A 55,644-nucleotide genomic window follows, 5' to 3' on the forward strand; every position below is an offset into this window, starting at 1 on the left:
ATAATTTCTACATCTCAGGCTACCTGAAAGCGTGTTAGGTAGCCCGATAAGCTGAATATGATAAAAATCAAACAGAAATTGGCCCAGTATTTCCCTCACTCTGCCCAACCCTAGCATGGACCTTGCGCCAAGCCAAACAATTAAACTATAATTTCAGTAATTACAGAAATTGTAGTTGCCTGGCAACAATATTGAAACCATCGTATCCGATGGCCCAACCGCAACCATTAACCTGAGACCTTTGCAAAACCCCCATCTGCAGCGCATTTCTGCGTTGTGCGCTGCTCGCTCACTTGCCTATCCGCATGATATGTCTGCGTTCGCTGCGCTGCTACGCCTTGAACTGCATCCACATCTGGAGGTTTTGCGAAGGTCTCAACCTGTATTCTGAAGCCCGATACCCGGCCTGCTTGCTGCCCACATCTTCCGTGCATGAGCCTGTGTTTCCGTTGTGGAAAGCCGGTCTAAGCCCGTCAGCCGTTTGACATAATTGGTACTGATTAAAAATCAGGCAAAACAAAACCGATACCCACACGCGCCGGGGAAGCTGATTGGGATAAGCTGTGGATAAGCAAGCGAACACATTGATGGTATTGGCAGATTTTGCCACTGCCTAAAAAAACAGACAAATTCGCCGCCTTGCTGGCTCATGACATCAGCCGCCCATGCGGCCGCCGCTTTCCCCCAACCGTTTGGATAACACCGTAGAGAGGCTGTGGATAAGGCGCTTAAGTTGCTTACCGAAAAAAGAAAATGCCGACTGCCGAAAAAATCGGCAAAAAATTTCCCTAATTATTTCTCTTAAGGCAGAAATTTATGAATAATCAGCCTTGGCATATTTCCTCATCCTTTGGCGGTTTATGGCTGTGGAGCGGGCTGCAGCCCATTCTCACCGCCCGCAACGAAGCTTTGCAATTATTGGCCGATGTCGGCCTGCCGTCCGAATGGCAGATGCCTGCGCTGGCAGCCGCTTCGGCTTGGGACGTGCTGCTCGGCGTGTTGTTGTTCAGCCCTTGGCGGCAACACCGCCTGCTGTGGGCGGCACAGGCGGCCACCATTGCGGCGTATAGCCTGATTGTGGCGCTGTGGCTGCCGGCCAATTGGCTGCACCCCTTCGCGCCCCTGGTGAAGAATTTTCCCTTGCTGGCCGTAACGATTTGTCTGGCCGGCGCGCAACAAACGTCTGGTCCGACGCGGCCTGAAAACCGCCCCGTTTCTGAAAGGAGTGTGTCATGAACACCTATCTCATTGTCAAAACCCTCCACATCCTCTCCGCCACCCTGATGGTGGGCACCGGCTTCGGCACCGCCTTTTACCTCTTCTTCGCCAACCGCAGCGGCAACGTACAGGCGCAGGCCGTGGTGTCTCGGCTGGTGTGCCGCGCCGACTGGTGGTTTACCACCCCGGCGGTGATTTTCCAGCCTCTCTCCGGCCTGTGGATGATCCGGCACGCCGGCATGGACTGGAGCATGAGCTGGATTGTGTGGACCTTGGCCCTCTATACCTTGGCCGGACTGTGTTGGCTGCCGGTGGTGGTTTTGCAGCTGAGGATGGCCAAGACCGCCCAAGCGGCGGCCGAACGCGGCGAACGCCAACTGCCCGATGCCTATTGGCGCGATGCGCGGCTTTGGGAGCTGCTGGGCTATCCGGCTTTCTGTGCCATGGTGATTGTGTATTTTTTGATGGTTCTGAAACCCGTTTAGCGCGTGGCGCGCTTGGGCCTGCACAACGTTTTGGGGTGGAAAACCACGCACGCAAGGAAGAAAGCGCAGCAAATTAACGCTTTGCGAGCATGGCCGATACAGCAGGCCGGGATTTCGCCCCCACGAGACTGCCGTCATCTTGCATGACAAAAAGCAACCTCAGGCTACCTGAAAACCACCCGACCAATTTTCTTCACTTTGTCAGGAGTTTGCGATGTATTCCCCTAGCTATTCTTCCCTTGCCGTCACCGCTGCCGTGGTGCTGGTTTCGCTTACTGTCAGCGGTATTTGCTGGGCCATTCTCGGCCGGCCGTTGCGCAAAGTGCTGGCCTTTCTCTGCGACGATCCGCGCCCGGAGGTGAAGGAAATCAGCGGTATGTTCTGGCAGCGGCTTTACCTCAGCCTCACCCTGCTGCTGCCCATGCTCTGCGTGTTGCTGTTTGCCCCGCGTTTCGGCCAGAGCCTGGCGAACAACCTGCTGTATGCCCTGCGTTGGGCCATTTTCGGCGGCGTCGGCCTGCTGCTGGTGTTGGCCTATCTCGTCCGCCAGCAGATTCGTTTGCTCCAAAGCGGTCCGAAAGCGCCCGTGGCGCAAACGGGCGGCAAACTCCACCTCAAACGCGGTCAAATGCCCGATTTCGACCCAGTAACGCCGGCCGCCCGGCCCCGCCCTGACGACGGCCTGCCGCCCTTGTTTAAATAACTTCATCCCGTCTGCCATTCACCATCGGAGCCATCATGAACATTCTGCTTTTTGGCGGCAGCGGCTTTATCGGTGCCGCCACCGCCCGCCTGCTGCAACAGCAAGGACACCAAGTCAATATGCCAAGCAGCCGCGAATTCAACTTTCTGCAGCCTGATTTCACGCGCCTCACCGGCTACCTGAAAAGCGCGGACGTAGTCATCAATGCCGTCGGCATCATGAGCCGCCACCGCAGTGTTCTGGAGACCGTCCACCATCATACACCGGCCAAATTGGCCCATCTGGCGGCGGAACACGGCGTGCCGCGTTGGGTACAGCTGTCCGCTCTCGGCGCGGCGGCCGACCATCCGGTGCCTTTCCTCGGCAGCAAAGGGCGCGGCGACCACGCCGTGGCCGGCAGCGGCCTCAGCACGGCCATCGCGCAACCTTCCGTGGTGTTCGGGCGCGGCGGCGCCAGCTGCGAACTGTTTATCCGCCTGGCCCGTCTGCCGCTGCTCTGCCTGCCTGAAGGCGGCCGTTTCGCGCTGCAGCCGGTCCACCTCGACGATGTGGCCGAAGGTCTCGCCAAGTTGGCAGTCGGCACCGCAGGCGGCTGCATGCCATTTACCGGCAGCCAAACCTGCACGCTGGCCGGCTACCTGAACCTGCTGCGGCGCAACCTCCACCGCAAACCGCCCGCCCACATCCTCTCCTTACCCCGGCCTGTGGCCGAGTGGGGTGCCGCGCTGGCGGAGGTGCCCAGCAACGGCTTACTCAGCCGCGACAGCCTGCGCCTGTTGCGTGCCGGTTCGACGGCCGACTGCGCCGGTTTTGCCGCCCTTTTGGGGCGCCCGCCGCAGTCCGCTGAGGATTTCGGCCGTTAAGCTGTTGCCCAAACTGCACATTCCGTCCCCCTTCCCCCTGCTGCGGCTACCACAGACAGGGGGATTTTTGGTATATTCCGCGCCAACATCAGGGCGCACCCAAAAAAGCGCCCGAAAACAACAAACAAACACACAATAAAGCGGCCGGACACACCGGCCGCAAGACATACCTACACACATGAAACACATCCTGCTTTCCTTTGACTCCGCTCGCCCTGAGTGTTTGAGTGAAATCGACCCTGCCTGCCACATCTGGCTGTTTATTCCGGCCGGCCAGGAATATATGCCCATGACTTGGTGCGAAGTGCTGTGCCGTTTCGGCAAACGGGTGCATTTTGTCTTTTTACCGCCCGGCAGCGCCGCCGACCCCGGCTTGGTTTGGGCCTATCACTTGGGCCGCATCGCCGCCCAAGACCCCGATGCCGTGATTTGCCTGCTGTCGGACGACAATCGCCAAGACATTGTTCTCCAAAGAATGCGCGCGCAGCAACATTGCCTGGATGTGGTCCGCTTCGATTGAGCGACGCCAAGAAAAGCACAGCAAAGGCTACCTGAAAGCTTTTCAGGTAGCCTGTTTGTGTTCTCGCCGCTCTGCATCACGGCCACAAGTAAGGGGTGTATCCTACCCTCTCAATGGCCGTGATGGTGATGCCCGTGTCCGCCCGGCTGCGCCGCTTCCTGCGCCGGGGTCTTCACGGTTACGGTAACCGTTTTGGCCGGCGCATGGCGGAAATGCAGGGTGAGCGGAAAGCGGAGGCCGCCGGCCAAAGGCTGTTTCAAGCCGATCAGCATCACATGGTAACCACCCGGTTTGAGTTCGGCACGGCCGCCTTCGGCCAAGGGCAAGCCGCCTTCGATTTCATGCATCTGCATCCTGCCCTCGCGCATGCTGTGGGTATGGATTTCCACTTTCTCCGCCAAGGGGCTGCTGCCGCCTACCAAGGCATCGGCGCGGCCGCCGTTGTGCAGCTGCATAAACACGCCGCCCGCCTGCTGGCCGGGCACGGTAAAACGTGCCCACGCATCGCGCACATGGATATCGGCCTGAGCCGCAGCGGCGCCAAGCAAGGCCAAAGCGGCCAATAACACTGGTTTCATGAGCATCTGTTCCTGTTTGTAAAGGTCATACACAGCCGGCCCCATTTGGACCAAACTTGCGTCACATCAAGCATAAGCCTGCCACAGCGCCAAGCCCCACAACAGGGCCAGCAACACCAGCGCCAGCATTTGCGCCGCCGAGCCGACATCTTTGGCGATTTTCGACAAAGGATGTTTTTCGGTGGACACGCGGTCGGTGAGCGCTTCCAAACCGGTGTTGACCAGTTCCACCACCAGCGAGAAAAACGAGGCCGCCAACAAAATCATGCTCACCGGCAGACTGAAGCCGGCCACGGCCAGCAACACCAGCAACACCGCATGCAGCCACACCAGCTGGCGGAACGCCGCCTCGTGGCGGTAGGCGGCGATGAGGCCGTCGCGCGAATAAATGGCCGCATTGAGAATGCGCCGCCAGCCGGTTTTGCCTTTTTGGCCGGCGGCGTAGGAAGAGGGCTGCTCGGGCAAAGACATCCGTTACTCCGTTTCAGGTAGCCGCAAAAGTGCGCCACAGCGCCAGCAGCCACATCAGCAACAAGACGGCCAACAGCAGATACTGCGCCGCCGAGCCGACATCCTTGGCGCGCTTGGCCAGCTCATGCTGCGCCAAAGAGGTGTGGTCCACCGCCGCTTCGATGCCGGTGTTGATCAGCTCCACCACCAAAGACAAAGCGGAGGCCAGGATCAACACCAGCTGCACGGCCAAAGTAAACGGCAACAGCAGCGCCAGCAAGATCAGGATGCCGTTGATCCACAACAGCTGGCGGAAACCGGCTTCGTCGCAGGCAGCACGGATGCCGTCCCACGAATAACCCAGCGCGTTGATGATGCGGCGCAGGCCGGTTTTGCCTTTCATTTGCGCGGCGTAGCTCTGCACATCGGCGCAGTAAGCCTGCATTTTGTCGTGGGCGCGGTCGTAGGCTTCATGCGCCTTGTCATACACTTCGTGCGCTTTGCTGCACACGTCTTGGGCATAATCGCCGGGCGGGCGGGACGGAGCCGCCGGGGTCTCGTCGGGAGTGGTGTGTTTGTTCATTATGAATAGGGTCGGGAGGCGGGAATCGGGCTACCTGAAAACCGCTTCAACGGGCGCTCCATTCGGCCACGGCGTCGATAAACAAAGCCGCCACATCGCAGCCTTGCTGCTGCATGATTTCTTGGAAACCGGTGGGGCTGGTGACGTTGACTTCGGTGAGGTAGTCGCCAATGATGTCCAAGCCGGCCAGTAAAATGCCGCGGCGCACCAATTCGGGCGCCAAGTTTTCGGCAATTTCGCGGTCGCGCGGCGACAAAGCCTGCGCCACGCCGCGGCCGCCGGCAGCCAAATTGCCGCGCGTTTCGCCCTGCTGCGGAATCCGTGCCAAGGCATACGGCACCACCTGCCCGCCGATCACCAACACCCGCTTGTCGCCGTGCACGATTTCGGGGATATAGCGTTGGGCCATGATGGTGCGGCGGTCGTGCTGCATCAGGGTTTCCAGAATGCTGCCGATATTGGGGTCGTCCTGGCGCAGGCGGAAAATACCCATGCCGCCCATGCCGTCCAAAGGCTTGACGATGATGTCGCCCTGCTCGGCCAAGAAACCGCGCACCTCGGCGGCACGGGTGCTGACCACAGTGGGGGCGGTAAAGCGGTCGAAATGCAGAATCGCCAGTTTTTCGTTGAAATCGCGCATGGCTTGGCCGCTGTTGAACACCTTGGCGCCCTGTCCTTCGGCCAGCGTCAGCAGCTGGGTGGCATACAGATACTGCAGGTCGAAAGGCGGATCGGTACGCATGATGACGGCGTCGAAATCGCGCAAGGCGCACCGTTGCGGCGCGTGGGCGGCAAACCAGTCGCTGCGGCCCTGATCGGCACCGAAAAAATCAATCCGGGCCGCTTGTACGGTGACCACGCCGGCGCGCACCGACAAATCGCCGCTGAGGCCATGAAACAGCTGCCAGCCGCGGCGGGCGGCTTCGCGCATCATCACATAAGTGGTGTCTTTATACGTTTTGAAGCCGGCCAGCGGGTCGGCAATCACAAGCAGTTTCATGCACAGTCTTTCAAGCGAAAAGCGGCCGGGCCGCAGAAGGCGCTTATGATATAAGCGGCGGGCAGCCGGGGCAAGGCGGAGTCTTTTCAGGTAGCCTGCAGGCTACCTGAAAAAGGACTTACATCACGTCCAAAGTTTCGATGCCGAGCAATTCCAAGCCTTGTTTCAAGGTATCACCGGTAAGCTTGGCCAGCTGCAGGCGGCTGTTGCGCACGCTGCCTTCGGCCTTGAGGATGGGGCAGGCTTCGTAGAAGCGGCTGAACAGGGCGGCCACCTGGTAAAGATACGCCGCCAAATAGTGGGGATGGCAGCTTTCCGCCACATTGCACAGTACGTCTTCAAACTTGAGTAACTCCACCGCCAGCTGTTTTTCCAAGGGTTCGGTGAACACCGGTTGGGCGGCAGCGTCCCAGTCGCCGGCCTTGCGGAACACGCTTTGCACGCGGGTGTAGGCATATTGCAGATAGGGCGCGGTGTTGCCTTCGAAAGAGAGCATCTGGTCCCAGTCGAACACATAATCGCTGCTGCGGTTTTTGCTCAAATCGGCGTATTTCACCGCACCGATGCCCACCACACGGCCGATCTCTGCGGCCTCGGCCGGCGAGAGGGCCGGGTTTTTCTCGGCCACCAAGGCGGTGGCGCGTTCCACCGCTTCATTGAGCAAATCGACCAGTTTCACCGTGTCGCCGGAGCGGGTTTTAAAGGGTTTGCCGTCTTTGCCCATCATGGTGCCGAAGGGAATGTGTTCGGCCGTTGCGCTTTCAGGTAGCCAGCCGGCTTTGCGCGCCACGGTAAACAGCTGCTGGAAATGCAGGCTTTGGCGGGCGTCCACCACATACAGCAGGCGGTCGGCCTGCAAGCGGTTCACGCGGTAGCGGATGCAGGCCAAATCGGTGCTGGAATACAGGAAGCCGCCGCCCTGCTTCTGCACGATAAAGGCGGCCGGATCGCCGTCTTGGTTTTTGAATTCGTCGAGAAATACCACTTTGGCGCCGTCGTCGTCCACGGCCAAGCCTTGCGCCGCCAATTCGTCCACCACGGTTTGCAGATCGTCGTTATACATGGATTCGCCGGCCACATCGTCGGGCGTGAGCAGCAGGCCGAGGGTGTCGTACACGTTTTGCGCATGGCTGAGCGACATCGCCACAAACTGTTTCCACAAGGCCAAAACCTGTTCGTCGCCGCCCTGCAGCTTCACCACATAATCGCGCGCGGTGTCGGCAAACGCCGGGTCTTCGTCGAAACGCACTTTGGCATCGCGGTAGAACTGCTCCAAATCGGCCAGCTCGAATGCGGCGTTGTCCTGCTGCTGCGCCACCAGATGCGCCACCAGCATGCCGAACTGGGTGCCCCAGTCGCCAACGTGGTTTTGGCGGATCACTTGATGGCCCAAAAAGCCCAGCACTCGGGCGAGGCTGTCGCCGATGATGCTGGAGCGCAAATGGCCGACGTGCATTTCTTTGGCCAAATTGGGCGAGGAATAGTCGATGACCACGCTTTGCGGCTCATTGGTGCGGCGGATGTTGAAATGGCCGCTGTGCAGGGCGGCGTCCACTTCCTGCGCCAGAAAATCGGCCTTCAGGCGCAGGTTGATGAAGCCGGGGCCGGCCACTTCGGCCGATTCGATGAGGCGGTTGCCGGCCAGTTGGTTAGCCACCTGCTGCGCCAGCTCGCGCGGGTTCTGCTTGCGCTGTTTGGCCGCGCCCATCACGCCGTTGATTTGGTAGTCGCCGAAATCGACGTTTTTGGCCGGCTGCAACACAATCGGGCTGCCGGAAAGGCCGGCGGCGGCAAAAGCGGCTTCGGCTTCTTGGGAAACAAGGGTGTGTAATCGCATCTTCTTCTCGTCAAAATCAAACGGAGGCTACCTGAAAGCGGATGGAGGCTTTCAGGTAGCCTGTTTAAAACTATGATTAATGGGAATGGCCGGATTTAAGGGGCAGACGGCGCATCAGCCCATTGGTCCAGCTGGTCGCGCACATATTGGCGCGACATTTCTAGCGCCCGATAAATCTCGGCCCCGGCCGGCGCGGCGGACAACTCCGCTTTAAACAGGCGGCGCGCTTCGGCGGCCTCCCGGTTCAATACCCGCAGCCGGTCGGCATGGTTCTGATTCCAATGGCGGGTGCGCTCGTTCAGCAGGTAAGTAAAGGCAAAACTGCCGGAGCGCTGTTGGTGGTAAGCGTGGTCGGAAGCCAAATGCGCGGCCAAGATATTGTCCATCTCACTGCACTGCTCCGCCGCTTGGGCTTCGGCTGCCTGCTCGTAGCATGTTTTGATTTCGTGTTGCAGATACTGGCCGCTGCGGCGGAATATCCGTTCCCAAGTTTGCGGCTCGAAAAATGCTTTATCGATGCCGTCGGCATTGGCGTGCCCGGCCAACAAAGCATCGCGCTCCCAGTCCATTGCCGCGGCCAAGGTGCCCGCCCGCAACAGCATCGCCTTGCTCTGTTGCTCGGACACTGCCCGCCATTGATCGTTATCGGATTGGGCCAACGCCGGCACGGCCAAGGCCATCAGCCCGGCAACCAAACAAGTCTTCCATTTCTGCAGCACGACATCATTCCTTTCTTGCGGCAACGGTAGTGAAAACGGGCGCATTGTAAACCCTTCACGCCCTTAGGCGGTAGCCCTGCCCGCCTATTCGGCTTCCTTGTCTTTTTCTTTGTCGCCGCAATCGGCTTTGGCCGCGCCCGGCTTCAATTTCGGCAATTCAAAGCGGATGTTTAAACCTTGCGGCTGCACATTGTAGGCCATCACTTTGCCGCAATGCTGGCCGATTACATGGCGGGCAATGGCCAGACCCAAACCGGTGCCCTGCTTGTGCGCACCGCTGTCGGCGCGGTAGAAGGCGGTGAAAATATGCGGCAGCTGCTGTTCGTCCACCCCGGGCCCGTTGTCCACGATGTCCACCACCCAGTTCTGCCGCTGCGAAGACAGATTGACCCGAATGGTGCCGCCCAAGGGGCTGTAAGCCATGGCGTTGCGCAGCACATTGTCGAATGCGCGGTACAAATAGCCTTCATGCGCGCTGACCAACGCCCCCGCATCCGAAGGTTTGTAATGCAGCTCGATGGTTTGCCGGTTTTGCGAAGCCACCGCACGCGAGTCTTCCACCAGATTTTCCAGAAACGGCACCAGCTTGAGCGGGTCTTTTTCCATGCCGGCATGGGCGGTTTCCAAACGCGACAGCGTCAGCAGCTCGCCGACCAACGTATCCATGCGCCCCAATTCCGATTCGAGCCGCTGCATATTCTGTTCCTGCTTTTGCGGCTGCAGCTGCATCAGCGCCAATAAGGCCTGCATTCTCGCCAACGGGGAGCGCATTTCGTGCGACACATGGTGCAGCAGGTGGCGCTCTTTCTCTACCAGTTTTTGCAACTGCCCCGCCATGCTGTCGAACTGTACCGCCAAATTGGCCAATTCGTCGCGCCGGCCGACCAGCTGGTGGGCAATACGCGTTTCCAGATCGCCGCCGGCCAGACGGTTCATCCCGCGCTCGAGAATATTGATGGGCTTGGAAATATTGTTGGCCAAAATGTAGGCCAACAAGAGACCGATCACCACCACGAAGCTGAGAATGACGAACTCGTGCCACACCGGCGCCATCTCCACGCCGGGAATCATCAAAGGCGGCGGCGGGCGGGAAGCCTGCTGCTTGTCCCAATCGCGCAGCATGAAAATGTACTCTTCGCCCAAGCGGTCGTACGCAATCCGAACCAAACGGGTTTCCGGATGGCGGGCGGCGAATTTTCGGGCGGAAAAAATGTGTGCGGGATCAATATCGCGTTTGAAAACATCGGTTTTGCTGTCGCCGGCAATCACCAGGATATTGTCGAAAGTCGGCGTATTGTTCCAGTCCTGCAGCGTTTCGCGCACCCCCGGCAGACCGCGGGTTTGGAAAACGGTCACCGCGCTGTTGAGCAGGCCGGTTTCAAATGCCCGCTGCTGGCGGAAACGGCTCTCGGCCACAGTATCCTGCACCAGCCAAAACGAAAAGCTGGCCACCATGATGCCGCCGATGATGACCACGAAAAAAGTCAGAAAAATCCGCTGAAACAACTTCATATCAGGCTACCTGAAAACACACCGGCCACTCGACCCGAGACCTTTGCAAAACTCCCAGATGTGGATGCAGTTCAAGGCGTAGCAGCGCAGCGAGTGCAGACATATCATATAGATAGGCAAGCGAGTGAGCAGCGCACAACGCAGAAATGCGCCGCAGATGGGGGTTTTGCAAAGGTCTCGGCCCGCTATGGTATGACCGAAACGGGTTAGGCCGCGCATAAGCAAGCCGACCACCGCCCGGCACGTACAGAACGCGCCAAACGGATGATCGGCAGATACGGCCATCATCGGCATCAGTTTTTCACAAACAGATAGCCCAAACCGCGTACGGTTTGAATCAGCGAGGCGTCGCCCAGTTTGTGGCGGATGCTGGAAATGTGCACATCGATGCTGCGGTCGAATTTGGCCAGTTTACGGTCGAGCGCTTCAATCGATAAGGTTTCTTTATTCACTACCTGGCCGGCATGGCGCATCAGCACTTCCAGCAGGTTGAATTCGGTGCTGGTCAACTCCAGCGGCGCATCGCCAATGGTGGCTTGGCGCTTAGCCGGGTAGAGAGTAACGTTGCTCACCGAAATCACATTCGGCGCGGCATCCGGCTCGGCTTGGCGGGTGCGGCGCAAAATGGCATTAATGCGGGCCAGCAGTTCGCGCGGCTGGCAGGGTTTAGGCACATAGTCGTCCGCGCCCATTTCGAGGCCGATGATGCGGTCGATGTCGTCGCCTTTGGCGGTCAGCATGATGATGGGGATTTTGCTCTGCTGACGCACGGTTTTCAACACGTCCAAACCGGTCATCTTGGGCATCATCGAATCCAACACCACCACATTATAGTTGCCGCCCAAAATTTCGCTGACGCCGGCTTCGCCGTCGCCTACGCTGTGCACTTCCAGGCCTTCGGCACTCAGGTATTCGGTCAACAGCTCGGTGAGCAGGGCATCGTCGTCCACCAGTAACACTCGGTTCATTATTCGCTCCTTCAGTTAGGCTACCTGAAACACAATGGATTTATTCTCTTGTGTTTTCAACAATCTTAACACTTTGCCTGATACCAACACGCAAGCCAAATGTTTTTGCTCATCTTTGCATAGACGGGGAAAGCATATCCCAGGCGCACGCCGTGGCACAGCCTCTTTATCATGCTTCATTTCAGATATTTACTGATTTACTCCACCGCATTTCAGCGCAGCGCGGGCGGTTTCGCGGTAACGCCAGCACGCTTGCCGCAAGGGCAAGACCACGGCTTCTGACACACCGTAAGTGGTGGCGGCATCCAAATAGCGTTGCATCATGGTGGGGTAATAGCGGCCCATATTCAATAGCCAGGCGGCGGCTTCCTGTTCTTGGCCTTCCTGATCCAGATAAAACGCCCGCACCGCCGTGTTGGCATAAGGACGGAATCGGGAGGCCCGCAGCGCAGCTTCCCGCCCCCAAGCCGGCAGCGGCTTGCGCTGAATATCCACTTTGCGCAGCAAACCCATGTGGGCGTAATAGCGCAGAAAGTAATCCCAGCGCTCGATGCGCTCGAGTTGGGCCAGTTGCCGCTCATGCGGCCAGTCGGCGCTCGGTTTGCCGTAGGCGTGCGCCAAGCGGTAATAGGCAACGCCGTAATACAGCGTCAGCGCCGCGACCAAAGCTGCCAAGCCACCCCAAAGCCAACGCCCGGCCGATGTTTGGTTTGCTCCGGCAAATGCCTCTTTCATCGGCGTCAAACTCATCATCACCGCAAACGGAGCCAGAAAATACACATACCACAGCGGATACTCCAGCAAACTGTGGCACAGCGACACCGTCATCAAGCACAGCATCCAAGCCGAGGCTTCGTTGACAGGCCGTTTCAGGTAGCCCGACACCACCGCGAGCCAGCCGCCGAACACCAACAAACCGCCCACCCAGCCCATCTCGGCCAGAATTTGCAGAAAACTGTTGTGGCTGTGGGTGAACAGCACGCCGGGGTCGTAATCGCGAAAACTGCCGTCACGCATCACCCAGGCAAAACTCTCATGCGAATAGCCCTGCCAGCCCACGCCCAATACAGGATGCGCCAAAAACACCTGCCACGCCTTCGCCCATTCCGCCGCCCGCCCCGGGCTGGCCGTATTGCCGCCTGCCATGCGGCTCAAACCGGAAGCCTCGCCTATGCTGCCGCCACTGTCCAGCAACGCCGACAGCAGCGGCATCACCAGCCACTGCGCCAACAGCACGCCCAACAGCATCAAGCCCGTCAGCAAGCACCAACGTTTCAATGCCGGCCCGCCGCGCCAATACAGCACGGGCAACAGAGCGGCCAGCGCAGCCAAATACAGCAGCATGGTGCGCGACGTAATCAGCCCGACCACACCCAACAGCAATAAGGCACACCCTGCCGCCCATCCGTTCGGCAGTTGTTTGCGGCTCCACAAATAGGCCGCCGCCAACACGCCCCACATCATGTAATGGCCCAAATGGTTGCGCTGCCCGAGCTGGCCGAACACAAAATAACGCCCCGGCGCATTCATCAGCCCCGGCAGCCAAGCGGTCCACTCGCCGAACTGCAACACACACACCAGCGCCTGCAGCAACCCGCCCGCCAACAAGGCCCAGGCAAAAATATCCGCCGCCTTCAGTTGGCCCAAACGGGCTACCTGAACGCGGCAGGCCCACGCCAGCAAAGCCATACCCAGCCAAACCGCCGCCGTCAGGTCCGACATCTCCGCATACGGCAGCGCCAACACCCGCGCCTGCACCGCCCAAAACACGGCCAGCGCCAGAAAATACCACGACACCGCCGGCAAACGCAGCCGCCCGCCCTGCACCGCCGTCAGCAGCACAAACAGCATGGCAAACAGCAAAGAGCCGCTTTCAATCAGCCAACCGCCCTGGGGCCCCGTGCGCCAAGAAGACAAAAACGGCACCACCGCCAACAGCAGCATGCCCATCCACATCACCCCAGACTGCCGCAGCGGTTTAAACATGCCGCTGCTCCCGCCGCACCGCCCGCACAAACAGCAGACAGGCAACAAACCACACCGCACCCGCCGCCAGCGCTACCGCCGCGCACCAGCGCGAAGCCGGCGCCGCATCAAACAAACGCATGATGGCTTCCGCCAAATACGGCAACACCAGCATCGAACTGTATTGAAACGTGTAAAGCTTGCCTTTGAGCGTCCCCGCCAACGGCAGACACAGAGGCAGCGCCTTGAGCGCCAGCCACGAGCCGCCCGGCCGCAAAGGCGCCAGCCACAATTCCCACGCCAGGCTGATCGCCATCAGCGCCACCAAACCGAATACCGCCCAATATTGGGCGGCTTTCCGACTCACTTGCATGTTTTCATCCCGTCTTCCCGCTGCACGCCGCCCGCTCAGGCGGTTTCCTCCGGTGCGCGAACCTTCATCCAGCGGCACATCCACAGCCCCGCTTCATACAACACCAACAGGGGTACCGCCATCATAAATTGCGACAACACATCCGGCGGCGTCAAAATGCCCGCCACCACAAACGCAGCCACCACCACATAAGGCCGGGCCGCCCGCAGCGCAGCCAACTCCACCACCCCCATGCGGTACAGCAAAATCACCAATACCGGCACTTCAAACGTGACCCCGAAGGCCAGAAACAAACCCAAAATCAACGACAGATAACTGCCGATATCGGGGGCTACCTGAATCCCCTCCGGCGCCGTGGCCGGCAGAAACTTAAACATCACCGGAAACACGGCGAAGTAGCAAAACGCCATCCCCGCCGCAAACAGCAACACGCTGGACACCACCAAAGGCAGCACCAGCCGCTTTTCGTGGCGGTACAGCGCCGGCGCCACAAACGCCCACAGCTGATAAAGCGTGTGCGGCAGCGACACCAAAAACGCCGTCATCGCCGCCACTTTCAGCGGCACGAAAAACGGCGCCACAATATCGATCGCCTGCATTTTGGAGCCTGCCGGCAGATTGGCCATCAACGGCAGCGCCGCCAGCGTATACAGCTCGTTGGCAAACGGCAGCGCCACCGCCAAACACAACAAAACGCCGGCCGCCATATACATCAGGCGGCGGCGCAGCTCGCTCAAATGCGCCACCAAAGTCTGCCCGTCGGCAGCGGCGGTTTCGGCGGCAGATTGCGGCACATCAGACATAACAGTTTGACCGTACAGGATACATAAAGCAAAACAGGTTTTCAGGTAGCCTCAAAACCATCCCTTCCTACAATCTTCATACCATCATCGCCTCTATTTCGGCTTGCAGGGAAAGCCCCGAATATAGGGTCAGCAACAACAATAATGTCCACAAAACCGCTTCGTAATACCACGCAATGTTTAACTTCTTCAATATAAGGAATTCGGTTTTATTAAAGAGAAGCATCAAGCTCAAGCTGAGCGCATTGATCGTAGCAATCGTCAGCAGGTAAAACCCGATATTTTTCTGAAAAACAGAGATAGGAATGGCGGTGCCTCCAAAAATACGCCCCATCGAAAACATGGCAAATAAGCTCATAAGATTCAAAATCAAAAACGAAATCAACCTGTCCAACCACTTGGTTTTGAATCTTGGAAAACCCTTAGGGATCTGAAAAAGCGGCGAGGCATCGCCTTGTGCCCGTTTAAACAAGAGGGCAATTTTTGCCGTCATGAAAAAACACAGCGCATACGTAAGCAGCGCACAGATTACATACAACACACCGAGGACATTCATCGTCTTAAAAGTGATCGCCAACACAACAAATAATGTTCCATGGGCAGGCTACCTGAAAACCGCTCAGCGCCGCCCCGAACGGGCCCGCAAACGCGGTGCCGCCTGCGGCTTCGGCCGCACTTGGCGGCGGCGCGCCAAAGCCTGACGCCGCAGCGACACCGGGCGGAAGCCGGCCGTCTGCGGCGTTTTCGGCAAGGGCGAGCCGTCGTCAGCCAAACCGAAATCGGCCGGCGTGCGCTGCTCGGGCAGGCGCTCCCAAGCCGGCAGGTCGGCCGCTTCGCGCAGCTGCTGCATTTCTTCACGCAGCTGGCCGGCGGTGGCCGACCAGTCTGCCTTCATCTGCTGCCATTCGGCCAAATCGGCCTGCTGCGACAGCTCGCTTTTCATATTGCCCACAAACTGCTGCAGGCGGCCCAGCCAGCGGCCCAAGGTGCGCGCCACCTTGGGCAGGCGCTCGGGGCCGAGCACCACCAGCGCCACCAGCGCGGCCAGCAGCATTTCGCTGAACGCGAAATCAAACATGGCTTAGCCCGATTTGCCGGCGTCTTCTTCGTTGCGGGCCGGCTGCTCGGCCGCCGCGGTTTTGTCGGCCTCGCTGCCTTCGTTGAGGCCTTTTTTAAAGTCGTGCACCGCACCGCCCAAATCTTTGCCCACGTTGCGCAGTTTCTTGGTGCCGAAAATCAGCACCACCACCACCAAGATCACCAGCCAATGCGCCCAGCTTGAAAAACCCATGATTCTTTCCTCACACAATATTCAGATGGCGTTTCAGGTAGCCTCAGGCTACCTGAAAGCCGGATCGGCCAATGGCCGGCTACACAGTTTAAGACGGCTTTTTGCGCGATGCTTTTTCATCCAAGCCCGAAATACTCTGGCGGCGGCGCAATTCCATCAGCACGTCTTCCGCACGCACCCCGTGGTAGGACAGCAGCACCATGGTGTGAAACCACACATCGGCCACTTCTTTGATGATGTGCAGGCGGTTGCCGTCTTTCGAGGCCATCAACACTTCGCCCGCCTCCTCGATGACCTTTTTCAAAATCGCGTCTTCGCCCAAGTGCATCAGCTGCGACACATAAGAGCTGCCGGCGGCCGCATCTTTACGCACTTCAATCACATCGGCGATTTCTGTCAACACATGATCGTTTATCACACCCATGTCTCACTCCTTGGTTCGGCCGTAAATTTCGGCCTCGCTTTTTATCACCGCATCCGCCACCTGCCAGCCGCCGTTTTGCCAAACGCGGTAAAAACAGCTTTCGCGGCCGGTGTGGCAGGCCATACCGCCCTGCTGCTTGATCAGCATCACCACCGCATCGCCGTCGCAATCCAGGCGCAATTCCAACACCCGCTGCGTGTGGCCGGACTCCTCGCCCTTCATCCACTGCTTCTGCCGCGAACGGCTGTAATAGTGGGCGAAACCCGTTTCCGCAGTTTTCTGCAAGGCTTCGGCATTCATCCACGCCACCATCAGCACGCGGCCGCTGTCGGCATCTTGCGCAATCACACACACCAGCCCTTGGTTGTCCCATTTCACGGCATCCAGCAAAGCGGATTGGCTCATTCGGCACTCCTCGGTAAAACAAGCATTTTAACAGCGGGGGCGGCAAACCGAAAGCGCGCCCTAAACGCACGCTTATACCGCCAAACCGTGTCAGCCGAATGACAGCGGCGGCTCGCGTTCCGCCCAAGGCTGCATCTGCTCCAACTGCGCCGCCAAGCGCAGCAGCAGATCTTCCCGGCCGTGCGCCGAGGCAAACTGGGTGCCCACCGGCATGCCTTGGTGCCAATACAGCGGCACGCTCATCGCCGGGTTGCCGCTCATATTGAAGGGCGAAGTGTAGCCGACATAATTGAGCGTGGCGGCGGCTTCTTTTTCCAGCAAAGGATTGTTCCTCAGCAAAAGCCCCAAGCCCAAGGTACCGAACAGCAAACGCATCAGCTTTTGCGCGGCCGGCGGCGGCAGCATTTCGCCGATTTTCGGCGTGGTGCGCGGGCAAACCGGTGTCGCCAACACATCGAAACGCTTGAAAAACGCCCGCGCCGCCCGCTCCTGCGCCAGCATCACATCGCGCGCCCATGCCATTTCGCCGGCGCTGATCTGCCGCCCCTGCACAATCAAAGCCCACGTGACCGGCTCGAACAGGCGGTGCGGCAGTTTGCGGCCGGTTTGGCGCCGGTAGTGGTCAAACAGTTTGGCGGTCTCGCCCGTCACCAACACCCGCGCCGCACGGTTGAGCACATCGGGGGCGGCAAACTCGGGAGACGCTTCCTCCACCTCGTGCCCCGCATCGGCCAGCAACTTCAGGCTGTGCGCCAAAGCCGCTTCCGTGCCGGCATCGTTGCCGCCGCCGCACAACCAGTCGCGCCGCCAAAAAGCGATTTTCAGACGCCCGGTTTCCTTCTGCAGGCTACCTGAAAAGCCGTTTTCCGGCGGCGGCGGGCAGGCATACAGGGCCTTAGGCTGGGTGCGCGCGGCGATGTCCAACATCAGCGCACTGTCGCGCACACTGCGGCTCAACACATGCTCGCACACCATGCCCTGCCAACCTTCCGCCAACAACGGACCGGCACTGCTGCGCCCGCGCGTGGGCTTGAGGCCGAACAGGCCGCAATTGTGCGCCGGCAGACGGATGGAGCCGCCGCCGTCGCCGCCGTGCGCCATCGGCACCACGCCTGCCGCCACTGCTGCCGCCGAACCGCCGCTGCTGCCGCCCGGGGTGTACGCCAGATGCCAGGGATTGCGCGTGATGCCGTACACTTCGGCTTCGGTTACCGGATACGCGCCCCACTCCGGGGTGGCGGTTTTGCCGAACACCCGCAGGCCGGCGCCCAAATAAGCCTGCGTCAAATCGCTGTTTTGCGCGGCCACATACTGCTGCATCATGCGCGAGCCCGACCAAGTGGGCGCGCCCGCCCGATCGGCCAGCAAATCCTTCAGCAAAAACGGCACCCCCGCCAGCACCGCACCCGTATCTTGCGGATAAGGGTCGGCAAACGCCCGTTCGCGCAAATCGTGCGCCAGCAGGTTGAGCTTGGGGTTCACCTCGTCCAGCCTCGCCAGCGCCGCCCGCAACACTTCGTCCGACGACACCTCGCCCGCACGGATTAAAGCGGCCAAGCCCACCGCATCGTAACGGCGGTATTCACGGTATTCCACAGCACCCACTCCTTAATCAGGGGTTCAAACAGGCCGCCAAGGCTACCTGAAAACCCGCTTTTCAGGTAGCCTTGCGCACCGTGCCGGCCAAGCGCAAAACCGTGCAAGAATTCTGGCCGCTACCGGTGCTTGCTGCTAAAGTAGCGCCCCTTTACCGTATTTGATTTGAAGTTGAGGAAGACCCGATGCTGTTCTGGCGAAAACGCATGATTCCGCTGCTCGCGGCCTGCTTGGCCGTCTCCGCGCCCGTCTGGAGCGCACCTGCCGGCAAATCGCCGGACGGCGGGCAGATGTCGCACCGCGACATCATCGACCGCGCCAACAATATGATGACCGCCCTGGCCGCCGAAATGAGCCTGCAACAAAATCAGGGCGGCACCGCCCTGGCCGGCTACCTGCGCGTTTTCGAGCGCAGCAAAGACCCCGCCGTGGCCGAACGCGCCGTCGAAATCGCCCTCGCCGGCAACATCCGCCTGGCCGAACAGATGCTGGAGCGCTGGCAGCGCGCCGAACCACAGCCCTCGCCCGAGCAGAAACGCATGCGCTGGACGGTGGCCGCCGCCAAAGGCGACCTGAACACCGTCGAAGCCAATCTGCCCGAAGTGCTGGCGCAAGACGACCGCAACCGCATGCGCGGCGTCTTTCTGCGTTTGGCTCAGCTGGCCCTGCGTCAGCCCGAAGCGGCCAATGCGCGCAACGCCCGCCTGGTGCACGAAGCCGCCCTCCGCTTCCCCTCCCTGCCCGAAGCCGCAATGAGCGACGCCATCTATTCGGCGCAACAGAACCGCAAACGCGACGCCGCCGCCGCACTCAACCGGCTGGCCCAGCTGGATACCGACATCCGTCCCACCACCCGCCTCACCCTAGGCCTGATCGCCCGCCGCCGCCCCGAAGTACTGCACCACTTTTTCGCCGGCACCGACGACCACCGCCTCAGCCCCATGTGGCAGGGTTTGAAAGTGGACAGCCTCATCCACTCCGGCCGCGAAAACGAAGCCTACGGCCTGCTGCAAAGCCTGTTGGCGAAAAACCCCGATCCCGACTTTTATATTCAGGCCGGCGTATTGTCCACCCGACGTAAAGAACCGGCCGCCGTTTCACTCAACTATTTCGACAAAGCCTATCTATTGGGCACCAGCCAGCAGAAGAGCCGCGCCGCCCTGTTTGCTGCCACCCGGGCATTGGAAGAAAAAGACTTCGAGACCGCCCGCTTGTGGAACACCCGCATGGAAGCACCCGAGTCTGCTTTCGACCGCCTAATGGTGGCCGCCCACATCGAAACCGCCGCTGAAAACTGGACGGCCGCCGACGACCTGCTGCTGCGCGCCGAATCCCTGCACCCGCACGAAAACGGCCTGTACGGCCCGGCCGACCTGCTGCAGGCCCAGCTCAATATTGCCGCCAAGCTGCCGCTCACCGAAGCCCTGCACCGCCTGAACGGCCTGCACCGGCAGCACGGCAACGCCGATGCCGGCTCCGCCGAATCGGCCGCCGCTGTTCTCTACAGCCGCGCCTTACTGTATGCCGACCGGCTGGAGCAGCCCGATAAAGCCGTGGCCGACCTGCGCGAGGCCTTGCGCCTCTTCCCCAAACACGCCGACACTTTGAACGCACTGGGCTACACCATGCTCGCCCTGCCCGATGCCGACCTGGCCGAAGCCCGCCGCCACATTGAGCAGGCCCACCGGCTGGACCCGCAATCGCCGGCCATCCGCGACAGCTTGGGCTGGGTGTTGTTCAAGCAAGGCGACGCCCGCGCCGCTCTGCCCCATCTGGAAGCCGCCTACCGCGCCCTGCCCGAAGCGGAAGTCGGCGCCCACTTGGGCGAAGTGCTGTGGCAGCTCGGCCGCCGCGACGAAGCCCGCCAAATCTGGCAAACGGTTGCCGGCAAAGGCGGCAACCAAAAAGTATTGCAAGACACCCTGCAACGGCTGGGCGTCGAACTCCCGCCTGCCGATCAAGCCCGTCAATAACCAAAAGGCTACCTGAAAACACATTCCGCCCGGTTTGTGTTTTCAGGTAGCCGCCAGCGAGCCCCATGACCCGACTCAAGCACATTACCGCCGCCGGCACCGCCCTCCTCCTCGCCGCCTGTGCCGGCACCGGCACCCAAATGGCCGCCGACGCCTGGCGCGAAGACGGCAGCGTACCCGCCTTCGAAGCCGCCGGCCGCATGGGCGTCAAAGAAAACGAACGCGGCAGCTACGCCAATTTCGACTGGCTGCGCACCGCCGAAGTCCAACTCTTTGAAGTCAAAACCCCGCTCGGCAACAGCCTGGGCCACCTGTGCGAAGACGGCAGCGGCGTCCAAGCCGTGGCCGCCGACGGCCGCCATTACCGCGCCGACAACGCCGCCGAACTGAGCCGCCAACTGCTCGGCTACGACCTGCCCATCGCCCACATCGACCGCTGGGCCAACGGCCTGCGCGTGGCCGGCGAACCCTATCAAACCCTGCCCGACGGCCGCCTGCAGCAACTGGGCTGGCGCATCCAGCGCAACCTGGGCGACAACGGCCAAGTTCGTATGCTGCTGCTCGAACGCGCCGGCCTCAGCCTGCGCCTGGTGTTCGACCACATCGGGCTACCTGAAAACCCGCCCGCCGTCTGCCCCTCACCCTAAACTTCATGAATACGCCGATTCCCGCCGCCGCCCAAGCCTTTCCCGCCCCGGCCAAGCTCAATCTCGATTTACGCATTGTCGGCCGCCGTGCCGACGGCTACCACTTATTGGAAAGCATTTTCCGCCTGGTCGATTTGTGCGACACCGTCCACCTGCTGCCGCGCCCGGACGGCCAAATCCAGCTGCACACCCCCGCCGACGGCGTACTGCCGCAACAAGACCTGACTTACCGCGCCGCCGCCCTGCTGCAACAGGCTTCAGGTAGCCGGCAAGGCGCCGACATCTGGCTGGAGAAACGCATCCCCATGGGCGGCGGCATGGGTGGCGGCAGCTCGGATGCCGCCACCGTTTTAATGGCGCTCAACCGCCTGTGGCAATGCGGCCTGAGCGCCGAACAACTGATGCCGCTCGGCCTGCAGCTGGGCGCCGACGTGCCGTTTTTCATTTTCGGCCGCAACGCCTTTGTGCGCGGCATCGGCGAAAAACTGAGCGAAATCACCCTGCCCGCCCAATGGTATGTGGTGGTCAAACCAAGTGTGCATGTCAGCACCGCCGTGATTTTTTCCCATCCGGGCTTGACACGCGATTCCGAACCCAGCATAATGCCGAGCTTCCAATCACTACAACCTTTCCGCAACGATATGCAGGCGGTTGTTTTGAAGGAATATACCGAAGTCAAGCAAGTGTTTGAGCTGATGCGCCTATACGGCACGCCTTTGATGACCGGCTCTGGCGCCTGTATTTTTCTCAGCTTTGCAGAACAAAAAACAGCGGAATCGGTATATAAAACAGTTGCTCAAACACATCAGGCATACTGCATACGCGGCTTAGACCGCCATCCTATGTTTGATATGTAAGCGTTGGGGATTCGCCAAGTTGGTTAAGGCACCGGATTTTGATTCCGGCATTCGTAGGTTCGAATCCTACATCCCCAGCCACCCACCTTTCAAAGTGTTGGGGATTCGCCAAGTTGGTCTAAGGCACCGGATTTTGATTCCGGCATTCGTAGGTTCGAATCCTACATCCCCAGCCAAAATTTTAAAAAAGCGTGTAAGCATTACACGCTTTTTTTGCTGGATACAGCCTGCTTAAGAAGCAGGCAGAAACAGCGGAAAACACGGTTCAAGCAGCAGTAGCCGCCGCAGGCTGAGACCTTTGCAAAACCCTCAGATGTGGATGCAGTTCAAGGCGTAGCAGCGCAGCGAGCGCAGACATATCACACGATAGGCAAGCGAGCGAGCAGCACACAACGCAGAAATGCGCCGCAGATGGGGGTTTTGCAAAGGTCTCAGGCTACCTGAAAACGTGCGGCACGGCCAAAACCCTACCGGCCGCGGCCCTGTGCAAAACACAACAGCCGCGCCACCCTATCCGCACCAACCCAACACATAATTTTGATGGGCGCAGTCGAGCGGCGTATAATCGCCGCTTTCCCCGCGCAAACCGTGCAAAAAGGAAGCAATATGTTTCCAAGCATCCGCCACCCCGCGAACAACCAAGGTAACGAAGACATGGCAGCATACGACAGCTTGATGGTATTCACCGGCAACGCCAACCCCGAACTGGCCGCCAATATGGTGAAACATTTGGATATCTCCCTCGGCCGCGCCAGCGTCGGCAAGTTTTCCGACGGCGAAATCGCGGTGGAACTGCTGGAAAACGTACGCGGCCGCGACGTCTTTATCCTGCAGCCCACTTGTGCGCCCACCAATGACAACCTGATGGAAATCCTCACCATGGCCGACGCCCTCAAGCGCGCATCGGCCGGCCGGATTACCGCCGCCATCCCCTATTTCGGCTATGCCCGCCAAGACCGCCGTCCGCGCTCGGTGCGCGTGCCGATTTCCGCCAAGCTGGTGGCCAATATGCTGTCTTCCGCCGGCGTAGACCGCGTGCTGACCGTTGACTTGCACGCCGACCAAATCCAAGGCTTTTTCGATATTCCGGTGGACAACATCTACGCCACCCCGATTCTGATTCACGACATCCTGCAGCAGCGCATCGACAACCTGACCGTGGTCAGCCCCGACATCGGCGGTGTGGTCCGCGCCCGAGCCGTGGCCAAAGTATTGAACGCCGATTTGGCCATCATCGACAAACGCCGTCCCAAAGCCAATGTGGCCGAAGTGATGAACATCATCGGCGACATCCAAGGCCGCACCTGCATGATTGTGGACGACATGATCGACACCGCCAACACCCTGTGCAAAGCGGCCTCCGCCCTGAAAGAGCGCGGCGCCGAGCGCGTGTTGGCCTATGCTTCCCATCCCGTTTTTTCCGGCGAAGCCGTCAGCCGCATCGCCTCTTCCGACATCGACCAAGTGGTGGTCACCGACACCATCCCGCTGTCTGAGGCCGCCAAAAATTGCGACCGCATCCGCCAAGTCACCATTGCCGGCCTCTTGGCCGAAACCGTGCGCCGCATCAGCAACGAAGAATCCGTGTCGTACCTCTTCAACGAGGACGTCACTGCTCCGGGAGCCTTATTCCTCCCGTAACCCCCGGCCGTCAGGGTTGGTCGCAGCCCGGCAGACGGCTTTCACTTTTTACTCACTTTGGAGTGTTTTATGTCATTCAAAATCGAAGCCCAAGTGCGCGAACAACAAGGTTCCGGTGCGAGCCGCCGCCTGCGCAGCGAAGGCAAACTGCCTGCCGTGGTATACGGCGAAAACCAACAGCCTCTGGCCGTAAGCGTAGACCACAAAACCGTGTTCTATGCTCTGGAAAAAGAAGCGTTCCACACCGCCATCGTCAAACTGAGCCTGGACGGCAAAGAATACGATGTCATCGTGCGCGATTTCCAAATGCACCCCTTCCGCCGCGAAGTGCAACACATCGACTTCCAAGTGGTGGAACTGGACAAACCGCTGAAAATGCGCATTCCGCTGCACATTGTCAACGCCGAGAAATCCCAAGCCGTTAAACTGCAAAGCGGCCGTGTTTCTCTGTTGAACAGCTCCGTAGAAGTACTGGTGGATCCGAAAAACATCCCCGCCGCCCTCGAGCTGGATTGCGAAAAAGTGGTGGCCGGCGACATTCTGCACCTGTCTGACGTCAACTACCCTGAAGGCGTGCAAAGCACCGCCCTGCGCCGCAACAGCAACCTGGCTGTTGCCACCGTTACCGGCAAAAAACGCTAAGCCGAAAGCAAACCAAACCGCCCGTTTCATCACGGGCGGTTTTTTATCGGCCTTTACCAGCCTGAGACCTTTGCAAAACCCCCATCCCAAAGACAGATAAGCAAGCGATCAACATCACCCCCTTAGGGCATCACGCAATCAAATGTTGTCGGTAATGGATGGGGCGAGATTTCAGGTAGCCCGATAGCGAGCCGGCTGCTACTTCAGCAAATTCTTCAAGGCCAAACGCACGCCTTCGCCCACCTCCGTATCCGACGGAATCCCCTTTGCCGCCGCACGGGCTTCGCGTTCGTTATAGCCCAAAGCCAGCAAAGTGCTGACAATGTCTTCGCTGCTGTCCGCCGCCGCTTCCGGCAGCGCCAAGGCCGGCACATCCGCCGCCACCAGCTTGCCGCGCAACTCCAACACCATGCGCTCGGCCGTTTTCTTGCCGATGCCCGGCGCCGACGACAACTTTTTCACGTCTTCTGCCGCCACCGCCTGCGCCAACTCATCCGCGCTCATGGCCGACAAAATACCCAAAGCCGTTTTGGCGCCGATGCCGCCCACTTTCAACAACTGGCGGAAAGTCGCCCTTTCGGCCGTGCTGCCGAAACCGAACAGCAAATGCGCATCCTCGCGCACAATCAGCTGGGTATAGAGGGTCACCGGCTCGCCGGTGGACGGCAGCGCATAGAAGGTCTGCATCGACACGTCCACCTCATACCCCACCCCGCCCACATCAATCAGCAGTTGCGGCGGGTGCTTTTCTACCAACTTGCCCGATAGTCGGCCAATCATGCCATTTCCTTTCCAATCCGTTCAAGGCCGGCATTGTATCGCCAAGCCGGGCTACCTGAAAGACGCCGCACCACAGTAAAACGGTACTGCCTCCATGCACAGTGCTGCGTACCAAGCACCCCGCTCAGGCGGACAGAACCAGCTTGGCGGCCAAACCGGCGGCCGCTTCGCTGCGGGCCTGGCGGGCGGCTTCCTCGCTGTAACCGTTGAGCGCCGACCAGTGCGGCTGGCGGCGAGCTTTGCCCAAGCCGTAAGGCAGACGTTCCGCAGGCCATGGGGCGCGGCGCGGCGGTAGGCTGACGGCGCTTTGGGCCGCATGACCGCGGGTTTGCAACACCGACAACAAGGCCTGGGCACGGGCGGCCAGCAGCGTCAGTGTTTCCGGCGCAATATGCAGTCGCTGGCGGCCGCTGAAAGTATCGGACAGGGTTTGCACATTCGGCAACACACCGCCGATCAGGCCGCCGAGAGTGGTGCCGAGGCCGAAAGAGGTGCCGAGGGTGAGCACGTCCACACCGAGGCCGATCAAGGCGCCGGTGGCCGCGCCTTTGGTGGTGCGGATGCCGTATTCTTTCAACAGTTCGCTGTCGAAAGGATCTTGGCGGAAAGGCTGGAGCACCCAGTCGTGGTCGGGCCGGTAATCGTCTTGGTAGAAACGGTAGAGGCGGAACAGGCGTTGCTGGAAAGCGGCTTCGGCGGCCCGCACTTCCTGCTGCATAGTGCGCCAATGCGGCTCCGGATCGTCTTCGGCATCGGTTTCCACCGCATAAGCGGCCATGTCGAGCAGAAAATGGGCGATTTCTTCGCGCGCCTCGCGGTCGAGTTCGCGCCATTCCCGGCGGCGCAAATCGGTGAGCCGGTCGAGCACCGTCCGCTCGGGCAGCATGGTGGCCAGATTGTCCCACAAACGGATTTCGCCCTCGAAGTCAAAAGCCACCGTATCGAAACCGCTCCAAACGTGTAAGCTTCGGCGGGCCAGCATCTCGCTCCAGGCCTGCACGTCTTGGCCGTGGACGAAATTGAACACCGGCATCACCGGCTTGGCACACCACGACAACACGGTCAGCTCGTCTTTGTATTTGGGCAACACCGGCTCGCGCGCGTCCACCACATACAACGCCATGTCGCTGCGCAACAGCTGGCGCAGCACTTTGGCCTCCTGGGCAAATTCGCCGGCGGCTTCGGGCGAAGCCAAAAACGACTGCAAACGCTCCACGCCGTCAGCACGGGCGGAAGTGTGCTCCTCCAACCAATCCAGCACCCCGCCGGCATCCTCCAAGCCCGGCGTGTCATACAGCGTCACCAAGGTTTGGCCGCCGTCAGCGATTTCGGCGGCTTCCACATGGCGGGTGGTGGCCGGCGCATGGCGCACTTCGCCGAAGGCGCTGTCGCGCAGCAGGGTACGCAGCAAAGACGTTTTGCCGGTATTGGTGTGGCCGACCACGGCCAGTTGCAGCGGGGAAGACATAGGCTACCTGAAACCCTGTTGGGACAAATGAGGAGGAAGTAAAACGGGCAGACCGCGCGCCTGCAAAGCGGCCTGCCATTGCGGCACCGCCTCGGCCAAAGCGTCGTGTTCGGATTCCACGGCCAACAGCTGCACCACCACACCGCCCTGCGCCGCTTGGGCCAAACGGTCGATTTGGCGCAGCAGACCGCGGTCGGGCAAGCTGGCGGCACGGACGCCGAGCAAGAGCTGCACCGGCTGGCGTGCCAAATCATCGAGCAGCGCGGCGACGCTGTCGCGGCTGTCGGCCACGCCGCCATCCTGCCACACCCGCCCGAGCACATGGCGGTGCCACGCCGCGTCGGGCCACGGCCGCTCCAGCATCACCGCCCATGCCTCGGCCTCACCGCCGGTAGGCAGCGGCGGGGGCAGCACCGGCACCGCATCGGCCCGGTAATCATCGTCGGCATCCACAATCCGACGCTGCCAGCCGCGCAACAGCTGGCGGTAATAAGGCAACGACAACGGCAGGCAGGCGGGCCGGCTGCGGGCCAGCAACACACAAGCGCCCCAAGCCAGCAGGCGGGGCAACAGGCCGTAACACAGCAGGCTGCCGAGCAGCAAACCGCCCCATTGCTGCGCACTGGCCGTGTGGTGCCGCAGACGGCTGTCCAAAACAGCCTGCGTATCGGGCACGGGAAAACCAAGCCACTCCGGCAGCCAAGCCAAAGCGCCCACCAACTGCACCAAAGTGTGGTCGGACAGCAGCGTGCTTTCCCAATTGAACGTGTATTGGCGCACACTCAAAAACAGCAGCACCGCCGCCGCCATACCGGCCAAGGAAGCCGACCAAAAACGGTGGCTTAACGCACCGGCCTGCCAGCGCGCGGCCGGCTGCTGCCATTCCGCGGTATAAAGCGCCAGCAAGGCTTCCTGAAAACGGCTGTTGCCGCGCACCAACCAAGCCGGCGGCAGCAGCACGGCCGGCCGGCGGCGCAGGCCGTACACCGCCGCCAGCCACAACAGCAGCGTCAGCGTGTTCATGCCCAGCACGCCCACCAACACCAAGAAAAAGTTCAGGCCGCTTTGCTGCATGATGGCGGCGGCGGCGGCAAAGCCGCTGAATGCGGCCAAAGCGGTCAGCAAGGAGCGCAACAGACGGGCGCGCTGCTCGGTGCGGGCCAGCGCCGCCGCTAACGCACCGTCGCGGTCCAACATACGCGCCCGCTGCGCAATCCGCACTTCGGGCGGCTCGGCAGATTGCGCCAAGGCCCGATCCAACACTGCGGGATCGGTGGCAAACACATGGCCGCGCTCGTGCAACAAGCGCACGAGTTCGGCCAGCAGACGGGAAGAACGGTCGGGAGCAGACATCGGGATCGCAACAGCGGAAAATCAACAGCATTCACGCCTGCCACGGCAGGCAGATGGCCTTCAGGCTACCTGAAACACGGCTGTGCTTTCAGGTAGCCTGAAGACGGAAGATAGCAATGGCCGGCAAAGACTTATTCGGCTTTCAAAGCTGCACCGGCCACCACCGCATCCAGCTCAGCCAAATCGGCGCTGGGGCTGACGGCACAGGCGTGGTAAATACCACCGGCGCTGTACAGCACTTTGCAGCTCTCGTTCAAGCTGCCGCCGTTTTCGCTGCGGCTGAAACGGTAAGCCAAGTGGTCGGCTGCGGGGGCGTCCACCACCACATCATCCAAACCCGGCGCCGCTTTCACCATTTCCGCCAGCTTGGCGAAATAAGCGTCGGCAGCTTGTTTGGGTTCGCCGGCCTGGCCGACATAAATCGTGATGTCCGATCCGCTGTGATGATGCCGCAACGTGAGCACGTCCTTCGGCATGCCCTCCAAGAGTTTGTCCGCTTCGGCGGGCAGTTCGCCGAAGCCTTCAGCCACCTGCCACACCACCGCACCGTCGCTGGAGACCAATTGCTGGCCTGCGGCAGACGTCGCAGCAGCGGGCACGGAAGCGTCGGACGCACCGGCCACCACGGAAGTTTCGGCCGTGCCGCCGCAGGCGGCCAACAAAGCCGATAAAGACAGTACCGACAATAGATTGCGTTTATTCATAATCGGGTAAAAACAAGTTGGAAAAAACGGCACGAAGTATAACAAAATTTACGCGGCCACCGCCCGTGTTTGCAGGATTTTGCCATCTGCGCCCCGGCAGCAAAACAGGCTACCTGAAAGCTGTTCAGGTAGCCTGTCGCCCATCATTGTGCGGAGCACGGACAATTATTTCGCTTCGGAAGCAGCGGCTTCGGATGCGGCAGCCGGCGCGGCGGGCTTGGCGAAATATTGGCTGTGGATGCGGTCGTATTCGCCGTTGGCACGGATGGCGGCCAGTGCTTTGTTGAGCATATCCAAAGTGGCGGCATCGTCTTTACGCACGGCCAAACCGTAGTTTTCGGTATCGAAATCGGGAATTTCAATCATCGAAAAGCTCTTGCCGCTGTTGTTTTTGATGAACTCCATCACCACAGAGCTGTCGCTGATGGCGGCTTCCAAACCGCCGTTTTCCAATTCTTTCAACAGCAGGGGCAGGTTTTCGAAGCGGGCGATTTTCGGATTGGTGGCACCCAAAATTTTGCCGGCGGCCAAATCGCCGGTGTTACCGGTCACCACGCCGACACGGCTCAGGTTTTTCAAATCTTCCACCGAAGCGATGTTTTTATCGCCCTGCACCAACACCACTTGGCTGATTTGGAAATAGGGGTCGGTAAACGCCATGCTCTGCATACGCTCTTCGGTGATGGTAACCGCAGAAGCCAACACGTCCACATCGCCGTTTTTCAGGCTGTTGAACAGGCTGTCCCAAGGCTGGTTTTTAAATTCCACCTGGAAGCCGCCTTCTTTGGCCAAAGCATTCAGCAAGTCCACATCAAAACCGTGTACCTGGCCTTGCGCGTCTTGCGACTCAAACGGCGGAAATTCGGCATTCATGCCAACGCGCAATACTTTTGCTTCCGCCACCGGTGCGGAAGCAGCATCGGAAGCAGGAGCCGGTGCCGCGGTTTGGTTGGAAGAGTTGCCGCCGCAACCGCTTAAAGCAACGGCAGAACAAGCCAAGACGGTGGCCAGCCATTTTTTCATATTCATCGTGGTGCTCCTTAGGAAACAAACGCCCGCGCCGGCAAACCCGGCAGCAGGCCAAAGAAAGAGTAGAAAGCGAAGAATTTTAACATATTACCGTTTTGAAGGCAGGTATTTGTTGCAGCGCAACAGCAAAAATACAACAGCCCGGCCGAGGAAATGCGCACCCTCGGATGTGCCGTTCTCCAACTTGCCAAGCGCTTCGAGGCTCCAAGCACGGATGCCGGGAATACGCCACAAAGGGCGGTTGGACACGCTTCACTGGTCAAACCAGCCAACAACACCGTCAGGTTAAGGGCGATACACCCTAAGATTTTGTGCACCCCATTTGACGGTGCCCCGCTCGGCCACCGCCCAGCTTACGTCTGCACCAAATAGGGCAAACCGCTTTCTGCGTCGCCCGCCGGCACCGCGCCGCCGCCGGCCAAGGCCAACACCAAACGCACCGCCGCCGCGCTTACCGCCGGCGCAATCATAAAGCCGTGGCGGAACAAGCCGTTTACCTCCACCAGCCGTGCGGCCGGCCGATAACGGATTTCGGGATTGTGGTGGTTGAGCGTCGGGCGCAGATTGGCCGCCAACTCCACAATTTGGGCTTCGCCGAAAGCCGGGCTGACCGCATACAGCGCCGACATCAATTCCAAACTGGAGCGCACACTCACCGGCGCCGTGCTTTCGCTTTCCAGTTGCGTCGCCCCGATCACAAACAGATGGTTTTCCTTGGGCGCGATATACAACGGATAACGCGGATGCAGCAGGCGCACCGGCCGCCGCAGCGACACTTCCGGCGCATACACGCGCGCCACTTCGCCGCGCACGCCGCGCAGACGGCTGCCGCCTGCAGACCCCCATGCGCTCTTTGCGCCGATGCCGCGGCAGTCCACACACCAATCGGCATCTTTCAATTGCGCCGGCTCGGCCGCCGTCTGCCAATGGCAAGCCACGCCTTCGGCTTCCAAAGCGGCGGCCAATGCGTTCAACACCTGGCGGTTGTCCAACTGGCCTTCCCCGGGCAGAAACAGCCCTTCGGCAAAACGCCCAGCCAGTTGCGGCTCCTGTGCCGCCATTTCCGCGCCGCGCCATTGCGCTAAGGGCGCCTTGCCGGCGTGCGCCCTGTGCAGATGGCGCACAAAGCGGTCGGCCAAGGCTTTGTCTTGGGCGTGCCAAACAATCAGGCTGCCGTTTTCCTGCATAAATACCGGCTGCGGCAGCGTCGGCAGCAGCGCGCGCCACAGCGGCAGGCTCTGATAACCCAAGGCCACCACTTCGGGCGTGGCTTCCGCCGCTTCGGCCAAAGGCGCCAACATGGCCGCCGCCACATAAGCCGCCGCCCCGGCACCCGAGCGCGGGCCTTGTTCATACAGCGAAACGCGGCAACCGCTGCGGGCCAACTGCAGCGCAATCAGTCGGCCGGCCAAACCGCCGCCGACCACGGCAATGCTATTCATAGAAGATTCCGTCCAACAAAAATCATGAAAACAGTGGATTTGCCCAGTCTGCATCAACACACCTCCGACTGAGGACGGCAAACCACAAACCGCAACGGCGGCTCAACAGGCCGGGCGCTTTCACCCGCAGCCGCTATGCCTTGCCAGGCGTCCACATCTGAGGATTTTGCAAGACGTCAAGGCACAAAACAACCGCCTCAAAAAGCGTTCAGGCTACCTGAAACCCTTTTCAGGTAGCCTGAGAAGCTTCAGACACTGGTGTCTCAAGCCGTTTCGTCATCTTCGGCATCCGCCGCATCTCCTGCCGCGTCAACCGAACTGCCCATCACCGCTTTCAGGGCCTGATAGAGCGCACGGAAGTTTTTCGGCGGCTTGTTCAGCTCGCGCTCTTTGCGCGTGTTGCGGATCAGGGTGCGCAGTTCGCCGGCATCGGTCTCCGGGTAATCGCGCATAAAATCGGTGAGCGCGGCATCGTCGGCCAACAGCTTTTCGCGCGCTTGCTCCACCCTTTGCAAAAAGGCGTTGTGGGCGGCGTTTTCACCGCGCAATTGGGCCAAAAACAGGCGGATCGGCTCGGGATCGACATCGCGCATCAGGCGGCCAATGTATTGGGTTTGCCGCTTGAGCGCGCCGTTGGCGGTGATTTTTTTATGCGCCTGCACCGCTTCGTACAACTCCTCGGGCAGTGCCATTTTTTTCAGGGTTTCGTTCGACAGCCGCGTCAGCGCCACGCCCAAATCCTGTAATTCGTTCATCTCTTTTTTGCGGCGGGTTTTGCTGACCCATTCCTGATCGTGTTCGGGTGTGCTCATCTGTGGCTCTGAAAATCAATCTGCAAACGGCGGCATTTTAACAAAGAATGCCGCCGGACTGCGCGCATTTCATGAACGGATTTCGGGCTACCTGAAAGCCGTTCAGGTAGCCCGAGTCTAGGCAACCTGCCCGCCGAACAAAGCCGAGCAATCAGGCTCAGATGTCTTCCACCCGCTGGCCGGTGAGGGCGCGCTGGATATTGCGATCCATACGGCGGGCGGCGAATTCGTCGGTGGCCTGCGCCAGCATTTGCGTGGCGTGGCGGATGGCTTCGGCGCTGTCTTCAAAACGGTTTTGCAGCGCGGTAACCGCCTGCTCCACCGCAGCCAACTCATCGGCTTGCAGCAAATCGCCATCCAAGGCCAAAGCGGCCGACACCGCGGCAATCAGGCCTTCGGCTTCCACTTGGGCTTCGGCGCGGGCGCGCACGGCGGCATCGTCGCGGGCGTGCGAGAGGCTGTCTTTCAGCATGCGGGTGATGGTTTCGTCGTCCAGGCCGTAGGACGGTTTCACTTCGATTTGCGCCTGCACGCCGGTGCTTTCTTCGCGGGCGGAAACCGACAGCAGGCCGTCGGCATCCACTTGGAAAGTGACGCGGATGCGGGCGGCGCCGGCCACCATCGGCGGGATACCGCGCAGGGTGAATTTGGCCAGGCTGCGGCAATCGGCCACCAGCTCGCGCTCGCCCTGCACCACATGGATGGTCATGGCGGTTTGGCCGTCTTTGAAGGTGGTGAATTCCTGGGCGCGGGCGGTGGGCAGCGTGCTGTTGCGCGGGATGATTTTTTCGGCCAGGCCGCCGTAGGTTTCGAGGCCGAGCGACAAGGGGGTCACGTCCAGCAGCAGCCATTCTTCTTCGTTTTTGTTGCCGGCCAGCACATTGGCCTGCATGGCCGCGCCTAAAGCCACCACTTGGTCGGGATTGAGGTTGTTGAGCGGGGTTTGGCCGAAGAAAGCGGCCACCGCCTGCTGCACATGCGGCATGCGGGTGGCGCCGCCCACCATGATCACGCCTTTGATGTCGGCCTTGCCGACGCCGGCGTCTTTCATCGCCTGCTTCACCGGCTCCAAGGTTTTGGCCACCAGATGCTGGGTGAGCGCGTGAAATTCGGTGCGGGTGATCACGGTGTCGATGGTTTTGCCGCTGCTGAGAACCGCCTGAATACGGGTTTCAGGTAGCCTGCTCAGGGTTTCTTTGGCTTCGCGGGCCAAAGACAGCAGCAGTTGGGCATCGTGATCGTCGGTAATCGACAAGCCGTTGGCTTCAATCAGGTGGCAAAACAGGCGGTGGTCGAAATCGTTGCCGCCCAAGGCGCTGTTGCCGCCGGTGGCCTTCACTTCAAACAGCCCTTTGGACAGCTGGAGCACGGACACGTCAAATGTGCCGCCACCCAAGTCGTACACCACAAACGTGCCTTCGGAACGGTTGTCGAGGCCGTAGGCGATGGCGGCGGCGGTGGGCTCGTTGAGCAGGCGCAGCACATTGATGCCGGCCAGGCGCGCCGCGTCTTTGGTGGCCTGGCGCTGGGCCTCGTCGAAATAGGCGGGCACGGTGATGACGGCGCCCACCAAATCGCCGCCCAAACTCTCTTCCGCACGCTGTTTCAACACGCGCAGAATGTCGGCGGAAACATCAATCGGGGTCTTCAAGCCTTGGCGGGTATGGATTTCGATCAGGCGCTCAGACGGGCCGAAACGGTAGGGCAGGTGGCTGGTATCGACGTCCTCCAGCTTGCGCCCGATCAGGCGCTTAGCCGAGCTCACGGTGTGTGCGGGGTCGCTTTTTTGGGCGGCCAATGCCTCATAACCGGCCGCCAGCGCACCGTCGGGCAGATAACGCACCACCGAAGGCAGCGAGGCCCGCCCTTCGGCATCGGCCAAACAAACGGCGCTGCCGCTTTTCACGGTGGCCACCAGGCTGTTGGTGGTGCCTAAATCGATGCCTGCGGCGAGGCGGTGTTGGTGCGGAGCGGCAGACAGGCCCGGCTCGGCGATTTGAAGCAATGCCATAGATCTTTAGGGTGTAGAAAACCGTGGTCAAAAAACGGACGCATTCTAGCATACATATCCGAGTGTTTCGGTCGGAATCTAAACCAAGTCATGTCTTCCTAATCAACATAATCATGAGACCTTTACAAAATCCTCATCTGTGGTGCATTTCTGCGTTGTGCGCTGCTCGCTCGCTTGCCTATCTATCTGATATGCCCTCACTCTTTGCACTGCTACACCTTGAATTGCATTCACATTTGAGAGTTTTGCAAAGGTCTCAACCCTAATAATAAAAGCATACTCGCGGCATATCTGCTGGCCGCCCAAGCTATGATAACGACAGCATTCGAGCATAGGCAGCTAAAACTGCTGCGTTAGACTAATACCGCCCCAAGCCATCAATATAGGAAATGGTGGTCGTTGACCGCTAGCGGCGGCACCTTCCGGTATGTGATGAAAAACGCTTTCTGGATTTTAAACGCTAGAGGAGTCTTACCACACATTATGTCTAACAGCTGAATTCCTTTATCGTCTCAGTGGAAATCCGTATATTGATTATGTAGATGTAGATACTGTGGTGGTGTGCTAAGCATGAACATCATCCCAGAATAAATAGGAGGCACGATCTTTTATTAAATTGATTATAATAAGTTTTTTGTTTCATTATTTTCTCGCTGCTTTTTCTAAATTTCATCAAAAAAGAAAATTTTTGCTTCTTTCCCGCTTCCTCGCTCTATGGCCTACATTTACATTACACTTGTAAAGGCATATACTTACTTTACAGTCGTAAAGCACAGAGCGCTGTTCGCAACTTGTGCCGAACCGGTCACTCGGATCAAGCGCTTTTCGGAAGTGCAACTTGCAGGGATGTCCCGATTTAGGGTTCGCAAGTGCCTATTCTGATGTCGGCGGATGAATATTTCCTTTTAACTTGTGGAGATTTGTCTCATGAACTACGATAAAACCGTGGCAGAAATGTTGAATGTAGACGGCGCTTTGGCCGCTGCTGTAGTAGATTATTCCAGCGGTATGTTGTTGGCCGGCGGTGGCAGCCCTGCCATCGACTTGGAAATCGCTGCAGCGGGCAACACCGAAGTGATGCGTTCCAAAGTAAAAACCATGCAAATGCTGGGTTTGAAAGACACCATCGAAGACATCCTGCTCACCTTGGGCACCCAATACCACCTGTTGCGCCCGCTCGCGCACCACGAAGGCCTGTTCCTGTACTCTGTATTGGACCGCTCTAAAGCCAACTTGGCTTTGGCACGCCGTTCATTGGTGAATGCCGAGCGCAACTTAGGTTAAACATTCCAAAATAAACAGATTTGACACAACCGGCCGTCGAAAAGACGGCCGGTTTTTGTATTTTTGCCATAAATTTTGTTTCCATCAAAACAAAAACTATACTCAAGCAAGCGCTAAATTTATACTCCCTGCGCATTCTGCTGGTTATCCGGCCAAAGCATTCCCGGCCTGAGCAACACACATCAAGCAGTTGCGCAAATCCGTTACCGAACGGAAAAGAACAGGAGCGAAACCGACCGCTTCAATCAATTTAATGAAATGGAGATTGTTATGAACTACGATAAAACCGTATCCGAGATGCTCAATGTTGACGGCGCTTTGGCCGCCGCCGTAGTAGATTATTCCAGCGGCATGCTGCTGGCCGGCGGCGGCACACCTTCTGTCGATTTGGAAATTGCTGCTGCAGGCAATACCGAAGTGATGCGTTCCAAGGTGAAAACCATGCAAATGCTGGGTTTGAAAGACACCATCGAAGACATTCTGATTACCTTGGGCACCCAATACCATCTCATCCGCCCGCTGGCCAATCACGAAGGCCTGTTTCTTTACTCGGTATTAGATAAATCCAAAGCCAATCTGGCACTGGCCCGCCGCTCCTTAGTTAATGCTGAACGCAATTTAGGCTAACACACAACAAGTAGACATCAACACAAGCAAGCCGGCAAGTCTAAAACAGACTTGCCGGCTTGCTTGTGTTTAAGTATATAAGAAACTGATCTAAAAGATATATAACGGAAAAGCCAAAATCAAGAATTCAGAGCATAGCATTGGAAGATTGGCAACTTGTTTAGCAAAAGATAATTTTTTCAGCTTCGGTGCCCAATTAACGATTATCAAACTACGTCGATTCCCGCACACAAACATAAATTCGGTCTCCATACTAGGCAACTGACATTTGGCTGCTGCAGTTGTTTTTGAAGGAAGAATCTACGCCTATGTAGTAAAACACACAGTAAGATTAGACATCTTGCAAGTATGTCTGCCAAAGTAAGCGGAGATTTTTACCAAAAATAGCCCACTAGGCAAATGATCAACAGGCCCTAACAGCTCACAAGCTAAAACTGCAAACACTATTACGTTTAAATCGCCTGTTCGGCCTTCAGCTTCAGCAATTCGCGGGCGGGCGATGTTTCCGGCAGCTTTTCCAAAGCCTGACGGTAAGCGGCCACGGCTTCTTCCGGTTTGCCTTGGGCAAGATACACATCGCCTTTGGTTTCCAGAATCTGCGCCTCGAATGCGGCATCTACCGGCTGTGCCAGCGTGGCGAGCGCGGCATCATACTGCTGCTGCTGGAGCTGCACGGTGGCCAATCGCTGGATGGCCAAGGCGCGGATCAGCGGTTCGTCTTGGTATTTCAACACCCAGTTCAGGTGGCCGGCGGCTTCGTCGTAACGGGCTTGACCGTAGGCATAGCCGGCCTGCATCAGCGTGGCTTGGGCGGCGGAAACGGTGGCGGGATATTCGCTTTGCAGCTTCACCAATACCTCGGCAGACTGGCCGTGCTGGCCGGCCTGGTATTTCTGCGCCCAGTCGTCAAACAAGGCCACGGCTTCGCTGTTTTTGCCGTTTTGGTAGCTTTGGTGCACCACCCAGCCCAAATACGCCAGGGCGGCGGCGGCCAGCACGGCAAACAGCCAGCGGCCCCAGCTGTGCCAGAAATGTTTGAAATTCTCGATTTCTTCTTGGTCTTTTAAATCGTAAACAGCCATTATTCAGTCCATTCTTTCAGGGTGGAAAGCAGGTGTCCGGCCGGCACGGTGGTCTGGCCGCGGCCGCCCTGCATGTCTTTGAGGGTAACGCTGTCCGCCGCCAGCTCGCTTTCGGCCACAATCAGGGCGAAGCGGCTGCCGCTGGCGTCGGCTTTTTTCATCTGCGCTTTCAGGCTTTGACCGCCGCAATACTGCTGCACGTTCCAACCCTCGGCACGCAGGGCGGCGGCGTGGCGCATGGCGGCCAACGTGCTGCCTTCGCCCTGCTGCATCACAAACACATCCGGCGCTTCGTCGCAAGGCAGGCTGCCGTATTCGCGCACCAAAAGCAGCAGGCGCTCGATGCCCATGGCAAAACCCACGCAGGCGGCGGGCTTGCCGCCCAACTCTTCAATCAGGCCGTCGTAGCGGCCGCCGCCGCATACCGTGGCTTGGGCGCCGAGTTTGTCGGTGGTCCATTCGAACACGGTTTGGTTGTAATAGTCCAAACCGCGCACCAGGCGGGGGTTTTCCACATAGGCAATGCCCAAGCCGTCGAGCAGGGCTTTCAATTCGCGGTAGTGTTGTTGTGAGGCTTCGCCCAAATAGTCGGCCAAACGCGGCGCGCCGTTGCAGATGTCTTGCAGATCGGGATTTTTACTGTCGAGCACGCGCAGCGGATTGGTGTGCATGCGGCGGCGGCTGTCTTCGTCCAGCTGCGCCTCGTGGGCTTTCAGGTAGCCCACCAGCGCTTCGCGGTGGGCGGCGCGTTCTTCGCGGTTGCCTAGGCTGTTGAGTTCCAACGTGAGGTGTTCGGCAATGCCTAATTCGCGCCACAAATCGGCGCTCATGGCGATGATTTCGGCGTCGATGTCCGGCCCTTCAAAGCCCAGCGCCTCGATGCCGACTTGGTGAAACTGGCGGTAGCGCCCTTTCTGCGGCCGTTCGCGGCGGAACATGGGGCCGATGTACCACAGTTTTTGCGGGGCGTTATACAGGAGGTTGTGCTCCACCACCGCACGCAGGCAGGATGCCGTGCCTTCCGGGCGCAGACTGAGGCTGAGGGTATCGTTGGAGTCGGCAAAGGTGTACATCTCTTTGCCCACCACATCGGTTTCTTCGCCGATGGAGCGCACGAAAAGGCCGGTCTGCTCCACAATGGGGGTGCGGATTTGGCGGTAGCCGAAGCGGCGCGTCCACGCCGCCACTTTGTCTTCAAATGCCTGCCAGAAGGCAGCGGTGAGCTTGAAATCTTTCTGCTCCACCGGCAGGAGATCGTTCATGCCTTTTACGGCTTGGATTTTTTGTCCCATGATGTTTTGCGGGTATGCGTTTGCTGAATTCGGAAACGGCGGATGATAGCACATCAGGCTACCTGAAAGACCGATACGGCATCATTCGGGGCGGTAGCTGGCAGCAGCGTGCCAATACATGCCGTAGTAACGGCGTAAAAAACCGATGCTGTCGGTGGCCAGTTGGCGGAATAAATCGCCGAGGTTGTCGGCAATTTGCGAAATGCCGTTGCCGCCGTCATGTTCGAAAATAAAAATCTTGCCGCTGTGCTCGCCGTCGGTGGGCATCAGCAGGCATTCGGGGCTGTAGCCGAAATAGGCAAACACCACGGCGTTCTCCCACCAGTCGGGGAAACCGTAATAAGCCGGCGCGCCTTCAGCAGTGGTGTAAAGCCCCAATTCGTCTTCGTCCAGGGTATCTTCATCGATTTGCAACCAGTCGGCCAGTGCCGCCTTGCCCGCCTCCATCTCGCCAACCGGTAAAAAGTTCAGACAAGCCTGCGGGTCGTCCGCCCGCGCGAACAGTTGCAAACCGTTGTGGCGGCGGTACAGCGCCAGCAAGTCATCGCTCGCCCCATTCAGCCAGGCGGCCAAGCGGGCCGCCTCGTCGGCTCTCGCCGGTGCGGCGGCATGGTGGCCGACAGAGACCCGTTCGTCGCCGTCTTCGGTCTGATTGATGATGTGCGGATCGGCGGCATCCAGCAGGGTGTGCAAATGGGCAAATAAAGATTGGGCATCCATCTGTTTCAAGCCTCCTGAAATAAAACATCAAATAAACCAATAAAGAATTTGCTTTATGGGCATCGCAGGCTACCTGAAAGGATGTTCAGGTAGCCTGCTGGTTTACCCTACCGGCTCATCAGCCCAAAGCCTTGCGTGCGCCGGCAAACAGGCGGTACCAGCCGGAAAGTTCGCTGTCGCGCCAATCGTCGGGGTGCCAGCTCATTTGGGCGGTGCGGTACACGCGCTCGGGGTGGGGCATCATGATGGTGACGCGGCCGTCGGCGTTGGTCACGCCCGCGATGCCTTGTGGCGAGCCGTTGGGGTTGAGCGGGTAGGTTTGGGTGACTGCGCCCAAGCCGTCCACATATTGCAGGGCGATGTTGAGGCCGTCTGCGACCGTAGGAAGTCCCTGTGGGGAAATTTTGCCGCCGGTATGGGCGAAATCGGCGCGGCCTTCGCCGTGGCTCACCACCACGGGGAGATGGCTGCCCTGCATTTCGGCCAGAATCAGCGAGGGCGATTTGGGTACGGCCACCATGCTCAGGCGGGCTTCAAACTGCTCGCTTCGGTTGCGTTTGAACTTCGGCCAGCCTTGCGTGCCGGGAATGATTTCCGCCAGATTGCTCACCATTTGGCAGCCGTTGCACACGCCCAAAGTGAGCGTGTCGCCGCGCTCGAAGAAGGCGCTGAACTGGTCGCGCAGTTCGGGGTGGAACAGGATGGATTTCGCCCAGCCTTCGCCCGCACCCAATACGTCGCCGTAGCTGAAGCCGCCGCACGCGGTGAGCATTTGGAAGTCGGCGAGTTTCACGCGACCGGCCATCAAATCGCTCATGTGTACGTCGTAAGCATCGAAGCCCGCGCGGGTAAAGGCGGCGGCCATTTCCACTTGTCCGTTCACGCCTTGTTCGCGCAACACGGCGATTTTCGGCTTTACACCGCTTGCGATGAACGGCGCGGCGATGTCTTCTTTAAGGTCGAATGTCAGGTCGGCAAACAGCGCGCTGCGTTGCTTGTCGGCCAGCAGGGCAAATTCGCTGTCGGCGCATTCGGGGTTGTCGCGCAGGCGTTGGATTTGGTAGGAGGTTTCCTGCCAGGTTTGTTGGAGTTTCAGACGGCTTTCGTTGAAAATCAATTCGTTGCCGCTGTAAATGTGCAGCGTATCGGTATCGTTGGGGGCAGCGATTTCGGATACCGCGTCCTGTAAACCGGCGGCAGTCAAGGCTTGCCACACGTTTTCGGCATCGGCTTGGCGCACTTGCAGCACCGCGCCTAATTCTTCGTTAAACAGTACGGAAAGCGCGTCTGCATTTTCAGGCAGCCGCACGTCCAAACCGCAACGTGCCGCAAACGCCATTTCCGCCAGCGCGGCAAACAGGCCGCCGTCGCTGCGGTCGTGATAGGCCAAGAGTTTGTCTTCGGCCACAAGCTGCTGAACCGTTTCGTAAAACGCTTTCAGACGGCCTGCTTCGATGTCGGGCGCGTCGCCGCTGAAGTCGTTGTACACCTGACTCAAGGCCGAACCGCCCATGCGGGCGCGGCCGAAACCCAAATCCACAAACAGTAATACGCTGTCGGCCACGTCTTTCAATTCGGGCGTCACGGTTTTGCGCACGTCCTGTACGAGGGCGAAGCCGGTAATGATCAGGCTCAACGGCGAAGTAACCGATTTTTGCGTGCCGTTTTCCTGCCACACGGTTTTCATGGAAAGCGAATCTTTGCCCACGGGAATGCTGATGCCCAGCTCCTGACAGGCCTGCGACACGGCTTCGACGGTGCGGTAGAGTTTTTCGTCTTCGCCGGCATTGCCGCAGGCGGCCATCCAGTTGGCGGAGAGTTTGATGTTGCCGATGTCGCCGATATTCACGCCGGCAAGGTTGGTCAGCGTTTCGCCGATGGCCATGCGGCCGGAAGCGGGCGCGTCGAAGAGGGCGACGGTCGGTTTTTCGCCCATGGCCATGGTTTCGCCTTTATGGGTGTTGAAACCCATCATGGTTACGGCGGCATCGGCCACGGGGGTTTGGTAACGCCCCACCATTTGGTCGCGGTGGGTCATGCCGCCGACGCTGCGGTCGCCGATGGTAATCAGGAAGTTTTTGGCGGCCACGGTGGGCAGGCGCAACACGCGGTAAGCGGCTTCTTTCAGGTCGATATGGCTACCTGAAAACGGTTTGTCAGACGGCCTCACGGTGTGGTCGCTGCGGGTGGTTTTGGGCGGTTTGCCGAGCAAGATGTTCAGCGGCAAATCAACGGGATTGTTGCCGTACAAATCGTCGCGCACTTGCAGATGGCCGTCGTCGGTGGCGGTGCCGACCACGGCAAACGGGCAGCGTTCGCGTTCGCAGATTTCGCGGAATAAATCGAGGCTTTCCGGCAAAATCGACAACACATAACGCTCTTGCGCTTCGTTACACCAAATCTGCATCGGGCTTAAGCCGTGTTCTTCCAGCGGCACGTCGCGCAGCTTGAAGATGGCGCCGCGCCCGGCATCGTTCACCAATTCGGGAAAGGCGTTCGACAGGCCGCCCGCGCCCACGTCGTGAATGGCGATAATCGGGTTGCCCGCGCCGAGCTGCCAGCAGCGGTCGATCACTTCCTGCGCGCGGCGTTCGATTTCGGGGTTGCCGCGCTGTACGGAATTGAAATCCAAATCGGCCGCGTTGCTGCCGGTGTCCATAGACGAAGCCGCGCCGCCGCCGAGCCCGATGAGCATGCCGGGGCCGCCAAGCTGAATCAGCAGCGCGCCTTCGGGAATGCGGTTTTTGTGCGTCTGCTGCGCCTGAATGTTGCCCAAACCGCCGGCAATCATAATCGGCTTGTGGTAGCCGCGCATTTGGCCTTCGTATTCCGCTTCGAAAGTGCGGAAATAGCCCGTGAGGTTGGGGCGGCCGAATTCGTTGTTGAACGCCGCGCCACCGATGGGGCCTTCAATCATGATGTCGAGCGGGCTGCTGATGTGCCCGGGTTTGCCGTAGGGTTTTTCCCACGGTTGGGGCAGTTCGGGAATGTTGAGGTTGGAGACGGTAAAGCCGGTCAGGCCCGCTTTCGGGCGTGCGCCGCGTCCGGTTGCGCCTTCGTCGCGGATTTCGCCGCCCGCACCGGTGGCCGCGCCGGCAAAAGGCGCGATGGCGGTGGGGTGGTTGTGGGTTTCCACTTTCATCAGAATGTGCGTTTCTTCTTCGCTGAAGCGGTAGCCCTGCGCTTCGTCCGCACGCGGGTAGAAACGCTCGATTTTCGCGCCTTCGATGATGGAGGCGTTGTCTTTATAGGCCACAACGGTGCCTTCGGGGTGGGCGTTGTGGGTGTCGCGAATCATGCCGAACAGCGATTTGGGCTGCGGCTCGCCGTTCAAGACGAAATCGGCATTGAAGATTTTGTGGCGGCAGTGTTCGGAGTTGGCCTGCGCAAACATCATCAATTCGACATCGCTGGGGTTGCGCTGCAAGGCTTGGTAGTTTTCCAGCAGGTAGTCGATTTCGTCGGGCGACAGCGCCAAGCCCAGTTCGCTGTTGGCTTGTATTAAAGCGTCTTTGCCTTTGCCTAAAACATCAACGGTGGCGAAGGTTTGCGCTTCGGGGTGGGCGAAGAGCTGTGAGGCCGTCTGAAAATCGGGCAACACGCTTTCGGTCATGCGGTCGTGCAAGAGGGCGGCCCATTGCTGTTTTTGCCCGGCGTTCAGTTCGCCTTTCACCCACACCGCCATGCCGCGCTCGATGCGTTCGATTTCGCCCAAGCCGCAGTTGTGCGCGATGTCGGTGGCTTTCGATGCCCACGGCGAAATGGTGCCGATGCGCGGGGTGATTAAAAACAAATGCAGGCTGTTTTCGGCTTCGGGTGTTTTTTCGACACTTTCTGCTTCCAACAAAGCCTGCAATTTCGTTGCGATTTCGTTGTTCAGCGCGGATTCGCTGCTCACAAAATACCAAAATTCGCTGCTTAATTCTGCTTTCGGCAGGCCGGCGGCCGCGGCTTTTTGCAGGAGTTTTTCAACACGGAAATCAGACAGGGCGGCAACGCCGCGCAAGGGCAATACGACGGACATGATGGCTCGTGCTCACACAAAATCGGAAAGATAAAAAGAGAGGCGGATTATACGCGAAAACGCCTTTCCCCCACCCAAGATTTTGCCCGCGCAGGCTACCTGAAAGCTGTCTGCCCGCCCGCAGGCGGCGTAGGCTGGCAGATACGGCGGGCTTGTGATAGCGTAAGGCCTGTTTCAGTTAGACCGGCGGCGGTATTGGGAGTCAAGCATTCCCGCCACACGGCCATTTTACCGAGGACACCATATGAAAAAAATCGAAGCCATCATCAAACCGTTCAAGCTCGACGACGTGCGCGAAGCGCTCACCGAAATCGGCATCACCGGCATGACAGTGAGCGAAGTGAAAGGGTTCGGCCGCCAAAAAGGCCACACCGAAATCTACCGCGGCGCAGAATACGCGGTGGACTTTCTGCCCAAAGTGCGGCTGGAAATTGTGCTGGCCGACGACTTGGTGGAGCACGCAGTGGAGACCATTGTGCAGGCAGCGCAGTCGGGCAAAATCGGCGACGGCAAAATTTTTGTGCTGCCGGTGGAAAGCGTGATCCGCATCCGCACCGGCGAACGCGACGAAGCGGCGCTCTAACCACCCGCCGCGGCCAACTTCAGGCTACCTGAAAACAGCCGGCACCGTTATGCCACCGGTGCCGGCTGTTTGCTTTCAAGCCGAATCAGGCCACGCCGTAGCGGTCGCGGTAGGCCTGTACCGGCGCTAGGTGTTCGCGGAACTGCGCATCGTCCTGCAACAGCGCCAGCAAATCGCGCAGGCTGGCAATCGCCACCACCGGCAGGCCGTATTGCTGCTCCACTTCCTGCACGGCAGATAATTCTCCGCTGCCTTTTTCCATACGGTCGAGCGCAATCGCCACCGCCGCAGGCGTGGCGCCGGCGGCTTCAATCAGCTTGACCGACTCGCGCACGGAGGTGCCGGCGGAAATCACGTCGTCGATAATCAGCACCCGCCCTTTAAGCGGCGCCCCCACCAGCACGCCGCCTTCGCCGTGGTCTTTCGCCTCTTTGCGGTTGTAGGCAAACGGCACGTTCACGCCCTGCTCGGCCAACATCATGGCGGTGGCCGCCGCCAGAATGATGCCTTTGTAGGCCGGGCCGAACAGCATGTCGAACGGCACCTTGCTTTCCAAAATCGCTTGGGCGTAAAAACGCGCCAGCGCGAGGGTGGCCGCGCCGTCGTTAAACAGGCCGGCGTTGAAAAAATAAGGCGACTGGCGGCCGGCCTTGGTGGTGAATTCGCCAAACTTCAATACTTCGCGCTCCAGGGCGAAACGGAGGAAATCCTGACGGAATGCGGACATGCTATGCTTACCTTTGCAATCAAAATTCGAAAAGCGGGCATTATATCGCCAAAAGGCTACCTGAACGCCGCCGCCGCACAGAGAAACCCGCGCGGCTGGTTTTCAGGTAGCCTTCATAGGCGGTCTGGCCGCCACTGAGCTTAATCAAACCCGCTATATTGGAAAGGCTACCTGAAACCGCACACTGCGCTTTCAGGTAGCCTGCTTGCCGCAGGCCAATCATCAGGCAGCGGCAGGGTTTACCAATAACCGAGCAGTTTCCACCATAGGCCGCCGATGAACACGAACACCAGCAGGTTTACCACGCTCATCACAAAGCCGGCTTTCCACCATTCGCCCAGCGTGGTGTAACCCGAGCCGAAAATCACGGGCGACGTGCCGGTGGCGTAGTGGGTGAGCGTCATCATCAGGCTGGAAGCGGCCGCCATCAGCAGGGCGAACAGCATGGGCGGCGCACCCAAGGCGATGCCGGCGGTGTAGAACGCGGCCAGCATGGCGGTGATGTGGGCGGTGGTGCTGGCAAACATATAGTGGGCATACATATAAGCCAGCAACAGCAGCGCCGAAGCGGCCACCCAGTTCAGCCCCATCTGTTCGATGCCGCCTTCCAGCACGCCGGAAAACCAGGCAATCAGGCCGAGTTTATTCAAGAAAGTGGCCATCATCACGAGTGCGGCAAACCAAGTGACGGTATCCCACGCGCTTTTTTCTTTCAGCACATCGTCCCACGACAACACGCCGGAGAGCAGCAGCAGCGACAGGCCGACAAAAGCGGTGGTGGTGGCATCCACTTTCCAGCCGTCGCCCAATAGCATGGCCGGCACGCCTGCCCACAAAATCAGCAGCAGCGCAAAAATGCCGAGCATGATTTTTTCACCGCGGTTCATGGCGCCCAATTCGTTCAGCCGCTCTTTGGCAAACTGCGCCGCATTGGGCGTTTCTTTGATTTCGGGCGGGTAGATGAAATAGAGCACCAAGGGCATCAGAAACATCGCCGCCAAGCCGGGCAGCAGCATGGCCAAGGCCCAAGTTCCCCAAGTGAGGTGGATGTCGGAGTTAGTAGCCTCCGCAATCAGGTTCACAATCAGCGGATTGGGCGCGGTGGCGGTGATGAACATGGCCGAGGTGATCGGATTGCTGTGGTAGTTCACCAGTGCCAGATATTTGCCGATGCGGCCTTGCGTGCCTTTTTCGGGATCGGAATCGTAGCTGGCGGCAATCGCTTTCATCACGGGGTGGATGATGCCGCCGCCGCGTGCGGTGTTGCTCGGCGTAACGGGGGCGAGCAGCAGCTCCGACAAGGCCAGGCTGTAACCGATGCCCAAGGTTTTTTTGCCGAACAGGGAAATAAACAGATAACCGATGCGCGCACCCAAGCCGGTTTTCAGGATGCCGCGCGAAATCATGATGGATACGCCGATCAGCCAAATCAAGGGGCTGGCGAAACTGCTCAAGGCGTCTTTAATCGCATCGGCGGGTTTGTCGGCGGTTACGCCGGTAAGCGCCACCAGCATGATGGCCACCATCGACAAAGCGCCGATCGGCATGGCCTTGCCGATAATGGCGGCAATCACGCCGACAAACATGGCCAGCAGTTTCCAGGCTTCGGGTTTGACCTCGGCCGGAGTAGGAATCAGCCATACCGCCACACCCAAGCCCACGGCCACCGCCATCGGAATCGGCTTGAAACCGAGTTTGCTCCGGTTTTCGTTTTTTTCGCTCATCGTGCACTCCTTGTGAATGTGATGCAGTTGAGGGGAGCTGCCGCCCGAAGGCAGCAAGCAATTCAAATGTAACAAGAATCGCACGGATAGGATTTGACCGGACGCAAAGATTGGCCGCTTCGCACCGTCCCCACCAAATAAAACAGGCTTTCAGGTAGCCTGAAAGCCTGTCACCGCCTTACTTAATCTGCCGCCAAGCCGTTTGCTTCAACATCGAAACGGCGCACCTGGCGGATAAATTCGCGCATTTTATGTGGGCATTTCACGCCCGGCGCGCTTTCCACCCCGCTGGAAACGTCCACCGTGCGGGCGCCGGTTTGCCGTAACGCCGCCGCCACATTGCCCGCATGCAGCCCGCCGGACAAAATCCACGAAACGGCCAGGCGCTCGGGCAGCACCGACCAATCGAAAGCATGGCCGGTGCCGCCGTATTCGCCTTCCACATGGGCGTCCAGCAGCATGGCACGGGCATCGGCATAACAGGCGGCCGCCTGCACTATATCGGCCGCCTTACGCACCCGCACCGCTTTCAGATACGGACGTTGGAACTGGCGGCAGAATTCGGGCGTTTCGTCGCCGTGAAACTGCAATACGTCCACCGGCACTTGCGACAACACTTGGCGGATGCATTCGGCATCTTGGTTCACAAACAACGCCACGATGCTGACAAAAGGCGGCAAGGCAGCGGCAATCTCGCGGGCGGTGTCGATGCCGATGTGGCGTTTGCTGCCCGGGTAAAACACCAGGCCGACGGCGTCTGCGCCCAATTCGGCGGCGGCTCGGGCGTCCTCCGCCCGGGTAAAGCCGCAGATTTTGATGCGTGTGTTCATCTTTCAGGTAGCCCCTGTTGTTGCAAAAACCGCTGCAAAGCGGCTTCATCGAGGTGCCAATGGCAGATTTCGGTGTCGCCGTGCAAAAGCACCGGCACCAGCTCGTTGTAGCGCGTCTCCAGTTCGGGATCGTCGTCCACATCCAGCACGGCCAGCTCAAAGCCGTAGCGCGCCTGATACGGCTGTAAGTCGGCACGCATGCGGTGGCACAGGCTGCAATATTCGCGAAACAGCAAAGTTAACGTCATCGTCCGGCTCCAAAAATCAGGTTGAGGCTACCTGAAACAACCATTCCGGCACGGGCGGCGTGGCCACGCCCCACTCGGGCGGATAATCCACGCCGGTCAAATACAGACCGTCGGGCATAAAAGTGGGCGGCGCCTGCAAACGGCTGCGCGCCGCCAGCAATTCGGCAAAGCCCGCCACGCTGAGCCGGCCGCTGCCCACATACACCAATGCGCCCATGATGTTGCGCACCATGTGGTGCAAAAAAGCATTGCCGTGCAAATCGAGCGTGATCAGCGACGGCGTGCCGCCCAGCGTGGCGCGGTAAAGGGTTTTCACCGGCGATTTGGCTTGGCATTGGGCGGCACGGAAGCAGGAAAAATCCTGCTCGCCCACCAATAAAGCCGCCGCCTGCCGCATCGCTTCCAAATCCAAACGGTAATGCGTCCATCCCGCCCGGCCCACCAATAAAGGGGAGCGCACCGGCGCCGACTGCAACACATAGCGGTAGCGGCGGCCGCAGGCATCGAAGCGGGCATGAAAAGCGTCCGGCACCGACTGCACCTGCCACACCGCCACACCCTCGGGCAGATGGGTGTTCACCCCACGCACCCATGCCTGATCGGGCCTGTCGGCACGGCTGTCGAAATGCACCACCTGGGCCGTGGCGTGTACGCCGGTATCGGTGCGGCCGGCCGCCACCACCGACACCGGCTCGCCGGCCATGCGGCTCAAAGCCTCTTCCAACGCGGCCTGTACGGTGGCCACGCCGTCGGCCTGTTTCTGCCAGCCGAAAAAGCGGCCGCCGTCGTAACTGAGCCACAAAGCGCGGCGCCTGAAGCCGTGGGAAGGCGGAGAAGAAATCATGTGCTCCATTGCGTTTGCAAAATCAAAGGTCTCAGGCCGGACAACACCGGCCCGACCGATTGTAAAGACAAAACCAACCCGGGCAGTCAGCCCGGGTTGGCAGCGGTCATACCGTCAAACGGTTAACCCAATTCTTTCAGCAGGGCTTGGGCTTGCGCCTGAATGCTGCTGCCGTTGGATTCATTGACCAATTCCATCAAAGTCTGACGGGCCGTATTGGCATCATCAATTTCCAAATACATCTTGGCCAACTCCAGCTTCGCTTCCAGCGCCTCTTGCGGCAGCGAAGCCGGCTGCTGAACCGCTTCCGCCCAATCCAAGGCTTCGGCTTCCAGTTTGGCCGAATCAACCGGCTGAACCTCGGCACTCTCGAAAGCCGTGTCAAAAGACAAAGCGCTATCCGCGGCTTCCACGGTGGCGGGTGCAGCCGCTTCTTCTGCCGCTTGCAGAACGGCGGGCTCGGCATCATCTACGAAATTCAGGCTGTCCAGATTGAAATCCAAATCTCCGGCTTGGTCGTCAAAACCGGGCGCCGGAGCAGGCTCTTCGGCGGCCACAGCCAAAGACAGATGGTCATCAACCGCAAAGTCTAAAGCAGACACCTCTTCTGCGCTCACTTCCGGCTGCCAATCTGTCTCAAAGCTGACCGCTTCCCGCTCCGCAGCGTGGGCGGTTTGTGCCAATGCGGCCGGTTCACCGACATCGAAAGACAAACCGTCGTCTTCCTCGGCGCCAAACGGCAGGGCTTCAACCGGCGCCGTCACTTCGCCAACAGACACGGGGGCTTGCGGCTGCGCAGACAGATCAAAATCAAACTCAGCGGCCTCCGGAGCCGTTGGCTCTTGGTCTGCCACAAACTGCGGTGCAAGCTCTGCTTCAGCCGCAGATGCTTGCAGGCTCTCTTCTGCAGGCGGGGTTTCATCTTCCCACACCCAAGCCAAATCGTCTTCAACGACCGGCGGCGCAGGCTCGGCAACCGGCGTATTGTGTGCGGCAGGCAATGCCTCATCACCGAAGTTTAGCCAATCGTCGGCAGACTTGGCCGCCACCGTAGCAGCTGCCGCCACACCGGCAGCCGTGGTGGCAGTTGCCGGCTCAGCAGAAGGCGGCTCGGCTGTCGGCGAGAAGGGCACGGCCTCCTCTGTTTGGTCTTCCAACCAGCTCCAATCGTCTTCTTCTGCCGCCGCTTCGGCTTTTGCTGCAACGGACTCAGTGTCCGGCGTATCGCCCAAATGCTGCTGCTCGGCCAATTGGTCGAGATTCAAATGCAGGTCGTCTTCTGCTACCGCACCGGCGGCGGCGGTCTGCGCCGTCTGGGTATCGGTTGCGGGAGCCGGGCTGTTGATGTCTTCGAAGAACAAATCATCTTCATCATCGACGGGGGCGCCGGCTGCCGCTGCTGCCGCATGGGGTTTTCTACGACGGTTGGACAGCAGATACGCCAGGCCGCCGAGAACAACGGCACCACCTGCTCCATACAACGCCCACTTCATCCAATCGGGTTGTTCTTCCTGAAGCGCAGGCGTTTCGGCCGCCGGCGCAGGTGCCGGTTCGGCCACCGGGGGAGCAACAGGCTCGGATACTTCGGCAGCCGCAGCCTCAGATGCGGCCGCTTCAGAAACGGCCACCGCTTCGGAGGCCGTCGCCTCGACAGGCGCAGGCACCGGCTCGCTAACCGCCGGCACTACCGGCTCTGCGGTTTCGGCAGGCTTCGCCGCCTGCTCGGGTGTAGCGGGCGGCGTGGCGCTTTCTGCGGCAGGTGGCGTTTGTGTTGCCGGCGCGGTTTGTTCTGCCGCTTGGGCAGACGGTGCCGCCGCCTCATCCGCAGCAGCACGCACACGGATTTGGCTGTCTCGTGCCAAACGGCGCAACTGGGCCGCTTCGGGAATAATCAGCGTCGTTCCGCTGTACATCAAATCGGGGTTGCCGTTGCGGAACGACTTAGGGTTGGCCCGAACCAAAGCATTGATGGTTTGGCGCAAAGTCATGCCTTCAGGCTGCACGCGCTGGGCGATGTCCACCAGCAATTCGCCGTCTTTCACCTGATAGCGCGAACCGCGTACCACTTCTACGCGGGCGGGCGCCTGCGCTGGGCGCGAACGGTTGCGCTCACGCTCGCTTTGACGGCGCGGCTGCTCTGCGGCACGCTCGCGGCCGGGCTTGGGCGCCTCTTGGACCGCACGCCACGCAGGCTGCGGCGCAACAGTGGGCGCCTGATAATCTTTGGGATCCAACATGGCGGTGTATTGGCGGTTTTGGTTGCCTACCCCGAGCCAAAAAGTAACGACCGGCTCTTTCATCGGCGCGCTCGAACGCAAGCGGATAACGGCACGGTCGCTGCTTTGTTGGACAACCGTCGCGGTCAGATTGGCACCGATTACGGCCGGTTTGACCGAGCCGGCCAAGGCCCGCGCTTCATCGCCGGTTACCACTACGGTGCCGGCAAAAGGCTCGTCCAAATTGGATTGAACCTGCAGGCCGCCCATGGCGGCTGAGGCATTGAGCGATGCCGCCAAGCCCAAAGAAGCGGCGATCAACTTCACTTTACACTGTTTATTAAACATTAAACCTCCCTTAACAGCCCGAATTGAATTTGCACCGACTTTTTCAGACGCGGCACCGCACCGACGGGGACCGCTTATGCGGTCATTCGCACAAATACATCACGGTAAGTCCAAACAATTCGGGCATCATATCGTTTCTTAAACCCGTGTGCCAAGCATCTTAAACGGTTTGGCCCTGTTTCAGACACGAAAGTGAAACATTTTTTACAAAAACTTGCCGACGCTTTTGTGAAAAGGCTACCTGAAAACCGTTTTCCGCATCCTGCTGCGGCAAAATGATGCATTCTTCCCTTTACACAGGTATGATTAGGGCGTTTTTAAATTTAGAGCTTGCTCTTAATTCACTTGGGCGACGAGTTGATCTTCACCGCTTAGCGGTCGGCAAACCGCCCATACAGACATCCCTGCAATTAGGGTCTGCCCCATCAACCCAAGATTAGGAATACCACACCATGCTGTTTATGCTGATGGCTTCAGATGTTGAAGATTCTTTAGAAGCCCGTTTGGCCGCACGCCCCGCGCATGTGGCCCGCTTGAAGGCCCTGCAGGAAGCAGGCCGTTTGGTATTGGCCGGCCCCTGCCCCCTGCCCGACAACGATTCGGCCTTTTCAGGTAGCCTGATTGTGGCCGAATTTGATTCGCTGGATGCGGCAGAAGAGTGGGCGGGCCAAGACCCTTATGTGGAAGCCGGTGTGTATGCCGAAATTCTGATTCGTCCGTTTAAAAAGGTGTTGCCGGAATGATTGCCGACACCATCCGCCAACGCCTCGAGGCGGCCTTCGCGCCCGCCACCCTCGAATTGGCAGACGAAAGCCACAAACACGTGGGCCATGCTGGCAACCGCGGCGGCGGCCACTACCGCCTGCTGATCGTCAGTCCGGCGTTTGCCGGCATGAGCCGCATCGCCCGCCAACGCGCCGTGCAAGAAAGCCTGCAAGACCTGTATGCGCAAGACATCCACGCGCTCAGCATCCGCGCACAAACACCCGAAGAATACCGGGCTTAACAGCGAACCGCCCCATCCGATTCGAAACCACCTAAAAAAGTAAAGGACAGCAACATGATGAAAAAAACCGCCCTTGCTCTCTTTCTGAGCGCCGCCTTGGCTTCTGCTTCCGCAACAGCCGAAACCGTGGTCACCGTCAACGGCACCCGCATCGACAGCAGCGCCATCGACCAACAAGTGAAAATCATCGGCGAACAAAGCAACGGCCAAGTGCAAGACAGCCCTGCCCTGCGCGAAAACATCGCCCGCCGCTTGGTTACCCGCGAACTGATGATGCAGGAAGCGCGCCGCCTGAAACTGCACGAAACCCCGGAATACAAAAACATCATCGAGAGCGCCCGCAACGAAGCGCGCACTTCCGGCGAAGACCGCAAACCCACGTTTGCCAGCGACTGGGCCACTTTTGAAGGCAATGTCACCGCCCAAGCCCTGATTGCCCATATCCTGAACAACAACCCGGTAACCGATGCCCAAGTGCAACAGGCCTATAACGAAATCACCAACCGCTACCGCGGCACACAAGAAGTGCAGCTGGGCGAAATCATCGTCAACAGCCGCGATAACGCACAAAAAGTGGGCGAAGCCCTGCGCCGCGGCCAACGCTTCAGCGATGTGGCCCGCCAATACACCATCGACCCGCAAAGCAAATCCCGCGGCGGCATCAACCCCGAATTTACCCCGTTGAAAGATTTGGAGGACGCCGCCCCCGAAGTGTATAACGCCGTCAAATCGCTCAACCGCGGCGCCTACACCCGTACGCCCGTAGAAGGCAACGGCATCTTCGCCTTCTTCTATATCAACAACAAACGTGCGGTGAACGTGCCGCCGTTCGCCCAGCTGAAACCGCAAATCCAACAAGACCTGCAAAACCTGCTGATCGAACGCGAAATCGCCCGCCTCTACCAACAAGCCACCATCCGTTAATCCGTTTTCGTAGGACATCGATTCAATGAACAAACGCACCACTGCCTTCGCCGTGGCCGCCGCCTTGGCGGCCGGCTGGGCGATTGCCGCCGAAGCTCCCAAAATTGCCGATGAGCGCGTCGATATTCTGGTAAAAGAAATCGAGCAGCAACAGCGGGCCCAACAAGAAGGACAGCCCGGCGCCCCCCAACCCGACACCGCCGCCATCCGCAAATATGCACTCAACCAACTGCAAAGCGTGGAAGTGCTGAAAAATGCGGCCATTGCTGCCGGCTTGGACAAAAAACCCGAAATCCAAGCACGCCTGGCCAATGTACAAGCCGAACTGTATGCCCACGCCTATACCGAACACCTGAGCTCGCAAATCACCGTCAGCGATGCCGACATCCGCCGCCTGTATGACAGCCTGGCCAGCCAAGTGAAGCTGCAACACGTGAAATTCGACAACGAAGCCACCGCCAACGAGGCGCTGGATCTGTTGCGCAAAGGCATGAGCTTCCCCGAACTGATGCGCCGCTACCCCACCGACAACGGCATCCAAGACGCTTGGATGAGCGTGCAGCAAATGCCGCCTGAAATCGCCGAAACCGTCAACGGCATGACCCGCGGCCAAATCAAACCGGTGAAAATGCCCGACGGCAATTTCTTCATCTTCAAACTGGCCGACACCCGCACCGACCCCGATGCACCGCCCTTCAGCCAAGTGAAAGACATGCTGGCCGAACAAACCAAGCAGCAGCGCGTGCAGGAAGAAATCTTCAAGCTGTTGCGCGAACACGGCGTGGATCCGACCATGTAAGGCAATATGGCCTAACACGCAAACCAAAGGCTACCTGAAAGCACTTCAGGTAGCCTTAATCTACCTCCTTATCCCCTCAAACTGAGCTGGAGACCTTTGCCAAATTTCCCAATGTAGGGTAGCTCAAGGCCTAACCATGCAGCGAGTGGGCCGCAGCCAAGGCAGATACGCTGCAGGTCAGGATTCGCAAAAGCCTCTGACTCAATGGCGCACAGCTTTCAGACAGCAACCGGCAAGGCGGCAATTCTTTGCATCGCATCACCAAGTCCGCAGCAAGCTGTCTGCTGCATCAACAGACTTTATCTACGCCGGCAGCAGGGCGCCGGCCTCGTCCCGCCTTATGCCTTCCTCATCTGCTTAAGCGCCCGCAGGCAGCGGCGGTACCAGCGCTTCTGTTCAGCCCGGGCAGGCAGACCGTCGGCATAATTCCAACGGCGGTATTGCTGTAACAACTGCGTCAGCTCGGGTGTCAGCAGGCCGTTTTCGGCCAGCATCTGCTCGGTTTCCAGCGGCCCCAAAGCAGCCAATTCCGCTTCATCCGCACCAATCAGACGGGATTTGAGCAGCGCAAAGCCGTCTTCCAAGGGATGGGCGCCGCGCCGCTGCTGGCGACGCCACCACAGCCACAAGGGCCAGGCCGCCAAGCCCAACCCCACCGCGAGAAACAGCAGCAGGCTCGCCAAACCGAAGCCGCCCAAACCCAAACGGCGGAACAAATCGTTTTGCGCACTTTGGTCGTAATTCACCACCCATTGCTGCCAATAATACTGGCTCTGTGCCGAAACCTGGCTCAGCCACGCCCAACTGCGGTTGCCCGCAATCAATTCCTGGTCGTTTTCGCTGAGCGCCGCATTCAGGCTCTGTTCAAGAAAATTCTGATTGGCCGCCGCCGTCGGGTCGATACGCAGCCACACCTGTTCCTGCGGCAGCCATACTTCGGCCCAGGCATGCGCGTCACGCCCGCGCACCTGCCAAAAGCCGCCGTCGGCATTGTATTCGCCGCCCAAATAACCGGTGACCACCCGCGCCGGCAAACCGGCCGCCCGCATCATCACCACAAAACTTTCCGCATAATGCTCGCAAAAGCCCTGCTTGGTGGCGAACATAAAATCATCGATGCGGTTCGGCCCCGTGGTCAGGGGCGGGCTGAGCGTATAGGCAAACTGTTGGCGGCGGTAGTAATCGAGCACCCGCGCAATATAGTCTTGCGGCGAAGCCGACTGGCCCTGCAACTGTTGCGCCAACTGGCGGATGCGCGGATTGGCCGTGCCCGGCAGCGCGGTCAAAGCCGCCCGGCGGCCGGCGGCCAGCCTTTCAGGTAGCCTGTCGCCCAAACCCGCCTGCAAATGGAAACGGCGCAAACCTTCATGGCTGTTGACGCGCACGGTATGCCCTTCTGCATAGCGCATCTTGCTGCGCGACTGCGCCGCCTGCCGGCTGATTTGCGGATAATCCAAGGCCGGAATCCGCCCGCGCTCGTCGCGCAGAATCATGCTGTACGCCACCGTTTCCGCCGTAGTGTCGGAACGGGCCGCACTGTCGGCATGATCGTTGTCGGCAGACCATTGTCGGCCGTCAAAACGGCTCATGGTGATCGCGCGCCAATACAGCTGGTGCCGCTGCGGCATAAAGCCAGCGTCGAAAGTGGCGTTAAACGCCAGCTGGTTGCTCTGCACCAACTGGCTGATGCTGCCCGGCTGCATGGTGTCGGACAAACCCGTTTGCGCCTGATGCTGCTTGGGCTGCGGAATGCGCCACAAAGGTTCGCTCAGACGCGGCACCGCCACAAACAACACCGCCGCCAGCGGCAGGGTCAGCAGCAGGGCGGTGGCGGCATGGCGGGCCGCCGGACGCGGCGGCATATTGAGCAGGGCCGCACAGGCGGCAATGCCGAACAATCCGGCCAGCAGCCAGACGCCGATGAGCAGGTTTTGGTTGAGCAGCACGGTGGCCCCGCTCAGGAACACCATGCCGATCAGCTGTATGTGCCAATCGCGCAGACGGCGGCTTTCATAGCTTTTCAGCAGCAACAGCAGCAACAGCAAAGCGCTGCCGCCTTCGCTGCCCACAATGGTGCCCAACTGTGAAAACACAAAACCGCCCACCGCCAGCCCGCCGATGCCCACCAGCCACGGGCGTAACGGTTGGGCAGAACCGGCCAGCCGGCCCAGCTGCACGGCCCACAACACACCGAACACCGCCATCACCGGCCACGGCAGCGCAAACGCCAACGGCAGGCTCAGCCACAACAGCAGGCAGATAAAACCCAAACGGGCGGCACGCGCAGGCGCTTGGTCGGCAGAGGCAGTCAGCGGTTTCGACATGGTGAAAATAGCTTGAGTAGAAGGCGGCGCTATTGTACGGGAGGCTACCTGAAAGCAAAACCGTTTCCCTAAGCACGCCTTGCCGGCGGGCCGGTAACAGCGTTTTTCCGAATCAAACCGCCGCCATGCCCACCGGCGGCCTGCTTCGGTTTTCAGGTAGCCTGCACGCAAAACGCCCCGCGCGGCACAGCGAAAATCTGTACCGCACGGGGCGTGAAGAAAAACCGTTTAGCCGATGGCAGGCAGGGTTTTCGCCAAAGCCAAGGTATTGCCGATCAAACCCAAATCCTGCTCGGCAAAGCAAGCGTTTTCGAGAATCAGGCCGCCGTGCGGGCGGTCGGCATGCAGGCTCATGCGCATTTGAGCGGGCGTGAAGGACAGGCCGCGTTC

Annotated in this window: 57 protein-coding genes, 2 tRNA genes and 1 pseudogene (1 of these 60 cut by a window edge); 20 read left to right on the top strand and 40 right to left on the bottom strand. The window is 59.5% G+C overall.

Annotated elements, in window-relative coordinates; all coding sequences use genetic code 11:
- Positions 1 to 241 precede the first annotated feature (241 nt).
- The 6 genes from HMPREF9371_RS13925 to HMPREF9371_RS08540 all read left to right on the top strand — a co-directional run bounded on the left by HMPREF9371_RS13925 (position 242) and on the right by HMPREF9371_RS08540 (position 3,789).
- Complete coding sequence (locus HMPREF9371_RS13925) at positions 242 to 391, top strand: lipoprotein signal peptidase (protein WP_083814033.1); 150 nt, start codon at positions 242 to 244, stop codon at positions 389 to 391.
- A gap of 425 nt (positions 392 to 816) precedes the next feature.
- Positions 817 to 1,236: a DoxX-like family protein gene (locus tag HMPREF9371_RS08520; RefSeq protein WP_009119650.1), complete on the top strand. Its 420-nt coding sequence runs from the start codon at positions 817 to 819 to the stop codon at positions 1,234 to 1,236.
- Positions 1,233 to 1,703, top strand: a complete 471-nt coding sequence (locus HMPREF9371_RS08525) for a DUF2269 family protein (RefSeq protein ID WP_009119651.1) — start codon at positions 1,233 to 1,235, stop codon at positions 1,701 to 1,703. Before HMPREF9371_RS08520 ends, HMPREF9371_RS08525 begins: the two co-directional genes overlap by 4 nt.
- A 214-nt stretch (positions 1,704 to 1,917) precedes the next feature.
- On the top strand, positions 1,918 to 2,406 hold the full coding sequence (locus tag HMPREF9371_RS08530) for a hypothetical protein (RefSeq protein WP_232203094.1): 489 nt from the start codon (positions 1,918 to 1,920) through the stop codon (positions 2,404 to 2,406).
- 35 nt (positions 2,407 to 2,441) lie between these two features.
- The gene (locus tag HMPREF9371_RS08535) at positions 2,442 to 3,269 is read left to right on the top strand and encodes an NAD-dependent epimerase/dehydratase family protein (RefSeq protein WP_009119653.1); all 828 of its coding nucleotides are present in this window, start codon (positions 2,442 to 2,444) and stop codon (positions 3,267 to 3,269) included.
- A gap of 178 nt (positions 3,270 to 3,447) precedes the next feature.
- Positions 3,448 to 3,789, top strand: coding sequence for a hypothetical protein (locus HMPREF9371_RS08540; RefSeq protein WP_009119654.1), 342 nt, complete (start codon positions 3,448 to 3,450; stop codon positions 3,787 to 3,789).
- Between the two features lie 110 nt (positions 3,790 to 3,899).
- Here the strand turns inward: HMPREF9371_RS08540 and HMPREF9371_RS08545 are convergent, their stop codons facing one another.
- From HMPREF9371_RS08545 to HMPREF9371_RS08625, 18 genes are all read right to left on the bottom strand, one after another.
- The gene (locus HMPREF9371_RS08545) at positions 3,900 to 4,367 is read right to left on the bottom strand and encodes a copper chaperone PCu(A)C (RefSeq protein WP_040660409.1); all 468 of its coding nucleotides are present in this window, start codon (positions 4,365 to 4,367) and stop codon (positions 3,900 to 3,902) included.
- Between the two features lie 66 nt (positions 4,368 to 4,433).
- Entirely contained in the window at positions 4,434 to 4,838 is a 405-nt protein-coding gene (locus HMPREF9371_RS08550) for a diacylglycerol kinase (protein ID WP_009119656.1), read from the bottom strand.
- A 13-nt stretch (positions 4,839 to 4,851) separates the two neighbouring features.
- Entirely contained in the window at positions 4,852 to 5,262 is a 411-nt protein-coding gene (locus tag HMPREF9371_RS08555) for a diacylglycerol kinase (protein WP_040661022.1), read from the bottom strand.
- Between the two features lie 184 nt (positions 5,263 to 5,446).
- A complete protein-coding gene (gshB, locus tag HMPREF9371_RS08560; RefSeq protein WP_009119658.1) occupies positions 5,447 to 6,400 on the bottom strand; it encodes a glutathione synthase in 954 nt (317 codons plus the stop codon).
- A 118-nt stretch (positions 6,401 to 6,518) separates the two neighbouring features.
- A complete protein-coding gene (gene argS / locus HMPREF9371_RS08565; protein WP_009119659.1) occupies positions 6,519 to 8,237 on the bottom strand; it encodes an arginine--tRNA ligase in 1,719 nt (572 codons plus the stop codon).
- A 95-nt stretch (positions 8,238 to 8,332) separates the two neighbouring features.
- Positions 8,333 to 8,956, bottom strand: a complete 624-nt coding sequence (locus HMPREF9371_RS08570) for a hypothetical protein (protein WP_040660411.1) — start codon at positions 8,954 to 8,956, stop codon at positions 8,333 to 8,335.
- Between the two features lie 84 nt (positions 8,957 to 9,040).
- Positions 9,041 to 10,468 carry a HAMP domain-containing sensor histidine kinase gene (locus HMPREF9371_RS08575; RefSeq protein ID WP_009119661.1) on the bottom strand — a complete coding sequence of 476 codons (1,428 nt, stop codon included), beginning with the start codon at positions 10,466 to 10,468 and terminating at the stop codon, positions 9,041 to 9,043.
- A 1-nt stretch (position 10,469) separates the two neighbouring features.
- Positions 10,470 to 10,640 carry a hypothetical protein gene (locus HMPREF9371_RS13585; RefSeq protein ID WP_009119662.1) on the bottom strand — a complete coding sequence of 57 codons (171 nt, stop codon included), beginning with the start codon at positions 10,638 to 10,640 and terminating at the stop codon, positions 10,470 to 10,472.
- Between the two features lie 121 nt (positions 10,641 to 10,761).
- On the bottom strand, positions 10,762 to 11,436 hold the full coding sequence (locus HMPREF9371_RS08580; protein WP_009119663.1) for a response regulator transcription factor: 675 nt from the start codon (positions 11,434 to 11,436) through the stop codon (positions 10,762 to 10,764).
- A 189-nt stretch (positions 11,437 to 11,625) separates the two neighbouring features.
- On the bottom strand, positions 11,626 to 13,422 hold the full coding sequence (locus HMPREF9371_RS08585) for a PglL family O-oligosaccharyltransferase (RefSeq protein WP_009119665.1): 1,797 nt from the start codon (positions 13,420 to 13,422) through the stop codon (positions 11,626 to 11,628).
- A complete protein-coding gene (locus HMPREF9371_RS08590) occupies positions 13,415 to 13,768 on the bottom strand; it encodes a DUF2069 domain-containing protein (RefSeq protein ID WP_040661026.1) in 354 nt (117 codons plus the stop codon). Before HMPREF9371_RS08590 ends, HMPREF9371_RS08585 begins: the two co-directional genes overlap by 8 nt.
- Before the next feature lie 41 nt (positions 13,769 to 13,809).
- On the bottom strand, positions 13,810 to 14,577 hold the full coding sequence (gene tatC, locus HMPREF9371_RS08595) for a twin-arginine translocase subunit TatC (RefSeq protein WP_009119667.1): 768 nt from the start codon (positions 14,575 to 14,577) through the stop codon (positions 13,810 to 13,812).
- 76 nt (positions 14,578 to 14,653) lie between these two features.
- The gene (locus HMPREF9371_RS08600) at positions 14,654 to 15,157 is read right to left on the bottom strand and encodes a hypothetical protein (protein WP_009119668.1); all 504 of its coding nucleotides are present in this window, start codon (positions 15,155 to 15,157) and stop codon (positions 14,654 to 14,656) included.
- A gap of 39 nt (positions 15,158 to 15,196) precedes the next feature.
- Entirely contained in the window at positions 15,197 to 15,655 is a 459-nt protein-coding gene (gene tatB, locus HMPREF9371_RS08605) for a Sec-independent protein translocase protein TatB (RefSeq protein WP_009119669.1), read from the bottom strand.
- 3 nt (positions 15,656 to 15,658) lie between these two features.
- Complete coding sequence (gene tatA, locus HMPREF9371_RS08610) at positions 15,659 to 15,868, bottom strand: Sec-independent protein translocase subunit TatA (RefSeq protein ID WP_009119670.1); 210 nt, start codon at positions 15,866 to 15,868, stop codon at positions 15,659 to 15,661.
- A gap of 88 nt (positions 15,869 to 15,956) precedes the next feature.
- Entirely contained in the window at positions 15,957 to 16,292 is a 336-nt protein-coding gene (locus tag HMPREF9371_RS08615) for a phosphoribosyl-ATP diphosphatase (protein ID WP_009119671.1), read from the bottom strand.
- Between the two features lie 3 nt (positions 16,293 to 16,295).
- Positions 16,296 to 16,697, bottom strand: a complete 402-nt coding sequence (gene hisI, locus HMPREF9371_RS08620) for a phosphoribosyl-AMP cyclohydrolase (protein ID WP_009119672.1) — start codon at positions 16,695 to 16,697, stop codon at positions 16,296 to 16,298.
- Between the two features lie 90 nt (positions 16,698 to 16,787).
- Complete coding sequence (locus tag HMPREF9371_RS08625; protein ID WP_009119673.1) at positions 16,788 to 18,302, bottom strand: amidase; 1,515 nt, start codon at positions 18,300 to 18,302, stop codon at positions 16,788 to 16,790.
- A 197-nt stretch (positions 18,303 to 18,499) separates the two neighbouring features.
- Between HMPREF9371_RS08625 and HMPREF9371_RS08630 the strand changes: the two genes are divergently transcribed.
- The 5 genes from HMPREF9371_RS08630 (at position 18,500) to HMPREF9371_RS08650 (ending at position 21,946) form a co-directional block, all read left to right on the top strand.
- Positions 18,500 to 20,266, top strand: a complete 1,767-nt coding sequence (locus HMPREF9371_RS08630; protein ID WP_198003624.1) for a tetratricopeptide repeat protein — start codon at positions 18,500 to 18,502, stop codon at positions 20,264 to 20,266.
- Positions 20,267 to 20,331: 65 nt separating this feature from the next.
- On the top strand, positions 20,332 to 20,913 hold the full coding sequence (locus HMPREF9371_RS08635) for an outer membrane lipoprotein LolB (RefSeq protein WP_009119675.1): 582 nt from the start codon (positions 20,332 to 20,334) through the stop codon (positions 20,911 to 20,913).
- Between the two features lie 5 nt (positions 20,914 to 20,918).
- Entirely contained in the window at positions 20,919 to 21,770 is an 852-nt protein-coding gene (gene ispE, locus HMPREF9371_RS08640) for a 4-(cytidine 5'-diphospho)-2-C-methyl-D-erythritol kinase (protein WP_009119676.1), read from the top strand.
- 4 nt (positions 21,771 to 21,774) lie between these two features.
- Positions 21,775 to 21,851: transfer RNA gene (locus HMPREF9371_RS08645), tRNA-Gln, on the top strand.
- A gap of 17 nt (positions 21,852 to 21,868) precedes the next feature.
- Positions 21,869 to 21,946: transfer RNA gene (locus HMPREF9371_RS08650), tRNA-Gln, on the top strand.
- Between the two features lie 89 nt (positions 21,947 to 22,035).
- Here HMPREF9371_RS08650 and HMPREF9371_RS13590 read toward each other — a convergent pair.
- Positions 22,036 to 22,205: pseudogene (locus HMPREF9371_RS13590) on the bottom strand (lipoprotein signal peptidase).
- Positions 22,206 to 22,424: 219 nt separating this feature from the next.
- Here HMPREF9371_RS13590 and HMPREF9371_RS08655 point away from each other — a divergent pair.
- Positions 22,425 to 23,411, top strand: coding sequence for a ribose-phosphate pyrophosphokinase (locus tag HMPREF9371_RS08655; RefSeq protein ID WP_156787055.1), 987 nt, complete (start codon positions 22,425 to 22,427; stop codon positions 23,409 to 23,411).
- Between the two features lie 69 nt (positions 23,412 to 23,480).
- Entirely contained in the window at positions 23,481 to 24,053 is a 573-nt protein-coding gene (locus HMPREF9371_RS08660; protein WP_009119679.1) for a 50S ribosomal protein L25/general stress protein Ctc, read from the top strand.
- A 198-nt stretch (positions 24,054 to 24,251) separates the two neighbouring features.
- Here HMPREF9371_RS08660 and ruvA read toward each other — a convergent pair whose 3' ends face one another.
- From ruvA to hscA, 8 genes are all read right to left on the bottom strand, one after another.
- Positions 24,252 to 24,833 carry a Holliday junction branch migration protein RuvA gene (gene ruvA / locus HMPREF9371_RS08665; protein ID WP_009119681.1) on the bottom strand — a complete coding sequence of 194 codons (582 nt, stop codon included), beginning with the start codon at positions 24,831 to 24,833 and terminating at the stop codon, positions 24,252 to 24,254.
- Positions 24,834 to 24,957: 124 nt separating this feature from the next.
- On the bottom strand, positions 24,958 to 26,301 hold the full coding sequence (locus HMPREF9371_RS08670; protein WP_009119682.1) for a GTPase/DUF3482 domain-containing protein: 1,344 nt from the start codon (positions 26,299 to 26,301) through the stop codon (positions 24,958 to 24,960).
- A 3-nt stretch (positions 26,302 to 26,304) separates the two neighbouring features.
- Complete coding sequence (locus tag HMPREF9371_RS08675; protein WP_009119683.1) at positions 26,305 to 27,654, bottom strand: DUF2868 domain-containing protein; 1,350 nt, start codon at positions 27,652 to 27,654, stop codon at positions 26,305 to 26,307.
- Positions 27,655 to 27,785: 131 nt separating this feature from the next.
- On the bottom strand, positions 27,786 to 28,358 hold the full coding sequence (locus tag HMPREF9371_RS08680) for a hypothetical protein (RefSeq protein ID WP_009119684.1): 573 nt from the start codon (positions 28,356 to 28,358) through the stop codon (positions 27,786 to 27,788).
- Between the two features lie 165 nt (positions 28,359 to 28,523).
- A complete protein-coding gene (locus tag HMPREF9371_RS08685; RefSeq protein WP_009119685.1) occupies positions 28,524 to 29,387 on the bottom strand; it encodes a basic amino acid ABC transporter substrate-binding protein in 864 nt (287 codons plus the stop codon).
- Positions 29,388 to 29,740: 353 nt separating this feature from the next.
- On the bottom strand, positions 29,741 to 30,829 hold the full coding sequence (locus HMPREF9371_RS08690; protein WP_009119687.1) for an FAD-dependent oxidoreductase: 1,089 nt from the start codon (positions 30,827 to 30,829) through the stop codon (positions 29,741 to 29,743).
- Positions 30,830 to 31,092: 263 nt separating this feature from the next.
- A complete protein-coding gene (gene yjgA / locus HMPREF9371_RS08695) occupies positions 31,093 to 31,641 on the bottom strand; it encodes a ribosome biogenesis factor YjgA (RefSeq protein WP_009119688.1) in 549 nt (182 codons plus the stop codon).
- Positions 31,642 to 31,798: 157 nt separating this feature from the next.
- On the bottom strand, positions 31,799 to 33,652 hold the full coding sequence (gene hscA / locus HMPREF9371_RS08700) for a Fe-S protein assembly chaperone HscA (protein WP_009119690.1): 1,854 nt from the start codon (positions 33,650 to 33,652) through the stop codon (positions 31,799 to 31,801).
- 927 nt (positions 33,653 to 34,579) lie between these two features.
- Between hscA and HMPREF9371_RS08705 the strand changes: the two genes are divergently transcribed.
- Both HMPREF9371_RS08705 and HMPREF9371_RS08710 read left to right on the top strand, forming a co-directional pair.
- Positions 34,580 to 34,936 carry a hypothetical protein gene (locus HMPREF9371_RS08705; RefSeq protein WP_009119691.1) on the top strand — a complete coding sequence of 119 codons (357 nt, stop codon included), beginning with the start codon at positions 34,580 to 34,582 and terminating at the stop codon, positions 34,934 to 34,936.
- Positions 34,937 to 35,206: 270 nt separating this feature from the next.
- Complete coding sequence (locus tag HMPREF9371_RS08710) at positions 35,207 to 35,563, top strand: hypothetical protein (protein WP_040660417.1); 357 nt, start codon at positions 35,207 to 35,209, stop codon at positions 35,561 to 35,563.
- A gap of 452 nt (positions 35,564 to 36,015) precedes the next feature.
- On the opposite strand, the gene HMPREF9371_RS08715 is transcribed toward HMPREF9371_RS08710, so the two are convergent.
- The 4 genes from HMPREF9371_RS08715 to purL all read right to left on the bottom strand — a co-directional run bounded on the left by HMPREF9371_RS08715 (position 36,016) and on the right by purL (position 42,681).
- Complete coding sequence (locus tag HMPREF9371_RS08715) at positions 36,016 to 36,645, bottom strand: YfgM family protein (RefSeq protein ID WP_009119693.1); 630 nt, start codon at positions 36,643 to 36,645, stop codon at positions 36,016 to 36,018.
- A complete protein-coding gene (gene hisS, locus HMPREF9371_RS08720) occupies positions 36,645 to 37,937 on the bottom strand; it encodes a histidine--tRNA ligase (RefSeq protein ID WP_040661034.1) in 1,293 nt (430 codons plus the stop codon). The genes HMPREF9371_RS08715 and hisS overlap by 1 nt, the downstream gene beginning before the upstream one ends.
- An 81-nt stretch (positions 37,938 to 38,018) precedes the next feature.
- A complete protein-coding gene (locus HMPREF9371_RS08725) occupies positions 38,019 to 38,657 on the bottom strand; it encodes an SMI1/KNR4 family protein (protein ID WP_009119695.1) in 639 nt (212 codons plus the stop codon).
- Positions 38,658 to 38,775: 118 nt separating this feature from the next.
- On the bottom strand, positions 38,776 to 42,681 hold the full coding sequence (gene purL / locus HMPREF9371_RS08730) for a phosphoribosylformylglycinamidine synthase (RefSeq protein WP_009119696.1): 3,906 nt from the start codon (positions 42,679 to 42,681) through the stop codon (positions 38,776 to 38,778).
- 244 nt (positions 42,682 to 42,925) lie between these two features.
- Between purL and HMPREF9371_RS08735 the strand changes: the two genes are divergently transcribed.
- Complete coding sequence (locus HMPREF9371_RS08735; RefSeq protein WP_009119697.1) at positions 42,926 to 43,264, top strand: P-II family nitrogen regulator; 339 nt, start codon at positions 42,926 to 42,928, stop codon at positions 43,262 to 43,264.
- An 85-nt stretch (positions 43,265 to 43,349) separates the two neighbouring features.
- Here the strand turns inward: HMPREF9371_RS08735 and pyrE are convergent, their stop codons facing one another.
- The 7 genes from pyrE to HMPREF9371_RS11075 all read right to left on the bottom strand — a co-directional run bounded on the left by pyrE (position 43,350) and on the right by HMPREF9371_RS11075 (position 50,201).
- A complete protein-coding gene (gene pyrE, locus HMPREF9371_RS08740; protein WP_009119698.1) occupies positions 43,350 to 43,991 on the bottom strand; it encodes an orotate phosphoribosyltransferase in 642 nt (213 codons plus the stop codon).
- Positions 43,992 to 44,031: 40 nt separating this feature from the next.
- On the bottom strand, positions 44,032 to 44,214 hold the full coding sequence (locus HMPREF9371_RS12590; protein ID WP_009119699.1) for a hypothetical protein: 183 nt from the start codon (positions 44,212 to 44,214) through the stop codon (positions 44,032 to 44,034).
- A 16-nt stretch (positions 44,215 to 44,230) separates the two neighbouring features.
- Positions 44,231 to 45,715 carry a DASS family sodium-coupled anion symporter gene (locus tag HMPREF9371_RS08745; RefSeq protein WP_009119700.1) on the bottom strand — a complete coding sequence of 495 codons (1,485 nt, stop codon included), beginning with the start codon at positions 45,713 to 45,715 and terminating at the stop codon, positions 44,231 to 44,233.
- 182 nt (positions 45,716 to 45,897) lie between these two features.
- Positions 45,898 to 46,545: a phosphoribosylanthranilate isomerase gene (locus HMPREF9371_RS08750; protein WP_009119701.1), complete on the bottom strand. Its 648-nt coding sequence runs from the start codon at positions 46,543 to 46,545 to the stop codon at positions 45,898 to 45,900.
- On the bottom strand, positions 46,542 to 46,793 hold the full coding sequence (locus HMPREF9371_RS08755; protein WP_009119702.1) for a glutaredoxin family protein: 252 nt from the start codon (positions 46,791 to 46,793) through the stop codon (positions 46,542 to 46,544). The genes HMPREF9371_RS08750 and HMPREF9371_RS08755 overlap by 4 nt, the downstream gene beginning before the upstream one ends.
- A gap of 16 nt (positions 46,794 to 46,809) precedes the next feature.
- Entirely contained in the window at positions 46,810 to 47,637 is an 828-nt protein-coding gene (gene truA / locus HMPREF9371_RS08760) for a tRNA pseudouridine(38-40) synthase TruA (RefSeq protein WP_040660419.1), read from the bottom strand.
- A 122-nt stretch (positions 47,638 to 47,759) separates the two neighbouring features.
- Positions 47,760 to 50,201 carry a FimV/HubP family polar landmark protein gene (locus HMPREF9371_RS11075; RefSeq protein ID WP_009119704.1) on the bottom strand — a complete coding sequence of 814 codons (2,442 nt, stop codon included), beginning with the start codon at positions 50,199 to 50,201 and terminating at the stop codon, positions 47,760 to 47,762.
- A 452-nt stretch (positions 50,202 to 50,653) separates the two neighbouring features.
- Here HMPREF9371_RS11075 and HMPREF9371_RS08770 point away from each other — a divergent pair, with 452 nt between their 5' ends.
- The 4 genes from HMPREF9371_RS08770 to HMPREF9371_RS08785 are packed head-to-tail and all read left to right on the top strand — an operon-like array spanning position 50,654 to position 52,930.
- Positions 50,654 to 50,944, top strand: a complete 291-nt coding sequence (locus HMPREF9371_RS08770; protein ID WP_009119705.1) for a YciI family protein — start codon at positions 50,654 to 50,656, stop codon at positions 50,942 to 50,944.
- Positions 50,941 to 51,207, top strand: coding sequence for a BolA family protein (locus HMPREF9371_RS08775; RefSeq protein ID WP_009119706.1), 267 nt, complete (start codon positions 50,941 to 50,943; stop codon positions 51,205 to 51,207). Before HMPREF9371_RS08770 ends, HMPREF9371_RS08775 begins: the two co-directional genes overlap by 4 nt.
- A 54-nt stretch (positions 51,208 to 51,261) precedes the next feature.
- Positions 51,262 to 52,131: a peptidylprolyl isomerase gene (locus tag HMPREF9371_RS08780; protein ID WP_009119707.1), complete on the top strand. Its 870-nt coding sequence runs from the start codon at positions 51,262 to 51,264 to the stop codon at positions 52,129 to 52,131.
- Between the two features lie 25 nt (positions 52,132 to 52,156).
- Positions 52,157 to 52,930: a peptidylprolyl isomerase gene (locus HMPREF9371_RS08785; RefSeq protein WP_009119708.1), complete on the top strand. Its 774-nt coding sequence runs from the start codon at positions 52,157 to 52,159 to the stop codon at positions 52,928 to 52,930.
- A 338-nt stretch (positions 52,931 to 53,268) separates the two neighbouring features.
- On the opposite strand, the gene HMPREF9371_RS08790 is transcribed toward HMPREF9371_RS08785, so the two are convergent.
- A complete protein-coding gene (locus HMPREF9371_RS08790) occupies positions 53,269 to 55,254 on the bottom strand; it encodes a transglutaminase TgpA family protein (RefSeq protein ID WP_009119709.1) in 1,986 nt (661 codons plus the stop codon).
- A 228-nt stretch (positions 55,255 to 55,482) separates the two neighbouring features.
- A protein-coding gene (locus HMPREF9371_RS08795; RefSeq protein WP_009119710.1) for a hypothetical protein crosses the window boundary here: on the bottom strand, positions 55,483 to 55,644 show its 3' portion. Its footprint extends 360 nt past the window's final position; the window shows 162 of its 522 coding nt (coding positions 361–522); its start codon lies off the right edge, out of view — the gene reads right to left on this strand; the stop codon is at positions 55,483 to 55,485.

Source organism: Neisseria shayeganii 871, from assembly GCF_000226875.1.
Lineage (GTDB): Bacteria > Pseudomonadota > Gammaproteobacteria > Burkholderiales > Neisseriaceae > Eikenella > Eikenella shayeganii.

Bases quoted from the DNA above. Each gene is read 5' to 3' on its own strand.
- HMPREF9371_RS08520 (WP_009119650.1), top strand. From the start codon at position 817: ATGAATAATCAGCCTTGGCATATTTCCTCATCCTTTGGCGGTTTATGG.
- HMPREF9371_RS08525 (WP_009119651.1), top strand. From the start codon at position 1,233: ATGAACACCTATCTCATTGTCAAAACCCTCCACATCCTCTCCGCCACC.
- HMPREF9371_RS08530 (WP_232203094.1), top strand. From the start codon at position 1,918: ATGTATTCCCCTAGCTATTCTTCCCTTGCCGTCACCGCTGCCGTGGTG.
- HMPREF9371_RS08535 (WP_009119653.1), top strand. From the start codon at position 2,442: ATGAACATTCTGCTTTTTGGCGGCAGCGGCTTTATCGGTGCCGCCACC.
- HMPREF9371_RS08540 (WP_009119654.1), top strand. From the start codon at position 3,448: ATGAAACACATCCTGCTTTCCTTTGACTCCGCTCGCCCTGAGTGTTTG.
- HMPREF9371_RS08545 (WP_040660409.1), bottom strand. From the start codon at position 4,367: ATGAAACCAGTGTTATTGGCCGCTTTGGCCTTGCTTGGCGCCGCTGCG.
- HMPREF9371_RS08550 (WP_009119656.1), bottom strand. From the start codon at position 4,838: ATGTCTTTGCCCGAGCAGCCCTCTTCCTACGCCGCCGGCCAAAAAGGC.
- HMPREF9371_RS08555 (WP_040661022.1), bottom strand. From the start codon at position 5,262: ATGCAGGCTTACTGCGCCGATGTGCAGAGCTACGCCGCGCAAATGAAA.
- gshB (WP_009119658.1), bottom strand. From the start codon at position 6,400: ATGAAACTGCTTGTGATTGCCGACCCGCTGGCCGGCTTCAAAACGTAT.
- argS (WP_009119659.1), bottom strand. From the start codon at position 8,237: ATGCGATTACACACCCTTGTTTCCCAAGAAGCCGAAGCCGCTTTTGCC.
- HMPREF9371_RS08575 (WP_009119661.1), bottom strand. From the start codon at position 10,468: ATGAAGTTGTTTCAGCGGATTTTTCTGACTTTTTTCGTGGTCATCATC.
- HMPREF9371_RS08580 (WP_009119663.1), bottom strand. From the start codon at position 11,436: ATGAACCGAGTGTTACTGGTGGACGACGATGCCCTGCTCACCGAGCTG.
- HMPREF9371_RS08585 (WP_009119665.1), bottom strand. From the start codon at position 13,422: ATGTTTAAACCGCTGCGGCAGTCTGGGGTGATGTGGATGGGCATGCTG.
- tatC (WP_009119667.1), bottom strand. From the start codon at position 14,577: ATGTCTGATGTGCCGCAATCTGCCGCCGAAACCGCCGCTGCCGACGGG.
- tatB (WP_009119669.1), bottom strand. From the start codon at position 15,655: ATGTTTGATTTCGCGTTCAGCGAAATGCTGCTGGCCGCGCTGGTGGCG.
- tatA (WP_009119670.1), bottom strand. From the start codon at position 15,868: ATGGGTTTTTCAAGCTGGGCGCATTGGCTGGTGATCTTGGTGGTGGTG.
- HMPREF9371_RS08615 (WP_009119671.1), bottom strand. From the start codon at position 16,292: ATGGGTGTGATAAACGATCATGTGTTGACAGAAATCGCCGATGTGATT.
- hisI (WP_009119672.1), bottom strand. From the start codon at position 16,697: ATGAGCCAATCCGCTTTGCTGGATGCCGTGAAATGGGACAACCAAGGG.
- HMPREF9371_RS08630 (WP_198003624.1), top strand. From the start codon at position 18,500: ATGATTCCGCTGCTCGCGGCCTGCTTGGCCGTCTCCGCGCCCGTCTGG.
- HMPREF9371_RS08635 (WP_009119675.1), top strand. From the start codon at position 20,332: ATGACCCGACTCAAGCACATTACCGCCGCCGGCACCGCCCTCCTCCTC.
- ispE (WP_009119676.1), top strand. From the start codon at position 20,919: ATGAATACGCCGATTCCCGCCGCCGCCCAAGCCTTTCCCGCCCCGGCC.
- HMPREF9371_RS08655 (WP_156787055.1), top strand. From the start codon at position 22,425: ATGGCAGCATACGACAGCTTGATGGTATTCACCGGCAACGCCAACCCC.
- HMPREF9371_RS08660 (WP_009119679.1), top strand. From the start codon at position 23,481: ATGTCATTCAAAATCGAAGCCCAAGTGCGCGAACAACAAGGTTCCGGT.
- ruvA (WP_009119681.1), bottom strand. From the start codon at position 24,833: ATGATTGGCCGACTATCGGGCAAGTTGGTAGAAAAGCACCCGCCGCAA.
- HMPREF9371_RS08670 (WP_009119682.1), bottom strand. From the start codon at position 26,301: ATGTCTTCCCCGCTGCAACTGGCCGTGGTCGGCCACACCAATACCGGC.
- HMPREF9371_RS08675 (WP_009119683.1), bottom strand. From the start codon at position 27,654: ATGTCTGCTCCCGACCGTTCTTCCCGTCTGCTGGCCGAACTCGTGCGC.
- HMPREF9371_RS08680 (WP_009119684.1), bottom strand. From the start codon at position 28,358: ATGAATAAACGCAATCTATTGTCGGTACTGTCTTTATCGGCTTTGTTG.
- HMPREF9371_RS08685 (WP_009119685.1), bottom strand. From the start codon at position 29,387: ATGAATATGAAAAAATGGCTGGCCACCGTCTTGGCTTGTTCTGCCGTT.
- HMPREF9371_RS08690 (WP_009119687.1), bottom strand. From the start codon at position 30,829: ATGAATAGCATTGCCGTGGTCGGCGGCGGTTTGGCCGGCCGACTGATT.
- yjgA (WP_009119688.1), bottom strand. From the start codon at position 31,641: ATGAGCACACCCGAACACGATCAGGAATGGGTCAGCAAAACCCGCCGC.
- hscA (WP_009119690.1), bottom strand. From the start codon at position 33,652: ATGGCATTGCTTCAAATCGCCGAGCCGGGCCTGTCTGCCGCTCCGCAC.
- HMPREF9371_RS08705 (WP_009119691.1), top strand. From the start codon at position 34,580: ATGAACTACGATAAAACCGTGGCAGAAATGTTGAATGTAGACGGCGCT.
- HMPREF9371_RS08710 (WP_040660417.1), top strand. From the start codon at position 35,207: ATGAACTACGATAAAACCGTATCCGAGATGCTCAATGTTGACGGCGCT.
- HMPREF9371_RS08715 (WP_009119693.1), bottom strand. From the start codon at position 36,645: ATGGCTGTTTACGATTTAAAAGACCAAGAAGAAATCGAGAATTTCAAA.
- hisS (WP_040661034.1), bottom strand. From the start codon at position 37,937: ATGGGACAAAAAATCCAAGCCGTAAAAGGCATGAACGATCTCCTGCCG.
- HMPREF9371_RS08725 (WP_009119695.1), bottom strand. From the start codon at position 38,657: ATGGATGCCCAATCTTTATTTGCCCATTTGCACACCCTGCTGGATGCC.
- purL (WP_009119696.1), bottom strand. From the start codon at position 42,681: ATGTCCGTCGTATTGCCCTTGCGCGGCGTTGCCGCCCTGTCTGATTTC.
- HMPREF9371_RS08735 (WP_009119697.1), top strand. From the start codon at position 42,926: ATGAAAAAAATCGAAGCCATCATCAAACCGTTCAAGCTCGACGACGTG.
- pyrE (WP_009119698.1), bottom strand. From the start codon at position 43,991: ATGTCCGCATTCCGTCAGGATTTCCTCCGTTTCGCCCTGGAGCGCGAA.
- HMPREF9371_RS12590 (WP_009119699.1), bottom strand. From the start codon at position 44,214: ATGATTGGCCTGCGGCAAGCAGGCTACCTGAAAGCGCAGTGTGCGGTT.
- HMPREF9371_RS08745 (WP_009119700.1), bottom strand. From the start codon at position 45,715: ATGAGCGAAAAAAACGAAAACCGGAGCAAACTCGGTTTCAAGCCGATT.
- HMPREF9371_RS08750 (WP_009119701.1), bottom strand. From the start codon at position 46,545: ATGAACACACGCATCAAAATCTGCGGCTTTACCCGGGCGGAGGACGCC.
- HMPREF9371_RS08755 (WP_009119702.1), bottom strand. From the start codon at position 46,793: ATGACGTTAACTTTGCTGTTTCGCGAATATTGCAGCCTGTGCCACCGC.
- truA (WP_040660419.1), bottom strand. From the start codon at position 47,637: ATGATTTCTTCTCCGCCTTCCCACGGCTTCAGGCGCCGCGCTTTGTGG.
- HMPREF9371_RS11075 (WP_009119704.1), bottom strand. From the start codon at position 50,201: ATGTTTAATAAACAGTGTAAAGTGAAGTTGATCGCCGCTTCTTTGGGC.
- HMPREF9371_RS08770 (WP_009119705.1), top strand. From the start codon at position 50,654: ATGCTGTTTATGCTGATGGCTTCAGATGTTGAAGATTCTTTAGAAGCC.
- HMPREF9371_RS08775 (WP_009119706.1), top strand. From the start codon at position 50,941: ATGATTGCCGACACCATCCGCCAACGCCTCGAGGCGGCCTTCGCGCCC.
- HMPREF9371_RS08780 (WP_009119707.1), top strand. From the start codon at position 51,262: ATGATGAAAAAAACCGCCCTTGCTCTCTTTCTGAGCGCCGCCTTGGCT.
- HMPREF9371_RS08785 (WP_009119708.1), top strand. From the start codon at position 52,157: ATGAACAAACGCACCACTGCCTTCGCCGTGGCCGCCGCCTTGGCGGCC.
- HMPREF9371_RS08790 (WP_009119709.1), bottom strand. From the start codon at position 55,254: ATGTCGAAACCGCTGACTGCCTCTGCCGACCAAGCGCCTGCGCGTGCC.